This window comes from Pseudomonas sp. QE6 (assembly GCF_041379005.1).
Lineage (GTDB): Bacteria > Pseudomonadota > Gammaproteobacteria > Pseudomonadales > Pseudomonadaceae > Pseudomonas.
The window spans coordinates 4,818,014-4,873,815 of record NZ_CP166873.1 but is presented as its reverse complement, the minus strand read 5'-3'; the positions used below and the strand labels follow the sequence as shown (position 1 = coordinate 4,873,815).

Here is a 55,802-nt window from a genome sequence, read left to right as displayed (position 1 = left end):
CAGGCAATCGAGGCGTCGTTCTCGGAATCGCCAGGCTGGCCCAGAATGATGTACATGTCCCATTTGGCCGGGGAATTTTGTGTGCGTGCGATGAGGTCCTTTGCGAGGTGATCGGCAGGAGTGGCCTTCATTTCCTCGTCAGTCAGGGTTTTGACTCCTCCCTGCGGCTCGAAATGCCAGCGTACTAGTTGTTTCTGATCAGCCTTGTTGACGAACCAGAAGGCATTGAGGCTGTTGTAGTAAGTGGTGTCGTAGCCGACAGGAGGATTGCGGGATTCGATGGCGGCACCCAATCCGTGGAAATCGGGGTGGCTTTCGACGAAGGCCTTGAGAGCTTCCGGGTTGGGAGCGCCTGTTGCAGGGTCCGGCTTGAGCGCGACGGTCAAGGCATAGAAGGTCTCTGGCTTGGAGACGAAGATCGGTACGTTGATCATCGTCATGTGCTGCAGGGCGCCTCCTGGCAACTTGAACTCCAGCGCTAAACCTTGCACACCTTTTTGATTATCAGGCTGTTCGGGATTGCCTCCGTTGTGGGAGAAGCGAGCCACCACCGGTATTGGCTGGCCGCTGAAAAGCGCAGAGCGACTGTATTTGGCGGTATCGCTGTTGCCGACAAATTCTCCTTCGGCACATAGCCCCTTGGTGTGGTTGCGTCTTTGCCCGGCGTGGGTACCGTATGTGTCTTCGAAGGCGCTGATCATGTCGACGGGATTGTAGGGTTTGGCTTCGGCTTCGGCGGCATTAAGAGAGGTTGAATAGAGTTGGCACACGCCGGTAAGAACGGCACCGGCCAGTACAGCTTTGTAGGGAACCTGCATGACCATTTCCTCATCTGTAAACGATTGGACTACGCGGTAACTTCATCGCTTTTTGTTCTCACGTGCACTTCTAGAAGGCAGCCATTGGAGAAGAAAAGCAGGTTGTAGGAACGGCTCCCAACCTCCTAAACCAAGGCCAATACAGCCAAAAACGGGCAACTAAAGCCGTAAGCACGGCGCCCATTTCTAGTCTATTCGTCGGCAGGAAGACCCGTTTGGACTTCTTCTGGTAGCCCGGTCAACTGCGCCGCCGATCTAGTGAAACCACGTAGGCAAATAGGCGTGCTGAGAACATCTCGTCGACGGGGCGGCCGATCCCTGCGGCCAAGTTGCCGGGGTCGAAGATGCCCGCATCGCAGTTCTGCGCATCCTCCAGTGCGGTGATGTCCAGTGTGCCGAGTTGCACGGCTTCGCGCTGATCCTCGTCTGGCCAGCGTGCGGTCACGTCGAGTAGGGGATCGCCCGCCCGAGCCACTATGGCCAGGAGCTCGAATTGTGCAGTGCCCTGCGCGATGCGTTGGCGCAGTTCGTCCAAGAGAAAGTCGTTCGGTAGCGGGTCGGCCTGCTCCTGGGGCAGGGTGATTTCGCCGAAAGCCGGTTCCAGCTTGAACTTGATGAAGCGAGTCCGGCCGTCGCCATTGTCCGCAGGGAAGGCATGCACGGCCCAGTAAGGAGTGCCGACGAAACTGCCGGGAAGGCCGCGGCCGGCGACGAACTGGGCCTGGTGCAGGGTTTCCGGATTGGCGGCGTTGAAGGCCTCGAGCCGTTCCTTGTCCGGCGTGCCGTCCGGACCGGGCTTGCGGGCATCGAGGAAGCCGAGCATCTGTTCCACGGTGCGAGCGAAATGCACGGGCGCATTTTCGGTCAGCAAGTCGCTGGTATGCCCCGGCGGGCCCAGGCGGAAGCTGAAGCCGCGTAACACGGTTCGATTGGTGTCGCTGACTCCGGGGTTGCCACCGCCCACGGCGAAACGGCCGATGAACCGCGAGGGCTCGGTGAAACTGCGCGAGATCGTCACATGCCGTGCCTGGGCTGTTGGCGTGTAGGTGCCAGTGATGCAGTGCCCCTTGGCGAAACTGGCGCGGGCGCCGGGCGGATTGCCCGCATTGCGCTTGAGCGCCGTGACGATATCGATGGATGCGCCGGGACTGGCGGGATGCACGGGGGGAACGACGGCACCTTGGTCGTCGCTGGACACTGAGGGTTTGGACTGGCTCATGGTGACCTCCGGCAGGGATCGGGAGTGATGTCGATTGCGTCGCGCTATCGAACTCCCAGCAGTTTTCGCGGCGGACCAGCGGCTGTCTTGAATGAAAGGCGCGGGCCTTGAACGAAAAAGGCAGTCGCCTTGACGGTGCCAGGAGTGCCGACCAGACTCCTTCCGCGCCGCTTTCCGCAGCAACCTCGAGGTGCCCGGTCATGGCCTATGAGCTGAACGGCGAAAGCCTAGGGAGAGCCTTCCGCCAGGAACAACTGCCTACCCTGACGACCAACAGCAGCGAAGGCCTGCGCATGGCCGTCAGCGAATTGCGCCGCGATCAGCCAGGATTCGGTTTTTCCGCGCCTCTGCCTGCAGAGTCGGCCTACCTGGTAGGGCTCCAACTGCGCGCCATTGATCGCCACGAACTCTGGCTCGACGGTCGCTCGGTTCCGGTCAACCCGATTGCCGGAGGGGCGATGCACATCTTCGACCTGCAACGGAATCCGGTGTGCTACACGAACGAACCCTTCCACGACCTCTTCTTCTATATCCCTCGTGCTGCACTGGCCGAGCTGCGCGAAGATTTCGGCGGAAGGGAGGTGGTTGAACTCGGCTGCCGCGACGGCCAGTTCCTGTGCGACCCGGTGATTCACGGCCTGGGCCTGGCACTCCTGCACACCATGCGTACCGGCCCAGCGCACGAACAGGTCTTCGTTGATCATGTGATGCTGGCCCTGCGCAGTCACTTGCTCACCGCCTATCCCGGTACGAGCTTGAAACCGACTGCTGCGGTCCATGGGCTTGCCCGGTGGCAGGAGCAGGCGGTCAAGGAACTGATGAGCGCCTATCTGGGGGAAGGTATCTCGCTCAAGGCGCTCGCGGACGTCTGTGACATTTCCACCAGTACGCTGGTGCGGGGGTTCAAGCGCAGTACCGGCTATACGCCGCACCAGTGGCTGATCCGGCGGCGTCTCGACTTGGCGATGCAATTGATGCGACGTAGAGAGTTGTCGCTGGCGGATATTGCGACGCAGGTCGGCTTCGCCGATCAGAGCCACTTCACGAGAGCGTTCTCCCGCATCGTTGGGTGCTCGCCAGCGACCTGGCGGTTGTCCCAGGGTTGATTGATGGCTAGGCGTATGCGGAGAAGTTTCTGATCGGTGTTACCGAGCCCCCATGTGCCAATAAGTCCAACGCAGCAGCCTGGCTGTTCCATGACCTGAAGGGCCGCTTCCGGCCGACTTCTGCCAGTCGTGACCGGCAGAAGTCGGCCGGAAGCAGCCATTCACGTCATAGGGACGAGCACTATTTCAGATCACCACCAGCATTTCCCTAGAAGCGATAGTTCACGCTCGCTTCCAGAGTCCGTGGCGCACCGGGGGTGATGAGGTCCACCGAGCCGTGTGCGGAGACGTAGTAATCACGATCGAAAACGTTCTTCAGGCGCAGTGCCATGTCCCAGTGCGGCACGCTGTAGAAGAGGGCGGTATCGAAGGTGGTGTAGCTCGGCATCACCACGTTGTTGTCCAGCGCCGTGTAGCGATCGTCAACGTAGTTGGCGCCCGCGGCGGCACGCCATTGCGGGGTGAGGCTGCGCACCAGCCAGAGGTTGGCGCTGTTGCGCGGGGTGAGGGTGGGCACCTGGCCTTCGTTGGGCACGCCGTTGGTCTTGCTGTTGGACTTGGTGATCTCCGCGTCGAGGTACGCGTAGCCGGCGTAGATCTGCCACTTGTCCGTCAACTGCCCGCTGATCGTAGCCTCGAAGCCGTCGGTGCGTTGCTCGCCGGCCAGTACGGTCAGGTTCGGGTTGGTCGGGTCGGCGGTCTTCATGTTGGTGCGTTCGAGACGGAAGATCGCGGCGGTGATCGAGAGGCGGTTGTTCAGCAGGTCCCACTTGGTACCGATTTCGTAGTTGGTGGTTTCCTCGGGTTCGAGGTTCTGGTTGGACGGGCTCACCGCGAACACTTCGCCTGACGGCTGATAGCTGCGGCTGACGGACACGTAGTAGGACTGGATCTGGTCCGGTTGGTAGACCAGGCCGGCGCGCGGGCTCCAGGTCTTGTCGGTGCGGTCGAGGTCGACGTTCTGCACGCGCTCGTCGTCGTACTCCTGGCCGAAGATGTCGTAGCGCACGCCCAGCAGCGCTTTCCATTGCTCATTCAGTTCGATCAGGTCCTGCACGTAGAAGCCGGTGGTGTCCTGGGTGTTGGTGCCCTTGGACGACAGGTTGGCGGCGTGCTCCGGGACCGGAACCAGGCCATCGCTGAACACCGGGACCTGCGCCACGTTGTTCTGGCTGAACACGCGCTGGTGCTTGTCCTGGACGCCCACCTCGACGCCATACAGCAGGTTGTGCTGCATGCCGGCCAGTTGCGCGTGCTGCTTGAGTTCGGTCTGGTTGAACACGCCGTATTCGTCGCGCGCCACGTTGCCGCGGTTGAGCTTCACCAGGAGTTTGCCGTCGGGGGAGGTGACGAAGCGGGTCGGGCTGGTGTCGGCCAGGGTGTTGTTGCGGTCCAGGTCGTAGCGGTAGAAGCGGCTGGTGTTGGTCAGGCTGAGGTCGTCGTTGATCTGGTAGTTCAGGGCGCTGGTGAGGGAGAAGACCTCGCTGCGTGCATAGTCCTGGTCCGGGTCGCCGGAGCCGAAGCGCTTGTCCCGGTCGACATCCACCGGGCGGTCGCCCAGGGCGGGAATGCCGAAGTCGATCAGGCGCTTGTCGTACAGGTAGCTGGCGCCGAGGTTCAGTTCCAGGTCGTCGGAGAGCCGGAAGTAGGCGGAAGGGGCGATGGCCTTGTGGTCGATGTAGCCATCGTCGCGGTAGGTGTCGCTGTCCTCGAAGGCGCCGGTGACGCGATACGCCTGGTTGGTCTGCTGGTCGGCCCAGCCGGTGTCGAACTGCGTGCGGCGCTTGCCCTCGGAGTCGACGGTCATGCCCACTTCGTGCCTGGGGGCGAAGCCCGGGGTCTTGGAGATGCTGTTGATCAGGCCGCCGGACGAACCCCGGCCATAGAGCACGGCGGCGGGGCCCTTGATGACCTCGACGCGCTCGATGTTGGAAAGGTCGCGGAAGTACAGGGCATCGTCGCGGACGCCATCGATGTACATGTCGCCGATCGCGCTGAAGCCACGGATGGTGACCTGGTCGCGTTGCCCGTCGCCGTTGGAGAAGCCGATGCCGGGTACGTTCTTCAGCACGTCCTCCATGGACTGGGCGCCCTGGTCCTTGATCACGCTCTGCGGCACGACGTTGACCGTCTGGGGGATGTCTCGCAGGGGAGCGTCGATCTTCAGCGCGCTTTTGCTGTCGCCGGGGTTGTAGCTTTGCTGGTCGTAAGCGGCGGTGACGGAGGTTTCCGGCAGCGCCAGGGTGTCCTGGGACTCAGCGTGAACGGTGGGGATGACCAGCAGGCCCAGCATCGAGAGGGATGCCGGGGCGACAGACTTTTTTGCCATTGTTTACGACTCGTTGTTTTTGTGAAGAATAAATAGTAATTATTCGCAAATACGAATCGTGTGTAAATATCTCGATGCAAATCGAGGCTCGTCGTATGGATAGGGTGGGCTGACAGGTCTGGGGAGGGGGTAAGCGTTGAGGAGGCATTGGGGGCGAGCCCAGGCCGCGATCCTGGGCGTGACCGCTCTCGGTGATCTGAGTCGATCCGTCAGGCGGCCGTGCGCCCCTGGCGCTGCAGGACGATATGCGTGGCCTTCTCCGAGGCTACGAACTCAACGCACTCATAGCCCAGGGTCCGCAAGTCGACCCCTTCGAAAAGGGATTCTCCCCGGCCGAGCAGGACCGGCGAGATCGCAATGTGCAGTTCATCGATTAGGCCCTCGCGAAGGTATTGCCGGATCGTCTCCGGTCCACCGCCGATTCGCACGTCCTTTCCGGCCGCGGCCTCGCGTGCCCGGTCGAGCGCCTCGCGAATGCCGCCTGTGATGAAGTGGAATGTCGTGCCGCCTTCCATCTCGAGGGAGGGGCGGGCATGGTGGGTCAGGACGAAGACGGGAACGTGGTACGGCGGGTTATCTCCCCACCAGCCTTTCCAGTTCATGTCCGGCCAATCCCCGCGAATGGGCCCGAACATGTTCCTTCCGAGAATCCAGGCGCCGACATTCCGAAAGCCACGGGCGGCGAAATCATCGTCAACTCCGGTCGTACCGTCGTCCTGGCCGAACAAGGCCTGCTGGAAGGTGCGGGTCGGGACCAGCCACTGGTGCAGCTCAGTCCCGCCAATGCCGAGCGGATTGTCGATGTCCTGATCCGGGCCTGCCCCGTATCCGTCGAGGGAGAGGGTGAAGCCTTCAACGCGAACCCGTGTCATCGTCTGCCTCCGTTTCTCGCCTGGCGGGATGCCGGCGTTCGGACATGCGTGTTGCCCGCGGCGGACTGTGTCGTGCGTCCGCTCTTTCGGCGAGCCGCCCCGGGCAGTCTCGAGGGTACGGTCAATGTAGCGGACGCGGGAGAAGGCAGTTAGTCCGCGTCGATGTCCGGTTTGTGGGGCGGAGCCCGGTCAGCCCGTAGCCCGGCTGTTCACGTGCTTTTGTCCTGGTTCGGTCTCAGGCTGGCTGGCTTTGCTGGCAGACAGACGGGACACACCGAAAAGTACCAGGGCCAAGCCGGCCAGTTGGTACATCGATATCGCTTCGTTCAACAGTGCCCAAGAGGCGAACACCGTCAGTACCGGGCCGAGGTTGCCGAACGCCGCCGCATGGGTAGCGCCCATGCGCTGAATGGCGAGGGCCATCCAGTAGATCGGCAGTACGGTGGAAATCAGCGCCATCAGCACACCGTAGATCCAGACCGCGCTTGGCAGCGCCCTCAGTTGTTGCAGATCGCAGGTCAGGCCGTAGTGGATCAGCACCATCACCGACGAGGCTCCGCCCGCCAACCCCGCCAGGCGCATCGAGCCTACCCGCCGCACCACCGAGGCCGTACCCATGTAATACAACGCGTAGGTCACGGCACTGGCGAACACCCAGATGGCGCCCAGCACGATCTGCCCGTCGCTGCCTTCCACCCTGATGTCATGCACCAGGGCAATGCCCAGGCCGAGATAGCACAGACCCAGGGCGGCCAGGGTGCGAGAGCCTGGCGGCTCGCGGGTCAGCGCCATCTGGAGGAGCAGAACCAGGGTCGGGTAGGTGAAGAGGATCAGCCGTTCGAGGCCGGCGCTGATGTACTGCAAACCATAGAAATCGAAGAGGCTCGACAGGTAGTAGCCGACCAGGCCGAGCAGCAGGATGTTCACGCCATCGGCCAGCGACAGGCGGGGCTGCTCCGGTTTCCTGCTCAGCCGGATGAGCCAGAGAAACAGCGGCAGTGCCAGCCCCATGCGGATGGCCAGGACTGTCACGGCGTCCACGGGGGCGGCGGCATAGGCCAGCTTCACGAAGACCGCCTTGAGGCTGAAACCGGTAGCGGACAGCACGGCGAACAGTACGCCGTTGCACAGACTTCGCTGGTAGAGGGACGTCAGAATGCTCATGGCGACAGGGCGGCGAGGCAGAAGAAGGCTTTATTCTAGAAAGAACACCGCCTCACTAGAATGCCAGTTTTGCGAATATGGCCTTCGTATTTGGAGAATGCCTCATGCACTTCGATCTCGCCGATCTGCGCCTGATCACCGCCATCGCCAGCACCGGTAGTCTGAGCAAGGCGGCAGCCTCGGTTCCCGTGGCGGTGTCGGCGGCGAGCAATCGCCTTCGGCTGTTCGAAGAGCGCTGCGGGCTTTCGTTGTTTGCCCGCCATAGCGACGGCATGACTCCAACCCCGGCCGGACGACTGGTTCTGGAGGCCAGCCAACGCGTACTGAAGGAGGCGCAGCAACTGAAGGACGTGCTGCAGGAGTTGAACGGCGAGCGGCGGATCACCCTGCGCCTGGCCGCCTCCACCGTCGCCAACAGCACCTTCCTGCCCACCGCGCTGGGTCCCTTTCTCGCGGACTATCCGGAGGTGGACCTGCAACTGATCGAGCAGAACAGCAAGGATGTGCTGCGCGCGGTTCAGGTAGGGGAGATCGACATCGGTGTCTACGACGGCAACCTGCCCACCGCCGGCCTGCTGTCGCTTCCGTTCCGCAACGACAGGCTGGTATTGCTGGCGCCGCGGGATCATCCGCTGGCCAGCCAGTGCCTACCCAGTCTGCGCGACGCGCTCAGCTTTCCCTTCGTCTGCCTGCCCGCCGAGCGTGCGATGCAGCGCTTCGTCGAGGCCATGGCCTTGCGCAATTCCATGCCTCTGAGAGTGCGCGTGCGCGCGCCCAGCTTCGATGCCATCGCGCAACTGGTTGCCCAGCGGGCGGGCGTTGCGATGCTGCCGGAGGCCGCTGCAACCCGGCTGGCGCAGGAGCTGCCGGTATCGGTGGTGCCGCTCGGGGACGCCTGGGCTACCCGCGAACTGCGCATTTGCGTGCGCGACTGGGATGCCCTTTCTTCCCATGCCCGGCAATTGGTGAGCTACCTGATGAACGAGGGCGCCACATCCCGCTAAGCAAGGGCACCTGCCAGGGGAGGCCGGCCAATGGGCCTCCTGAGGGCGTCAGTGAATCGTGGGGAAGCGCTCTTTCACCAAGGCCTGCGCCTGATGGGCCAACTGGTCGAGCAGGCGATCGCGTTTTTTCTCGGCCTCGCTCATGGCCTTCCTGCCGTGTTGCTGCAGCAGGTAGGCGTGGATCTGCCGTACTTCCCTGGACTGGTAGATCGGGGCCAGGTCCTGCACCGCCACCAGGCCATCCGAACGGTGATCGCGGGTGTTCAGCAACACCTGCGGCCCCTGCGCTGTCAGGACCTGGAACCCCATCGACTCGAAGGTCGGCACCTTGCCCGCCGCGCAGGCCAGTTCGACATGGGGACGATGCTCGATCATCCGCTGCAACAGGGCCCGGCCAATTCCGCGCCGACGGTGGCTGGCCCTGACCGCGATATAGGCCAGCGTGCAGGCCTCGGCATCGTCCTGGCTCGGCAGGTACAGGGCAAAACCCAGTACCTGGGACGGATCTTCATCATCCAGGGCCAGGATCAACCGCGCGGTGCTTTCCACGGCGCTGTCCATGGCCTGCAGATACAGGTGCACCTCGTAGCCGATCACGTACTGGTACAACTGATAGAGCGGATTGCTGGGCGTCAGCGGCACCGGGCTGACGTCGCTGAAGTAGTCCACCACCATCTGCAGAACCTGACTCTTCAGGGATTCGGGCGGCGGTGTGTCGAGGTTTACGAGGGTGAACATCTGAAACTGGCTCCGGGCGTGCCCGATCGGAGGGAATCGGCGCGGGCGCCATTGTAGCGTCCGAGGGCATCGAGCGTTGCCGCTGTACTCGCGGGGGCCAACTGGCGGTATGAATGGCGCTCCGGAAGGGCCTGGCCTGAAAGGTGGATGTGGGGGGCAGGGTTTGTGGCTCGCCCGACGCCTCAGTCCCGCGTGGAAGCCTTCAGGCGTTCGTGCTTGAGCACGTTGCGCGTGGTGGTTTCGTAATGTTCGGTGAGCAGGGCGCAGGCCCGCTCGACATCGCGAGCCAGGGCCGCATCCAGCAGCGCGCGGTGTTCCCCGGGCACGTCGCGATCGCCGCTGCCGGCATACAGCAGCGACAGCTGGCGATAACGGGCGGTCTGGTCCCTGAGCATGCCGGCGAAGCGCATCAGCCAGTGCGAGTCGCAGGCCGAGAGCAGGACGGTATGGAAGGCCTCGTGGGCCTGCTCCCAGTCCGGCCGCAGCATTCTCTCGGGGCCATCCACCACCGGCAGACGGTCCAGGCGGTGATGGGCGGCAATCAGGCGACTCTCCCAGTCGAGGTCGCCCTGGGCGATGGATAACCGCAGCGCCTGGCACTCGATCAGCAGGCGGGTAGTGGTGATGTCGCGGATCTCGTCGGCGGAGATGTGGCCGACGCTGAAACCCTTCTGCTCGGTGGCGACCACGAAGCCGGTGGCTGCCAGACGCGACAGGGCTTCACGCAGCGGGATCACGCCGGCGTCATAGGCGTCGGCGAGCTCCTTGAGGCGCAGCTTGCTGCCGGGCGCCAGGCGGCCGCTGATGATGTCCTGGCGAACACGGGATTCGAGCTGCGACGCCATGGTGCGCTTGTCGCCTTCTACCGGTTCCATCCAGCGTTCGGGTTGGTTCATAGCAGATATCCAGTGTGCCTCAGCGTTAGGGAGATCATACACGCGGAGCCTTTTGTAGAAAATCTGAAGAAAATATATTTTCTGGTTGACGATATATTTTCACGGGTTTAGCTTTTGCCCCATGCCGTTCTGCTTGACGGTGGCCATACAACACAACAAGAGGTCCTGATCCATGCGTTATGTGTCTTTCAATCATCAAGGCCGCGCCGTGCTGGGCGTTCGTACTCCCGACGGCGTGAAGGTGCTGGGTGAGGAAACCCTGGAAGCGCTGCTGGCGCGCGGCGAGGACCTGGCTACCTACGGCGCCGCGGCGCAGGGCGCCGTCGTGGAGATTGGCGAGCAGGACTACCTGCCGCTGATGCGCAGTCCAGGGAAGATCATTTGTGTCGGCCTCAACTATGCCGACCACACCAAGGAGTCGCCCTATGCGCAGCCGGACTATCCCACCCTGTTCCCGCGCTTCAACAGCAGCCTGACCGCGCATAACAAGCCGCTGGTGCGACCGCGCGTTTCCGACACGCTGGACTACGAGGGCGAGATGGCGGTGGTGCTCAAGAGTGGCGGCCGGCATATCCCGAAAGACAAGGCGCTGGATTGCGTGGCCGGTTATGCGCTGTTCAATGAGGGCTCCGTGCGCGAATACCAGTTCAAGTCGCCGCAATGGACCGTGGGCAAGAACTTCGATGACACCGGCGCCTTCGGTCCCGACCTGGTCACCGCGGATGAGCTGCCGCCCGGCGGCAAGGGCCTGCTGTTGCAGACCAGGGTCAACGGCAAGGTGGTGCAGTCGGCCAATACCGAGGACATGCTGTTCGACGTGGCCACGATCATCTCCACCCTGAGCGAGGCGGTGACCCTGGAGGCCGGCGACGTGATCGTCAGTGGCACTCCCGCCGGCGTCGCTTTCGGCATGGACCCGAAGGTCTACCTCAAGGCCGGCGACGTCGTGGAGGTTTCCATCGAAGGCATCGGCAAGCTGGTCAATCCGGTGGTCGACGAAGCCTGAGCGGCAGCCGCTACCGACGAACAGAGAAGCCCCCTCCCTGGGGCTTCGATTACAACAAGATGAGGGAGACGATCATGGGCATCACGAGTCGTGGCGTGCATTCGATCGATCATTACGCGCTGTATGTACCTTCCCTGCAGCAGGCCCGGCACTTCTTCGAGCACTTCGGCCTGGAGGTGCGGGAGCAGGCGGAGCAGCTGGATATTTCGGCGGCCGATGGTCATCGCTGGGCGCGCATGCTGCCGGGGCCGAGCAAATCGCTGGCCTGGATCAGCTTCAACTGCTTCGAGGCCGACTTCGCCGCGCTGCGTGAGCAGGTGGAGCGCAGCGGGGCGTTATTCGAAGAAGGTGACGGCAGTGGTTTCTGGTTCCGTGACCCGGACGGTAACCTGATACAGGTCCGGGTGGGCGCCAAGACCATGCCGGATGCGCGCCCCGAGGCAGTCCAGGGCGTTCGCGAATTGCGTGGCGTGGGCAGCCGGGACAGGGTGTGCCAGGTCCGCCCAAAGCGCCTGTCCCACGTCCTGTTCTTTTCTCCCGATGTGCCGCGCGCCGTGGCTTTCTATGAGCAGGCGCTGGGCCTGAAGCTCTCCGACCGCTCCCAGGACATCATTGCCTTCACCCACGCGCGACACGGATGCGATCACCACCTGGTGGCCTTCGCCAAAAGCAGCGCCAAGGGGTTTCACCACGCGGCCTGGGACGTCCCGACCATCGATGACGTGGGCAATGGGGCAGAGCAGATGGCCGCCGCCGGGTATGTCGAAGGGTGGGGTACGGGCAGGCATTGCCTGGGTTCCAACTACTTCCACTACGTCCGCGATCCCTGGGGTTCGTTCAGCGAGTACTCCACGGAAATGGACTTCATCGAGGCGGGGAGTGAATGGCCTGCAGGCGATTTCCCCGCGGAAAGTTCGCTGTATCTGTGGGGGCCGCCCGTCCCCGACTACTTCATCCTGAACACCGAGGCAGGCGGCTGACCGGCACGCCAGCAGACCCCTGACGCCATTCTCATCACATTCGCTGATTGCCTTCCGGCAAGCGGCGCGGGTTCGGCTTGCCCGGTCCCGGAGAGAGGGCGCAGGCAAGAGCGCCCGCTTCGGTGGGCAACTTTCCGATTTCAAGAACAAGAGTGCGGAGTACAGCCATGAAACTGCAAAACACCTCCGAGGTGATCGAAGTCCCCGTCCTGATTGTCGGAGGTGGTCCATCCGGCCTCACGGCTTCCTTGTTGCTGTCGCGCTACGGCATCCGCAACCTGCTGATCAACAAGTATCGCTGGACCGCCAACAGCCCGCGGGCGCACATCACCAACCAGCGCACCATGGAAGTGTTCCGCGATGCCGGCGTCGAGCCGCAGGTGGTTGCTGCGGCCAGCCCCCATGAGTTGATGGCCAACAACGTCTGGGCCACCAGCTTCAGTGGCCAGGAGTTCGGCCGACTGCTCACCTGGGGCAATGCCATCGAGCGCAAGTCCGACTACGAGTTGGCCAGCCCGTCGGCCATGTGCAACATCCCCCAGCACCTGATGGAGCCGATTCTCGCCAACGAAGCCCTGCGTGCCGGCAGCGAGATGCGCTTCAACAATGAGCTCCTGGATTTCACCCAGGATGCCGAGGGCGTCACCGCGCGCGTCCTCGATCGCGGCACCGGACGCGAGTTCAGCGTACGCGCCCGCTACATGATCGGCGCCGACGGCGCACGCAGCCGGGTGATGGAGTTGCTCGGCATCCCGCTGGAAGGCGAGATGGGGCTGGGTTGTGCGGTGAACGTCTGGCTGCGCGCCGACCTGCGCCGCTACTGCGAAAGTCGTCCGGGCGTGCTCTATTGGATGGTGCAGCCGGGCAACGATTACTGGGTGGGCAGCGGTACCTTCATCTGCGTTCGCCCCTGGAACGAATGGGTGATGCTGTTCATGTACGACCCCGCCCAGGGCGAGCCGGACCTCAGCGAGGCGGCGGTGATCGAGCGCGCCCGCCGGGTTATCGGCGACGCCGATATCCCCGTGGAAGTGCTCGCCACCAGCAAGTGGCAGATCAACCATGTGGTCGCCAGCCACTATTCCGAAGGCCGGGTGTTCTGCTGTGGCGATGCGGTGCATCGTCATCCGCCGGCCAATGGCCTGGGCACCAACACCTCGGTGCAGGATGCCTATAACCTGGCGTGGAAGCTGGCCATGGTCCTCAAGGGGGAAGCCGGTACGGGATTGCTCGAGAGCTATAGCCAGGAGCGCCAGCCGGTGGGCCGCCAGGTGGTGGACCGCGCCATGGAGAGCGTGCGCAACATGTTGCCGATCTCCAACGCCCTTGGCTTCAAGCCCGGGCAAACCGAGGCCGAAGGCTGGGCGAGCCTGCGGGAGCTCAGCGCGGATTCAGCGGCCGGCCGTGAGCGTCGCGCGGCGCTGGAACAGGCCATCCAGCTGCAGAACTATCAGTTCAACTGCCATGGCGTGGAACTGGGCCAGCGCTACCTCAGCGGCGCGGTTGCGGGAGACGGCAGCGAGGCGCCCGCTTATGAGCGGGACCCTGAACTCTACTATCACCCCACCACCTGGCCGGGGGCTCACCTGCCGCATGCGTGGCTGCATGACGAGGCAGGCCACAAGCTCTCGACACTGGATATCTGCAGCCAGGGGCGCTTCACGCTGCTCATCGGGCACGGCGGCGAAGCCTGGCGTCATGCCGCCCGGCTGGCTGCCCAGGAGCTGGGCATCGAACTGGTCGTGCGCCGTATCGGCCTGGGCCTGGAATACACCGACAGCTACGGCGACTGGGCGCGGCTGCGTGAGATTCACGAGGACGGCTGCGTGCTGGTGCGTCCCGACAAGCATGTCGCCTGGCGTGCCCAGAGCGTCTCGCAATCCGCCGAGGCTCAGCTGCTGGATGCCTTGAAGGCGGTGCTCGCGCGCCACTGAGTTTTCCTTCCCGTTCATGAGTCCCTTCCCGCTGGGCCGGTCACGGCCCGGTACGGGAGTGTTTTGCCCCGCGAAGGCCCTCCCGGGAAGGGGCTCGCCCTAACCACAACAACAAGAACAAGAGGCAGGTATGTTGAACAAGGTGATGATGTCCATGAGCGCCGGTTTGCTCGCCGTAATGGCGCTGAGCGCTCAGGCCGAGGTAGAAGAAAAGGGCGAGGGCTCCCTGGCGCGCTGGCTGCTCGGCCCTGAGCTGGAGCGCGACCACGGCATACGGATTTCCGGTTTGCTGGATGTTGGTTATGCCCGCAACAACCGCTCCACCCATGACGAACGTGAGGACGGTCTGAGCAACCTGCCGCTGACCGGCTTCTCCGATGAAGGCCTGGAGTTGGCGTCGGTGCACCTGTTCGTCGACAAGCCGCTGGCGGCCAGCGTCGTGCCCAGGGTTACGCCGCTGCCAGGGCCCAAGCCCGAAGAGGTTTCCTTCGGCTTCAGCATGGAGACGCTATACGGCCGGAACGGCCAGTTCGCCCGCACCTTCGGCTGGGACATGCACTGGCCCGCCAACTCTCCGGGTGACGACGATCCCCAGCGAGCCAGGCGTGACAAGGAAAAATTCGTCGCCACGCCGAACCTGTTCGCTTCCGTGTACCTGCCCTATGGTCCGGGCTTCAGCCTGATCGCCGGGATCTTCGGCCCGGCCACCGGTTACGAGATCCCACCGAACATCCGTGAGGCGCGGAACCCGTTTGCCAGCAAGACCTACGCCTTCGTCTCCGAAGCCAGCACCGTGTCCGGGTTCCTTGCCAGTACCCGTTTGCTCAACGATGAGAGCGGCATCCTTGGCGTCGAGCTCGGGCTGGTGCAGGGACGCAACAACCTGCGTGACAACAACAGTGGCAAGTCGGTGCTGGGCGCGCTGCGCTGGCGTACGCCGGACATGCAGACCTGGGTCGATTACGAGTTCATGGTCGGCAACGAGGAGAACCATGACTTCGATGACGTCCAGGCCCCCACGGCGCGGCTGGTGTCTCGCGATGGCCAGTTGCGTCAGCAGCATTCGCTCAACGCCTGGCACGCCTTCGATTCCCGTTGGTCGATGGGCGGCGAGGTGGTCTACGGTCGCCAGTCTGGTGACGGGAGGGCCGGCACCGTCGATATCGTCACGGGACCGGGCTTCGACGGGGCATCCTGGTGGGGCGTCAACAGCGTGCTGACCTACCAGTACCGCAAGGACCTGGCCTTCTCCGTCCGCGGCGAGCACTTCCGTGATCGCGATGCCTTCGTGCTGTTCCCCACCAGCAACGCTCGCGGCGACTTCAACGCCCTGACGATGGGCTTCCGATGGGATGCCACGCGCAACATCAGCATCCGCCCCGAGCTGCGCTACGACTGGTTCGAGCCCATCGAGCACGACCGCGTCTACGGCAACGGCCGTGACCGCACCCAGTTGACCGGCCTGGTCGAAGCCCTCGTGTACTTCTGATCCAACCTGCATCCCCACCTTCGCAATCGACGCTCATTCCATCCATGCCCATGGCGGCAGAGGAGCACCCGTATGTTCGATAAAAAGTACGAATGGAAGGCCGTGGCACTGTTGGCCATCGGTTTCGGCCTGGTCGGCCTGGACCGTTTCATCATCCTGCCGCTGTACCCGGTGATGATGCGCGACCTCGGCCTCGACTATCAGGACCTCGGCAATATTTCCGCGATCCTCGCCCTGGCCTGGGGGATCTCCTCGATCTTCATGGGGCGCCTGTCGGACCGCATCGGTCGCCGCAAGGTGATCATACCGGCGGTGATCGTCTTCTCCGTGCTGGCCGGTTTCTCGGGGCTTGCCAGCGGTGTCGGCGGGCTGCTGCTCATTCGCGCCGTCATGGGCGTGGCGGAGGGCGCCTTCACGCCAACCTCCATCGCCGCCACCGCGGAAGCGTCGCATCCTTCGAGACTGGGAATGAACATCGGGATTCAGCAGGCATTCTTCCCGCTGCTGGGTCTGGGCCTGGCGCCCATCATCGCCACCCAGTTGCTGCTGGTGGTGCCATCCTGGCGCTGGGTATTCGTGCTGGTCTCGGTGCCCGGTTTCCTCCTGGCCTGGGCGCTGTACAAGGTCCTGCGCGAACCCGTGGCCCAGCGTCCGGCGAGCGAGCCTGCGCACAGCATCGGGGCTGATTGGCTGGCAGCGCTGCGCTATCGGAATGTGCTGCTCAACCTGGCGGGAATGTTCTGCATGCTCACCTGCCTGTTCGTCAGCTCGGTGATGTTGCCCAACTACCTCACCGACTACCTGCACCTGGGCATGCAGCAGATGGGCTTCGTCATGTCGGCCATCGGCTTCGGTGGCTTCTGCGGCATGGTGCTGATGCCGACCCTGTCGGATCGCCTGGGTCGCAAGCCGGTCGCGCTGATCTCGTGCGTCGCTACCGGGACGGCGCTGTGGCTGATGATCCATACCGGCGCCGAGCCGATGACGCTGTTCCTGTTGCTGTTCGCGACCACCTTCTTCAACTTCAGCATGATCTGCATGATCGTCGGGCCGCTCACCAGCGAGTCGGTGCCGCCCGCCCTGATTTCCACCGCCACCGGGCTGGTCGTCGGCATCGGCGAAGTATTCGGCGGCGGCGTCGCGCCGGCGCTGGCGGGCTACATCGCCCAGCATTACGGCATCGAGAAGACCCTCTACCTGGCGCTGTCCGGCGTCGTGCTGGGACTGCTGGTGGCTGCATGTCTGCGCGAGACCGCACCGCTACGTCGTTCGACGGCGCAAGGGCGGGCCGGCGACGCCGTCTGACCTGGCGCGCAGAGCGAGCCGACAGGACGTCGGCATGACGAAGCCGGGCTGACCGCCCGGTCTTCGTTCGTCATGCGCAGAGGCGCATGCCGTCGCCCGCATTACCCCTGCGCCGCGACGTATCCACCTGCTGCCGCACCAGGGCTGCGCCAGTCAAAAGCTGGCGTTGCCCTGGTCGACAATGGATCGCCAGTGGCCAGCGATCCTCGGCAGCCATTCAGGGAGCAATTTGCGGATACGAACGAGGTTCGCAGGGCGAATCGCTCCAGGTGGCCAGCTCCAGGCGCCAGTAACCCACGTCGTGCCAGCGGCCCAGCTTGAAGCCGACCTGCGGGAAGGTGCCGATGTGCCTGAAGCCCAGCCGCTCATGCAGGCCGACGCTGCCGGCGTTGGGCAGGGCGATGCCGGCATAGGCGGCGTTGAATCCTTGCCGGGCGAGGATGGGAAGCAGCTCGGCATAGAGGCTGCGGCCAACGCCCGTGCGGCGTTCGCTCTCCGCGACGTAGACGGTTACGTCCACCGCCCATCGATAGGCGGCCCGCGCCCGATGCTGGCTCGCGTAGGCGTAGCCGACCAGGCGGCCGTCCCGCACGGCAACGAGATACGGATAGGTCCGCAGGGTCGTGACTATCCTCTGCCGCATCTCTTCTACGGTCGGCGGCACCTCTTCGAAGGAGATCGCCGTGCCAGTCACGACCGGGGCGTAGATGGCCTGGATCGCCGGGGCGTCCTCGGGGCGTGCTTCCCTGATTTCGATGGGCATGGAGACCTCAGATCGAGCGTTGATTGACGCGGGCGGAGAGTTGTTCGGCGCTTTCCTTGCGCTCCGAATAACGATCCACCAGGAACTCCTGGCGATCACGCAGCAGCAGGGTGAACTTCACCAGCTCTTCCATGACGTCGACCACTCGATCGTAGTACGGCGACGGCTTCATGCGTCCCGCGTCGTCGAATTCCAGGTAGGCCTTGGGCACCGAGGACTGGTTGGGAATGGTGAACATGCGCATCCAGCGGCCGAGCACGCGCAACTGGTTGACCACGTTGAACGATTGCGAGCCGCCGCAGACCTGCATCACCGCCAGGGTCTTGCCCTGGGTGGGGCGGACGGCGCCGAGTGCCAGGGGAATCCAGTCGATCTGCGCCTTGAAGACAGCGGAAAGGGCGCCGTGGCGCTCCGGGGAGCACCAGACCTGGCCTTCCGACCACTGCACCAGGTCACGCAGCTCCTGCACCTTGGGATGCTCCACGGGCACGTCGTCCGGCAGCGGCAGGCCGGACGGATTGAAGAGGCGCGTCTCGGCGCCGAAGTGCTCGAGCAGGCGCGCGGCTTCTTCCACCAGCAGACGGCTGAAGGAGCGCTCGCGGGTCGATCCGTACAGCAACAGGATGCGCGGTTTGTGCTCGCTGGTACGGGTTGCCGCCGGCGGCAGGTCGAACAGCGAAAGGTCGAGATTGGGCAGTTGCTCTGACATGGGGTCCTCCTGCTCAGAGAGCGCCGATGCGATCCAGCTCGCGCTTGAGTTCGTCACGGCCCAGGGTGTCGAAGGGAAGTGCGAAGAAGGCTTTGCAGCGCAGTTCGATCCGGCTCAGCGTGGCGCGGAAGGCTGCGTCGATGGACGCCTCGTCGCCTACGACATCGGATGGGTCTTCCAGTCCCCAGTGGGACTTCAGCGCCGGGCCGAAGTACACAGGGCAGGCTTCTCCGGCGGCCTTGTCGCAGACGGTGATGACGATATCCGGCGGATTGCCTTCGAAGGCTTCATTGCCCTTGCTGCTCAGGCCCTCGGTGGAAATGCCGGCCTGCTGCAAGGTGGTGAGGCTGCGCGGCAGCACCTTGCCCTTGGGAAAGCTGCCGGAGCTGATCGCCTCGAAGCCTTTCGGAGCCAGATGGTTGAACAGCGCTTCGGAAAGGATGCTGCGGCAGCTGTTGGCCGTGCACATGAACAGGACTCGCATGGAGGTCTCCTCCGCTTGCTGGCGGACGTCAGAGGCTCAGGCGCAGTGCCAGGGCCGAGAGGGTGATCAGCAGAACCGGCAACGTCAGGAGGATGCCGACCTTGAAGTAGTAGCCCCAGCTAATGTGCATGCCCTTGCGATCCAGCACATGCAGCCAGAGCAGCGTGGCGAGGCTGCCGATGGGGGTGATCTTCGGTCCGAGGTCGCAGCCGATCACGTTGGCGTAGATCATGGCCTCGCGCACCAGTCCCTCTGCGCCGCTGGCCTGGATCGACAGGGCACCGACCAGCACGCTGGGCATGTTGTTCATCACCGAGGACAGCAGCGCCGACAGCAGGCCGGTGCCAATGGCGGCGCTCCACAGGCCATGCTCGGCGAGGCGATCGAGCAACTGGGTCAGGGAGTCCGTGAGGCCGGCGTTCTTCAGGCCATACACCACCAGGTACATGCCGAGGGAGAAGATCACCACCTGCCAGGGCGCATCGCGCAGCACGCGGCGGGTGGAGATGCGGTGGCCACGGGCGGCGACGGCAAAGAGAATCGCCGCGCAGACGGCGGCCACGGCACTGACCGGGATGCCCAGCGGTTCCAGCGCAAACAGGCCGACCAGCAACACCAGCAGTGTCCACCCGCCGACGATGAAGGTCGCGCGATCGTGAATGGCCGCTTTCGGCTCCTTCAGCGCATCGAGCGCGTACTGCCGTGGGATGTCGCGACGGAAGAACAGGAACAGCACCAGCAGCGTGGTGGCGACGCTGGCGAGGTTCACCGGCACCATCACCGAGGCGTATTCGGCAAAGCCCAGGCCGAAGTAGTCGGCCGAGACGATGTTCACGAGATTGGAGACCACCAGCGGCAGGCTCGCGGTATCGGCGATGAAGCCGGCGGCCATGACGAAGGCCAGGGTCGCGGCGGGTGAGAAACGCAGCGCGAGCAGCATCGACATGACGATGGGTGTGAGGATCAGCGCCGCACCATCATTGGCGAACAGCGCCGAGACGGCCGCGCCGAGCAGCACGCAGAAGGCGAAAAGGCGGTAGCCGCTGCCGTTGGCCCAGCGCGCCACGTGCAGCGCTGCCCATTCGAAGAAGCCGGCCTCGTCCAGCAGCAGGCTGATGATGATGACCGCGATGAAGGTGGCGGTGGCATTCCAGACGATGGCCCATACGGTCGGGATGTCGTGCAGGGAAACCGCGCCGGCGGCCAGGGCGATGATCGCGCCCAGGGCGGCGCTCCAGCCAACGCCAAGGCCCTTGGGTTGCCAGATGACCAGAATGAGGGTGAAAACGAAGACAGCAATGGCGACCAGCATGAAGAACTCGCTCGATGAAAATCAGCAGCAGGCGGCATCACGGACGGGGCGGCCGTCCATGTTCTGCAGGCGGAGGGTGTTGTCGGCCAACCATTGCGCGTTGGCCTGCAGGGTTACCTGCAGCATCTCGAGTACCCAGGCGGGCAGCTCCGGATTGAGGCGGTAATACACCCACTGGCCCTGGCGTCGATCCAGCAGCAGGCCATTGCTGCGCAGTTGCGCCAGGTGGCGGCTGATCTTCGGCTGGCTGTCGTCCAGGGCGCACATCAGCTCGCAGACGCAGAGTTCGCCCAGGCTGGCGATGAGCAGGGTGGCGCGGGCGCGGGTCTCGTCAGCCAGGCTCTTGAAGACTTCAGGCGGAGTGATCATAGCTTCACCTTCATATGTGGATAGTCGAATATACGGATTTCCATATGTTGAGGGCAAGCACATCAGCGTCGTCCATCTATGGCCCGGGAGATAGGCGCAGGTCGAGTCTCAGCGCTTCACGCAGACAAACAACGCATTCCCGGACGTACCGCCCCAGGGCGTGATCCGTTCGTAGTCATGCTCGAAGACCCGCACTTCGAAGTTCGGCTGCAGCAGCTCCTGCAGTTCGGTGAAGCTCAGGGCGACCATGGCGTGTTCGTCCTGCCAGGCCTGGCTCACGCCCGCGGTGGTCTTCTCGATGCTCAGGCGCAGCGCCTGCCGCTCGCCTTCGCCGCTGTAGTACCAGCCGGAACCGAAGGTGAACTGGCTGCCCTCGTGCTCCACGCTATGGCGCACGAACGAGCGGTTGTCGATCTGCCGCTTGTCCACGCTGTTGAAGCAGAACACACCGTTGTCCGCGAGCGCTTCGTGCACGCTGGCCAGGCACGCCCGCAACTGCGCAAGCCCTGCGTTGTAGTGGATCGAGTAGAGGAAGCAGGTGATCAGGTCCAGCGGCTCGTCCACCTGGAAGTCCGCCATGTCCTGCCGACTGAAACGTGCCTCGGGGCAGCGCTGCTGGGCGATGTCCAGCATGGGTTGATTGATGTCCAGGCCGGCACTGCGGTAGCCGAAGTCGAGGAAGTGGCGCACGTGTGGGCCGGTGCCGCAAGCGAGGTCCAGGTGCCTGCGCCCCTGGTTGCCGAACAGCTGGTGCAGCCGGCGCACGCAATGGCTCTGCGCCTGGTAGTCGATGTCGGCGCACATCAGGTCGTAGTAGGCGGAGAGGTCGGTGTACAGCGCGTTGGAGGACATGGGCGGCCAGAGGGGGCGACGGCGCCACATCTTACCTCAAGCCGAGCGCTCCTCGATGAAATCTGCGTTCCCCTGCTGGTGCTGTTCGACGCGAGGGTTCACGCCCACAAATTTCGTTGCTCAGCGGCAACAAAAATCCTCGTTTCGCGAGGCGCCGGCGTGAGATTTAATGCGCCCCGCAACCATCTTCTGGCCGCCTCCTTTTGTGAAGTTGACCTTGCCTGGCCTCATCGACAGACAAGGTGATTTTGCTCGCCCAAGGAGGCGGCTTTTTTTTGCCGGATGGGGTGGGCACTGCACGCGCAGTTCGTATGAGCGCCGGGGAATCGAGCGTGGTGGCAGGGCTCATGTCGACCATTTTTTTCATTGGGCTCGAACATATTTTTAATAATTTTCCTCAGCGGGAAGCTGACGCACCATGCGCGCCCCATTCGAATAACAACGTCCTTTGAGGCGTGCGAAGCAGGAGTGCCTTGAGTCAGCCATGAAAAAAACAACAGGCGTAATGGATACCTCTCACCCGACCCATCAGCCTCATCGCGAGTCGACGTCGTCCCGCACCTTCCGCAAATCCCTGGGCATCACCGCGCTCGTAGTCTTCGGCCTGGCCTACATGGTGCCGCTGGCGGTGTTCACCACCTACGGCCTGGTTACCCGGATGACCATGGGCCACCTGCCCACCGCCTATGTCATCACCCTGGCTGCGATGCTGCTGACGGCATACAGCTACGGGCGCATGGTCCAGGCCCACCCGTATTCCGGCTCGGTCTACACCTACACCCGCAAGACCTTCGGCGCCTACTTCGGCTTCATGGCGGGCTGGACGCTGCTGCTCGACTACATCTTCCTGCCGCTGCTGAGCTACCTGCTGATCGGCATCTACATGTCCGAGTATTTCCCGGCGGTTCCCGCGGCGGCGTGGATCCTGGGCTCCATCGCGCTGGTGACCTTCCTCAACCTCATCGGCATCGAGTCCATCACCCGGGTCAACTGGATTCTCATCGTGGCCCAGGCCGTATTCATCGTGGTGTTCATCGCGCTCTCGTGGAGCCACATGAACGCGCAGACGGAGCCGGTTTCGCTGCTCAAACCCATCTATGACGAGCAGTTCAGCTTCACGCTGGTGATGTCCGGTGCGGCCGTCCTGTGCCTGTCCTTCCTCGGCTTCGACGCCGTCTCGACCATGGCGGAAGAGACGCCCGATCCCAAGCGCCAGATTCCCGCGGCCATCATGCTGGTGACCTTGATCGGCGGTCTGCTGTTCATCGTCTCCGCCTATTTCGGCCAGCTGGTATTCCCGGAGTGGGAGGCTTTGACGGACGCCGACTCCGCCTCGCTGGACGTGATGCGTCGTGTCGGCGGCGAGGGGTTGGTGACCTTCTTCACCGCCACCTATGTGGCGGGCTGCTTCGCCTCCGCGATGGTGTCCCAGGCCAGCGTGTCGCGCGTGCTGTTCGCCATGGGTCGGGACGGCGCGCTGCCCCGGGTATTCGGCAAACTGGTGTCGAAGAAGCGCGTTCCCGCCACCGCGATCATGCTGATCAGCCTGCTCTCGCTGATAGCGCTGTTCGTTACCCTGGATACCGTCGCCAGCATGATCAGCTTCGGTGCGCTCTTCGCCTTCTCGGCGGTGAACCTGGCCGTGATCAAGCATTACCTGATCGACCAGAAGCTGCGCGGTACGCGCCATTACCTGAGCTACGGCGCGCTGCCGGCGCTGGGGTTCCTCAGCACCATCTGGCTGTGGTCGAGCCTGTCCGGCATGACCTTCCTGATCGGCTTCGGCTGGATGTGCCTGGGCTTCATCTGCCTGCTCAGCGCCACTCGCCTGTTCCGCGATCGACTGCCGGAACTGCACATGGCGGAGTGACCGCTTGCCGGAGTAGAGCCGAGGTCCCTGGCGCTGCTCCGGCCTTGCCGGGCTTGGATAGTTCTTTCCATTCTGACCATCGCGCCAGCGGTGGAAATCGGTCTAAAAAGTCCCGGCCCGCTCGCCGGGACTTTTGCTACCCTCAATCCAGTAGGTGAGAACGCAGACTGATGCGCAAGTGGATAGCAAGGAGACGTGGGGCACGTTCCCGGGGTACACGGCTGGCAACAACAAGATCTGTCCCATACGCCGCGTGAAGTGGAGAGGTTGAATCTCTTCCGCCAGATTCCTCAGAAACCTTGTAAGCCGGAGACCAGCGCCGGCCACCTACTAAAACCCAACCCCCTGAAGCCCGACCCGCGCGTCGGGCTTTTTTCGTTTCATCCGGGGCCCTGAGCGCAGGGATACCGGGGGCGGAGCGGGTCGAGCGTCCACTCGGATGTCCGCCTGCGAGCCCGGCCGACGCCGCACAGGTCGAAATCGCATGGCTCGATGGGACGATCCTAGCGGCCGAAACGCCGGAGGAAATCTTCCACCGCTTCCAGCACCAGGGCCTGCTGCTGGCGGTGCGGGACGTGGCCGCAGTCAGGCAGCAGCTTGAGTACCGTGGGCACGCCGGGTACCGAGGTTAGGCGCTCGGGGTGCGCCGCCGAGCCGTACTCGTCCTGCTCGCCGTGCAGGCTGAGGACCGGGCATTTCACCAGGGCCAGTTCGGCATCCAGGTTCCAGTCGCTGAAGTCGTTCGACAGCCAGGTATCGACCCAGGCGCGCAGCACCCAGAAGGCCTTTTCGCCGTGGTACTTCTGCAGGCGTTCCAACTGGCCTTCCTGGGCGAATTCCTGTTCGGCCGCGCGGATGCCGTCGCGGGTCCGGTGCTCGACGAAGGCCTGCGCCGATTCGGTGATCAGTGCCGCGCAGGCCTGCGGGTGCTGCGCGGCGCAGGCCACCGCCATGGCGCCGCCGACGCTGTGGCCGAACACCACGCAACGCTCGAAGCCGAAGTGCTGCTGCAACGCCGGGAAGTTCACCCGCGCCTCGTCGTCGATGAAGCCCAGGGGCAGGGCACCGGGGTAGCGTTCGGAGCGGCCGAAGCCGAGGCGGTCGTAGGCGATCACCGGGCGGCCGGTGGTGCGCGCCAGCTGTTCCGGGAAGTCCCGCCACAGCGCCACGCAGCCCAGGGAGTCATGCAGCAGCAGGATCGGCTCGCCGCGCGCTTCGGCGGGCGTCCAGTCCTGGGCGAAGAGCTGGCCCTTTTCGGTGCTGATCCAGTGTTCGCGGGTGCTGACGTGCAACGGCATGACGCTCTCCTGTCGTTCGGGGCTGCTGGGCTTTTCGTTCGCCATGGTATTCCGGCCAGGCGCCCGCAGCGATGTTCAGACGCGCGTGCGGGTGCTGCACTGGATCGAAAGCCAGCGCCGGTTCCTAAGAAAACCTTAAGGCGGCACGGGGATGATGAGGGCTTGCGACCGGAGCTGTACCGGATAGTGCTCACACCGGGTCCGGTCGTTTTTTTCAACTTGCATGGGAGTCCTGCCTTGGACACTTGCCCTGGTCGATTGCGACAGGTCTGAACAGCGAGCCGTCCGGCAGAACCCTGCCGCTGTCTCGCTGCGTAGCGGACAGTGGCGAAACGCATCCCCTGGCGGATGACGTTTCACCATTCCCCTCCGGGGCCTATCCAGGCCTTTCGATCTTTCGCGATCCATCCCCGATAGCGCGCCGGCCTCGCCCGGCGCATGGACCGGCCGTGCGCCGGATACGAGGTGGAACATGGATTGGAAAATCTTCCTGCTGCGGGTCGCCGCGGCACTCGCCCTGGGCGCCCTGATCGGCGCCGAACGCCAGCTGCGCCAGCGCCTCACCGGCCTGCGTACCAACGCCCTGGTCAGCACCGGTGCCTGCCTGTTCGTGCTGATGACCCAGGCCATGCCGGGCCTGTCGGCGGACGCCCCTCGCATCGCCGCCTACGTGGTGTCCGGGATCGGTTTCCTGGGCGGCGGGGTGATCATGCGCGATGGCCTGAACGTGCGTGGCCTGAACACCGCCGCCACGCTCTGGTGCACTGCCGCCATCGGCGTGCTGTGCAGCATGGGACTGCTGCTGGAGGCCGCGCTGGGCAGCGTGGCGGTGCTGTGCGCCAACATCCTGCTACGTGACATCGCCCAGCGCCTGAACCATCAGGAAGTGCTGCCGGCCAGCGAGGCGGAACAGCGCTACGGTGTCGCCATCGTCTGCCGCGCCGAGGACGAAATCCAGGTACGCAGCCTGATGCTGCACAGCCTGGACGGCGGCGAACTGCGCCTGCAGTCGCTGCACAGCGAGGACCAGCCCAACCCGGCCAGGCTGGAAGTGCGCGCCGAACTGCTCGGCGGCCACGGCGCCAGCGGCCAGCTGGAGCGCATGGTCAGCCGCATCAGCCTGGAGAAGGGGGTCAGCTCGGTGCGCTGGCAGCTGTTCGAGCTGGCCAGCGACTGAGGCCGATCGGCTTTTCGTAGGAGCGAGCTTGCTCGCGAACGGCCCAGGCGCCGAGGCCAGGAGAGGAGGTTCGCGAGCAAGCTCGCGCCTACAGGGGACTTCGAGGATGGTGTGATCAGCAGCCGAGCTCAGCTCTCACGCCACGCCATCAGCGCTTGCGTTCGTCCATCATCAGTGACACTGACGCAGTCCATCAGGTCCCGGTCTTGACCTTGCTCCACACCCGTGTGCGGACTCGCTCCGTCTTCAGCGGCAGGGGTTCGAGCGGGAACAGGGTGGCCATCACTTCCTTCGACGGATAGGCGCCGGGGTCGTCGCGCAGCTTCGCGTTCACCAGCGTCGTGGCGTCGCGGTTGGCGTTGGGGTAGCCGACGTAGTCGGAGCTCTTGGCCACCACCTGCGGGCGCAGCATGTAGTCGATGAAGCTCAGGCCCTGCTCGGGATGCGGCGCATCCTTGAGCAGCACGAAGCTTTCCACCCACACCGGCGCACCTTCGCGGGGGATGCTGTAGGCGATCTTGCGGCCATTGCCGGCGCGCTCGGCGGTGAGCCGCGCATCGAACACGCCGCCTTCCCAGCCGACCACCGCGCAGGTGTTGCCGTTGGCCAGGTCGGTGATGAACTTCGAGGAGTCGAAATAACGCACGTAGGGCCGGATCTTCAGCAGCAGTGCCTCGGCCTTGCGGTAGTCGTCGGGGTTCTGGCTGTTGGCCGGCAGTCCCAGGTAGTGCAGGGCGATGGAGACGATCTCGGTCGGCGAGTCGAGCATGGCCACGCCGCACTGGCTGAGCTTGGCGATGTTCTCTTCCTTGAAGATCAGGTCCCAGGTGTTCACCGGCGCCTGGTCGCCGAACAGCTCGTGAATCTTGTCGACGTCGTAGCCGATGCCAGTGGTGCCCCAGAGGTAGGGCGCGCCATAGCGGTTACCGGGATCGTTCTTCTGCAGGGTGGCGAGCACTTCCGGGTCCAGGTGCGGCCAGTTCGGCAGCCTGGAGCGGTCCAGCTCCTGCAGGACACCGGCCTTGATCAGGTTGGGCAGCACGTCGCCGCTGACCACCACCACGTCGTAGCCGGTGCGTCCGGCCATCAGCTTGCTCTGCATCACCTCGGCGTTGTCGAACACGTCCAGCACCGGGGTGATGCCGCTTTCCTGCTGGAACTCCCCGGGCGTTTCGGGGGCGATGAAGTCGTACCAGTTGTACAGGTGCACGGTGGGGCCGTCGGCGGCCTGGACGCCGCCGAGGGGCGCGCCGATCAGGGTGGCCAACGCCAGGGCCGATGCCAGTAGACGAGGGGCTTTCATGGGATGCTCCTGGCCGGCTTCCGTGAGGAGCGCCGGCGGTTTTCATTGGAATTGTTATGGGCAGGTTGCAACCGGTAAAGAGCGGGTCGCTTCAGGGAATCAGCAGTTCACGGCGACCGTCGGCGTGCTCGATGCGTTCGCCCGGCAGGCGGAAGCGTTTCTCCCGGTGATAGTCGTACAATGCGCGGGCGCCGGCGAGCCGGGTGAAGTCCAGCTCGACGCTGTGCCGACATTCCTCGCGCCCGGCCTCGAACAGCAGGTGGCCGAAGGGATCGAACGCGGCGCTGCCGCCGGCGAAGACCAGGTCGTCGTAGCCACTGCCCACGCGGTTCACCACCACGGCGAACACCTGGTTCTCCTGGGCGCGGGCGGCGATGGAGGTGCGGTGCACGTGGCCGTAGGGCTCCATGTTGCCGTCGGTGACCAGGATCAGCTCGGCGCCCAGTTCGGCCACGGCGCGGGCGGTCTCGGGGAACTCGGTGTCGTAGCAGATCAGCAGGCCGATGCGTATGCCGCGCCACGGGAAGGTCACGTAGCGGTCGCCGGGCTCCACCAGGCCGGGTTCGGAGATCCACAGGTGGGTCTTGCGGTAGTGCGCCAGGATGCCTTCGGGGGCGATGAACAGGGTGGTGTTGTAGAAGCGTCCGCCGTCGTTCTCGATCAGCCCGACCACCACGGCAACTTCATGGTCGCGGGCGGCCTGGGCGATGGCGCGCACGCTCGGGCCGTCGAGGGACTCGGCGTTGGCGGCGATGTTGCCGGCGTCGAGGAAGCCGGTGATCTGCGATTCGTGGAAGACCACCAGGTCGGTGTCCGGCGCGCAGGTGGCGATGGCCTTGAGGATGCGCTGCAGGTTGTGGGCGGTGTCGCCGTCACGGGCTGCCAGCTGTACCAGTTCGAGTTTCATGGTCGGGCCTTGTTGTTGTTCGAGTGGGTCCCGCCGGGGCGGGTGACAAGGCCCCGGAGGCAATGCAAGTATGCGTTTCGCTTCAGGATTTCCTATCACGTCGAGTAGTTAACCCCGGGGGGGGGTATGCGGATGAACCTCAGCCTTGCGGATGTGGCCTGGAACCGGTCGGTAGGGCAGTTGATCGAATCGCTCGACCGGCCCGGCTTCTGGCCTGCGCTGGCGCGGGTGCTGGATGAGTTCGTGCCGCTGGATAACTGGGTGGCGCTGCTGTTCAGCGATGGCAGGCCCTACCTGTTCGCCGAGAGTCCCTACGAGGGGGAATCGCCCGATCCGCTGTTCCACGACTACATCAAGGGCCTGTACCTGCTCGACCCGTTCTACGTCGCGAACCGCGAAAGGCCCGGCAGCGGCTTGTTCCGCCTGTCCGAGGTGGCGCCCGAGCGCTTTCGCCAGACCGAGTACTACCGCCTGTACTTCGACCGCAACGTCAAGGAAGACGAGGTGCAGTACAACGTACAGCTCGACGAGGCGCGCACCCTGTGCCTGTCACTGGGCAGCAGGCGGCGCTTCACGGCGGAGCAGATCGCGCTGCTGGAACTGATCCGCCCCTGGGTTGCCGGGCTGATGCGCCAGCGCCTGTTCTTCGAAGGCGTCATGGCCGAGCAGCCGGTGCGCCAGGCGCCGCGCTGGCAGGGCGACCTGGAGGCTGCGATGGAGCGCCTCGGCACCCCGCTGACGGCGCGCGAGCTGGACGTGATCCGCCTGATGCTCGGTGGCTGCTCGAACAAGGAAGTGGCGAACAAGCTGGATATCTCGGCCGAGACGGTGAAGGTCCACCGCCGGCACATCTACGCCAAGCTGAACATCAAGTCGCAGCCGGAGCTGTTCGCGCTGTTCCTCAAGGCCCAGGCCGACGCCTGAACTCACTGCAGCCGCGAGAGGATGTCCCAGGCCAGCTTCACGCGCACCTCGTTGGGGTAGTTGCGGTTGGCGAGCAGCACGATGCCGCGCTGCTTGGCCGGCACGAAGGCCACGTAGGCGCCGAAGCCGGAGGTGGCGCCGGTCTTGTTCACCCAGACCTTCTGCTGCGGCGGCAGCGGCGGGGTGATGGTGGTGACCGGCTGGCTGCCCTGGATCATCTGGCTGCCGTTGTACCGCTGCAGCTCCGCCAGTTTCGGCGGGTAGGCGTACTGCTCCCAGATCAGGTCCTGGGTCATCGGGCCGACCTTGTAGTAGCCGGTGCGGGTGGCATCGAGCGCGGCCTGCAGCTTCTCCCCCAGCTTGACCCGGCCCAGCTGGATCTCGACGAAATGCAGCAGGTCGCGGCTGCTGGAACGCACGCCGTAGGCCACGTCGGCCAGCACGTCGGGGTTGATCCGCACCGGCGCGTCGTCCTTGTCGTAGCCCTGGGCGTAGTAACCCTGGCGGGTCACCGGCACTTCGATATGGGTGTTGGAGAGGCCCAGCGGGGCGAACACATTACGCTGCATCGCCGTCTTGTACGGCACGTCCAGTGCCCGTTCGGTGGCGAAGCCGACCAGGGCGATGCTGGGGTTGGCGTAGGTGCGCTGGCTGCCGGCGAGGTACTGCGGCTGCCAGTCGTTGTAGTACTGGGTGAGCTGCTCCGGCGTCTGCACCGCGTCGGGAATCTGCATCGGGAAGCCGCCGGCGGTGTGGGTGGCGAGGTTGATCAGGCTGACCTTGTCCAGGGCGCTGCCGCGCAGCTCCGGCATGTAGCGGGTGGGGCTGTCCTTGAGCGACAGCTTGCCGGCGGCCTGGGCGAAGGCGGCGAGGGTCACGGTAAAGGTCTTGCTGATCGAACCGATCTCGAACAGCGTGTCGCTGGTGACCGGCTGGTGGTTCTCCCGGGAGGCCAGGCCGAAGTTGTAGAAGCGCTGCTCGCCGTTATCCGTAACGCCGATCGCCAGCCCCGCGATGCCGTTCTCGCGCATTACCGCCTCGGCGGCCTTCTGCACCCTGGCGTCGAAGTCGGGCGCGTAGGCGTTGGCCGGGGAAATGCTGGTGAGGGTGAGTGAGCAGCTGAGTGCGAGCAGGCCGGTCAGGCGCATGGCGAACATCCTGTTGCGATGGGCAAGGGCTGACCCTAGCACCGCCGCGCCCATCGCTCCAGTGCGAGCGCGGCGACAGCCTGCGCTACGCCGCAATCCCCGCCGGTGGTAGCATGCGCGCCCCATGCACTTCACCGACCTCGATCAACGCCTCGCCGACCTTGGCGCGCTACCCCGGCATCGCGCCCGGATGCTGCGTGCCTGGTTGCAGGGCAGGGCGCTGGACGCCGGCACCAAGCGGCAGGCGACGGAGAATTTCCTGCCCCTGGCGGTACGCAACGGCGTGGCGGAAATCGTCGCCGAGCTGGAGCAGCTGGCGCGGCTGCATTCCCGCCATCCCGGCGCGGACGGCTCCGAGCGCCTGCTGGTGCAACTGCGCGACGGGCAGATGGTGGAGAGCGTGCTGCTGCCGCGCGGCGGCGTGTGCGTGTCCACCCAGGTCGGTTGCGCGGTGGGCTGCCTGTTCTGCATGACCGGCAAGAGCGGTCTGCTGCGCCAGCTCAGCGCCATGGAAATCCTCGCCCAGGTGGTGCTGGCCCGCCGGTTGCGACCGGTGAAGCGCGTGGTGTTCATGGGCATGGGCGAACCGGCGCACAATCTCGACAACGTGCTCGAAGCCATCGACCGCCTCGGTACCGACGGCGGTATCGGCCACAAGAACCTGGTGTTCTCCACCGTGGGCGATCCGCGCGTGTTCGAGCGCCTGCCCCGGCAGCGGATCAAACCGGCACTGGCGCTCTCGCTGCACACCAGCAATGCCGAATTGCGCGAGCAGTTGCTGCCGCGCGCGCCGAAGCTCAGTCCCGACGAACTGGTGGAGCTGGGCGAGACCTACGCCCGGCAGGTCGGCTACCCGATCCAGTACCAGTGGACGCTGCTCAAGGGCATCAACGACGGCCAGGACGAACTCGACGGCATCCTGCGCCTGCTCAAGGGCAAGTTCGGCGTCCTCAACCTGATCCCCTTCAACAGCCTCGAAGGCGACCAGTACCAGCGTCCGGACGGCGAGCGCATCACCGAGATCGTCCGCTACCTGCACAGCCGCGGCGTGCTGACCAAGGTGCGCAACAGCGCCGGGCAGGACGTCGACGGCGGCTGCGGGCAATTGCGCGCGCGCGCCGGTGGGTTGATCGCCAGCAGCCGCCGCTCGCGCGACTGAGTTCGCGCGCGTTGCGCCTCAGTCCGGCGTCGATCCGCGCAAACGCCTGGCCATCGCGCCCGGCGTCATGCCCAGGCGCCGCTGGAACAATTCGATGAACGCCGAGGTCGAGTCGTAGCCCAGTTCGCCGGCGACGCGGGTGACGGAGTCGCCCTGCTCCAGGCGCGGCAGCGCGGCAAGCAGGCGCGCCTGTTCGCGCCATTCGCGGAACGACAGGCCGGTTTCCTCACGGAACAGCCGGGCGAGGGTGCGCCGCGACGCGCCCACGTGGCTGGCCCAGTCATCGATGCCGAGCCGCTGGCCGGGCTGGCGTTGCAGCTCGTCGGTGATGCGCCGCAGCCGTGGGTCGCGCGGCAGCGGCAGGGATAGCCCGGATTCCGGCGCGTGCAGCAGCTCGTCCAGCAGTACGTGCAGCAGGCGGTCTTCAGGGCCGTGGTCGGGATAGTCGCGGGGGAACTCGGCGGCGCGCTGGATCAGCCCATCGAGCAGCGGCGAGATGGCCAGTACGCGGCACCCGCCGAGCCGTGCGGCAATGCCGGGCTCCAGGTAGAGGCTGCGGAACGTCACGCGGGTCCTGGCGTGCGCACTGTGCGCCACGCCGGCGGGCAGCCACACCGCGTGGCGCTGCGGTATCACGCAGGCGCGTTGTTCGGTGCAGGTTTCCAGTACGCCGGCGGCGGCGTACATCAGTTGGCCCCAGGGGTGGGCATGGGCCTGGACGCGATGTCCGGCCGGCATCTCGAAGGCGCGCAGCCAGAAGGGGCGGGGCAGGACGGCAAAGCCGGGCAGCGTGAGTTCATTCTGTCCTGTTGGCGGCATATCTCGTCCCTATCCCTGAAGTCGGCCACGAAGGGCGATGGTAGCGTCTTCCTCGTTCGACATCAGCCATGCACGGGAGAACCCATGAGCAGCCATCGCCAAGACCGCCGCCTTTCCATCCACGACATCCGCCAGCGCCGCGAGACCGGCAGCCTGGTGGTGCTGACCGCCTATTCGACGCCGATGGCGCGGCTGCTCGACGAGCATGTCGATGTGCTGCTGGTGGGCGATTCGCTGGGCATGGTGCTGTACGGCATGCCGCATACCCTGGCGGTGAGCCTGGACATGATGATCGCCCACGGCGCCGCCGTGGTCCGTGGATCGCGCCATGCCTGCGTGGTCGTCGATCTGCCGTTCGCCAGCTACCAGGCTTCGCCGCAGCAGGCCTTTCTCAGTGCTGCGCGCATTCTGGCGGAAAGCGGTGCGCAGGCGGTCAAGGTGGAGGGTGGCGCGGAGATGGCCGAGACCATCGCCTTCCTCGTGCAGCGCGGCATCCCGGTGATGGGCCATGTGGGGCTGATGCCGCAGAAGGTCAACTCGATGGGCGGATTCCGGGTCCAGGGCAAGGAGTCTGCGGGGCAGGCCGCGGTGCTGCGCGATGCCCGCGCGGTGGCCGAGGCGGGCGCCTTCTCCCTGGTGCTGGAGGGCACGCTGGAGGCGGTGTCGCGCCAGGTGTGCGAGGCGCTGGAGATTCCGGTGATCGGCATTGGCGCCTCGCCTGTCTGTGCCGGCCAGGTACTGGTGACCGAGGACATGCTGGGCCTGGGCGGCGAGCACATGCCGCGCTTCGCCGAGGGCTACGTGCGGGTGGACGAGCTGATTGCCGAGGCCGCGGCGCGCTTCGCCAGCGACGTGCGTGAGCGACGCTTCCCGCAGCCCCGGCACTGCTTCGGGATGCCCGTGGCCTGAGCGCCAGCTGGCATCCGGAGGTCGGCCACAGGCAAATTCCCCGGCGCGCGCGGGCCTATGGTGACGGTCCTTCCGTTGCATCGACCTGGAGCCGAGATGTCCGATTTCATTACCGTTCTGCGCGAAACCTGTCCGACCCCGGTGCTGGACGCCACCAAGTGGAAGCGCATCGGCGGCGACCCGCACACCGTCAACCTGAATGCCTATGTCTCGAAGGACGGCAGCAAGATCATGGGCACCTGGATCTGCACCCCCGGCAAGTTCGAGGTGAACTACGAGAAGTGGGAGTACTGCCACTTCCAGGACGGCTACTGCATCATCACCCCCGAGGGCGAGCAGCCGATCCACCTGCGTGCCGGCGACGTGTTCGTCATCGAGCCGGGCATGAAGGGCACCTGGGAAGTGGTGGAAACGGTGCGCAAGTACTTCGTCTTCGCCTGATACAGGCCCATGAAAAAGGGAGCCAAGCGGCTCCCTTTTTCATGGGCGGGTTTTCTTGGTCCTCCCCGCTGATCGAGCCTCTCGCCGCCGGTCTTGCGCTGAAGCCAAAGGCCGGAGGATTGGCGGGAAGTTACCGATTTTGCCGGTATTGCTGCTGTCGCCGCGCAAGGGTCGTTCGGTAGAGTGATGCCCTCACTCATCTGCCTGAAGCGAGCCAACGAGATGGTTACCTGCCACCTGCGTTACGTACTGGACTCTTACAAGCTCAAGGAATTCGAACACTATGGCCGGCTCTGGATCGGCCTGGTGGAGAAGTTCGGTGGCAAGCACCACGGCTATTTCCTGCCGTCGGAGGGCGCCAGCAATATCGCGCTGGCGATGTTCAGCTTCCCGAGCCTGGCCGACTACGAACGCTACCGGCAGCAGTCGATGATCGATCCCGACTGCCAGGCCGCGTTCCGTTACGCGGAAGAAACCCGCTGCATCATCAGCTACGAGCGGAGTTTCTTCCGGCCGGTGTTCGAGGCCTGAGCGTCGCCATCACGGCGGATAACCCGTTCCGGGTTATCCGTCCTACGTGGGCTGACCTGTAGGTGCAACTGTCTTCTTTTGGGGAGCCCGTGCCTATTCATCCCCCTCACCCTAGCCCTCTCCCCCTGGGAGAGGGTCAGGAGGAGGGCCGACCCGTGCGCAGATAGATATCGTAGGAGCCAAGGCGCCTGGTCAGCGCTGCGCCACCGGCTTGCCATCCCAGCCACCGCCGAGGGCGCGGAACAGGTCGACCAGGGCGATCTGCCGCTGGGTGCTGGTCTCGATGTAGGCCGCTTCGTTGATGAAGTTGCTGCGCTGCGCGTCGAGGTAGCGCAGGTGGCTGTCCACGCCGCCTTCGTAGCGCGCCTTGGCCAGCTTCAGCGTCTCCCCGGTAGTGTTGGCCAGCGCCCGGCGGGCGATTTCCTCGCGGCGCAGGGTGTCAGTGGCGGACAGCGCATCGGCGACTTCACGGAAGGCGGTCTGGACGGTGCCTTCGTAGGCGGCCACGGCGGAGTCCTTGCGTACCTTGGCCAGGTCCAGGCTGGCGCTGTTGCGGCCGGCGTCGAAGATCGGCAGCGACAGCGTCGGCACGAAGCTCCAGGAACGCGAACCACCGTCGAACAGTCCGGACATCTCCGCGCTGGAGGTGCCGAAGCTGCCGGTCAGGCTGATACGCGGGAAGAACGCCGCCCGCGCCGCGCCGATGTCGGCGTTGCGCGCCTTGAGCTGGTGCTCGGCGGCGCGGATGTCCGGGCGCCGTTCGATCAGCTCGGACGGCGTGCCGGGCGCGATGTCCTGGACCAGCATCGGCTTGTCCAATGGCACCAGCGGGATGCGGCTGGCGGCGTCCGGCGTGCCGAGCAGCAGCACCAGGGCGTTGAGCGACTGCTGCTTCTGCCGCGCGTTGCTTTCCAGTTCGGCGCGGGATTGCTCCACCAGCCCCAGCGCTTCCTGGTAGTCCAGGGCAGTGGCGGCGCCCGCCGAGCGACGCTGGGCGATCAGCGCGAGAGAGTCTTCGCGGCTGGCCAGGGTCTGCTCGGTCAGCAGCAGACGGCGCTGGGCGCCGTCGTAGCTCAGGTAGGCCTGGCTGACTTCGGCGACCAGGGCGATCTGCGCACTGCGCGCGGCTTCCTCGGTGGCGAGGTATTGCTCCAGGGCGGCGTCGGTCAGGCTCTTCACCCGGCCGAACAGGTCCAGCTCATACTCGGGCAGCGACAGGCCGACCTGGTAGCTGCTGCTCACGCCGGAGCTTCCGTTGCTGGACAGATCACCCGGCAGCCGCTGGCGGTTGCCATTGGCCGACGCGTTCAACCCCGGTACTCGCTCGGAACGCTGGATGCGGTACTGCGCGCGGGCCTGCTCGATGTCCAGCAGGGTCTGGCGCAGCGAGCGGTTGTTGTTCAGGGCGATGCTCACCAGGTCGCGCAGCTCGCCATCGACGATGAAGGTCTGCCAGTCCAGGTTGCTGGCGGCGCGACCGGGCTGCGCAGCAGGGCCGCTCCAGTTCGCCGCCACTGGCGCTTCGGGGCGCTCATAGGTGGGCGCCATCGAGCAGCCGGCTAGCAGGAGGAGCGGGGCCAGCGCCAGCAGCAGGGCGCTGGGGGTAAAGGCTGGTTTGCGCATGGCGGTCACTCCGTGGCCTCGGGGGATGGATGGGCGGGTTTGGGCTGGCGGCGCAGCAGCGACAGCAGCCAGACGAAGCAGATGGGCACGAAGATCACCCCCAGCAGTGTGGCGCTGAGCATCCCGCCGATCACCCCGGTGCCGATGGCGCGCTGGCTGGCGGCGCCGGCGCCGCTGGCTATGGTCAGCGGCACCACGCCGAGGATGAACGCCATGGAGGTCATGACGATCGGGCGGAAGCGCAGGCGGGCGGCCTCGATGGCGGCCTCTCGCAGGCTATGGCCCTTCTCCCAGAGTTCCTTGGCGAACTCGACGATGAGGATCGCGTTCTTCGCCGCCAGGCCGATGATGGTGATCAGGCCGACCTTGAAGTACACGTCGTTGGGCAGGCCCACGACCATTACCGCGAGTACCGCGCCAAGGGCGCCGATGGGCACGATCAGCATCACCGACAGTGGGATCGCCCAGCTCTCGTAGAGCGCCACCAGCAGCAGGAACACCACCAGGATGGCGAGGGCGAACAGCTGGCTCGCCTGGCCGCTGGCGACCTTCTCCTGGTAGGACAGGCCGGTCCACTCGTAGCTGATGCCGGCCGGCAGCTCGGCGACCAGGCGCTGCATCTCGGCCATGGCTTCACCGGTACTGACGCCGGGCGCGGCGTCGCCGGCGATGCGGATGGTCGGGTAGCCGTTGTAGCGCACCAGTTGCACCGGGCCTTCTTCCCAATGGGTGCTGACGAAGGCGGACAGCGGCACCAGCTCGCCGTTGGCGTTGGGTACGTAGAGCTTGAGCACGGCTTCCGGGGTCATCCGTTCGCCCTGTTCGGCCTGTACCACCACGCGCTGCTGGCGGCCGGCGTTGGCGAAGTCGTTGATCACCGACGAGCCGAAGGCGGTGGACAGCGCGCTGCTGATGGACTCGAAGCTCACCCCGAGGGTGCGCGCCTTGTCGCGGTCGATTTCCAGGCGCAGCTGCGGCGCCTCGGCGAGACCTTCCATCATCGCGTAGAGGATCTTCGGGTTGCCGTTGGCCTGCCCGAGCAACTGGTCGCGGGCCGCCAGCAGCGCCTCGCGGCCGAGGCCGGCGCGGTCCTGCAGGCGCAGCGAGAAACCGCCGGAGTTTCCCAGGCCGTCGATCGGCGGCGGGGTGACCGCCATGATCGCGCCGTCGCTGAGGCCGGCGAAGCGCTTGTTGGTCAGCGCGGCTTCGGCGTCGGCGGACTGCTCGGCGCTGCGCACGGACCAATCCTTCAGGGTCGGGAAGGACAGCGCGGCGTTCTCGCCCATGCCGGAGAAGCTGAAGCCCATCACCAGGAATACCGAGTCGACCGCCTCGCGGGACATCAGGTAGCGCTCCAGCTCCTGGCCGGTGAGGTCGGTGCGCGCACGGGTGGCGCCCGGCGGCAACTGGATGTCGACGATCATGTAGCCCTGGTCTTCCACCGGCACGAAGGACTCCGGCAGGCGCACATAGGTGTAGCCGAGCACGGCGATGATGCCGGCGTAGACCAGCATGTAGCGCCCGGCACGCTTGACCAGCGCGCTGTTGAGCAGGGTGTAGCGCGCGGTCAGGCGCGCGAAGCCACGGTTGAAGGCGCCGAAGAAGCCGCGTTTCTCGTGGTGGCCTTCAGGGACCGGCTTGAGCAGGGTGGCGCACAGCGCCGGGGTGAAGGTCAGGGCGAGGAAGCCGGAGAACAGGATCGACACCGCCAGCGACAGCGAGAACTGCTGGTAGATCACGCCCACCGAGCCGGCCATGAACGCCAGCGGCAGGAACACCGCCGCCAGCACCAGGGTGATGCCGACGATGGCGCCGGACACCTGGCCCATCGCCTTGACCGTGGCGGCGGCGGGGGAGAGGCCTTCCTCGGCCATGATCCGCTCGACGTTCTCCACCACCACGATGGCGTCGTCGACGAGAATGCCGATGGCCAGGACCATGCCGAACATGGTCATCATGTTCACCGAGAAGCCCAGCAGGTACATCATCGTCAGCGTGCCCAGCAGGCACACCGGCACCACGATGGCCGGGATCAGGGTGTAGCGCACGTTCTGCAGGAACAGGAACATCACCAGGAACACCAGCACCATGGCTTCGATCAGGGTGTGGATCACCTTCTCGATGGCCACGTCGACGAAGCGCGAGGTGTCATAGGGCACCGAATACTCGACGTCGTCGGGGAAATTCACCGACAGCTCGGCCAGGCGCTCCTTCACCAGGGCGGCGGTCTGCAGCGCGTTGGCGCCGGGGGAGAGCTGGATGGCGCCGGCCACCGCCGGCTTTCCGTTCAGGCGTGAGGCAAAGTTGTAGCTTTCGCTGCCCACTTCCAGACGGGCGACGTCCGCCAGCTTCACGGTGGAGCCGTCGGGATTGGCGCGCAGCACGATGCGGCCGAATTCCGCCGGATCGTCCAGGGTGCCTTTCACCGCCAGGCTCGCGGTCACTTCCTGGGCCGCGCTGCCCGGCGAGCTGCCGAAGGCGCCGGCCGGCACCTGCACGTTCTGCCCGCGGATGGCGTTGCCCACGTCATCGATGGAGAGGCCGTAGCCGACCAGCTTCTGCGGGTCGACCCAGACGCGCATGGCCGCTTCGGAAGAGAAGAACTGCAGCTTGCCGACGCCGGAGACGCGGCGCAGCTCGTTGTTGATGTTGCGCGCGGCGTAGTCGCCCAGGGCGGTGGTATCGCTGCGCTGGGCGCCTTCCTTGTAGTTGAGCGCATAGATCAGCAGGAAGCCGGCGCTGGTCTGTTCCACCTCCAGGCCCTGGGTGAGCACCGGCTGCGGCATGCGCGCCTCGGCCTTCTTCAGGCGGTTCTGCACGTCCACCTGGGCCAGTTCCGGATTGGTGCCGGGCTGGAAGGTGACCACCACCTCGGCGGTGCCGTTGGAGTTGCTGGTGGATTCGAAGTAGAGCAGGCCCTTGGCCCCGTTGAGCTCCTCCTCGATCACGCTGGTGACCGAGTCCACCAGCACCTGCGCGGAGGCGCCGGGGTAGGTGGCGGTGACGGTGATCTGCGGCGGCGCCACGTTGGGGTACTGCGCCACCGGCAGCAGCGGAATGACCAGCAGGCCGGCCAGGGAAATGAACAGCGCCACCACCCACGCGAAGTTGGGGCGCAAGATGAAGAACTTGGACATGGGATATTCCTCGCGGCGAGCCCGGCCTTACTGGCGTGCCGCCTGTTGCTCCTGGGGCTGGCGCGGTTCGACCTTGCTGCCCGGCTGCAGGCCGGTGAGGCCGCCGACGATCACCTGGTCGCCGCTGGCCAGGCCCTGGCTGATCTGCCAGCGCGCGCCCTGCATGGCGCCGGTCTGCACCTGGCGGGTCTCGACGCGGCTGCCGGCGCCGATCACCAGAACGTGGGCGCTGCCGTCGGTGGCGCGCTGCACGGCGCGCTGCGGCACCAGGATGGCCTTGGCGTCGCTGCCCTGGGGCGCGGTGACCCGCACATACATGCCCGGCAGCAGCACGCCGTCGGGGTTGGCGAAGCTGCCGCGCAGCGATACCTGGCCGGTGCCACGGTCCACCGAAACATCGGTGAACAGCAGTTCGCCCTGGCGCTCGTAGTCCGTGCCGTCGACGCGGATGCTCAGTGTCTGGCTCTGGCCGGCGGACAGGTTGCCGCCCTTGAGCGCCTCGCGCAGGCGCAGCGCATCGGCCACCGGCTGGGTGAAGTCGGCGTAGATCGGGTCGAGCTGCTGGATGCGCGCCATCAGCGTGGCCTCGCCCTGGCCGACCAGCGCGCCCTCGGTGACCAGCGCGCGACCGATGCGGCCGGAGATCGGCGCCGTGACCGAGGCGTAGCCCAGGTTCAGCCGCGCGGTTTCCAGGTCCGCCTGGGCCGAACGCACCGCCGCCTGGGCGCTGCGCATGTCGGCGGTGGCGCTGTCGAAGTCCTGCTGGCTGACCGCTTCGATCTTCACCAGCGGCTGGTAGCGCTTGACCCGCGCCTGCGCCTCGTAGAGCGAGGCTTGCGCACGCGCCAGCTCGCCCTCGGCGCGGGACACGGCGGCCTTCAGCGGCGCCGGGTCGATCTGGAACAGCAGGTCGCCGGCCTTCACGTCGGCGCCTTCGGCGAAGCGCTTCTGCAGCACGATGCCGGCCACCCGCGCGCGGACTTCGGCCACCCGCACGGGCTCGATGCGCCCCGGCAGCTCCGAGGTCAGCACCAGCGGTTCGGTGACCACGGTGACCACATCCACCGGACGGGCGACCTCGGCGGCCGCCTCCGGCTCGCCCGAAGGCCCGCAACCGGCCAGCGCCATCGCCGCTAGCAAAACACTGATCGTCCCTATTGCACGCACGCTGCCCATGATTCACCCGGGTCTGTCTAACTGGAAAGGTGCGTATGATCCTTTCAAATTTAAAATGAGTCAATATTGTCTCATTTGCTTCCAGGTTGTATAAAATGTGTCATCTCCTTTCAAAAGGAGCGTCTTCTTCTGCACAATGAGACTCCCCAACATCGAAACAACCCGACATCCGGTTCCGAGGCTACGAATGACACTCACTGCCCACGATGAACGTCTTCTCAACGCGCTGGCCGTGGCCATCGTCGATCGCCCACGGGCGACGCTGAAGGAGCTGGCGGAATCGGCGGGGGTGAGCAAGGCCACGTTGCACCGCTTCTGCGGCACCCGCGACAACCTGGTGCAGATGCTGGAAACCTACGGCCATTCGGTGATCCGGAAGATCCTCGAGGCTGCCGAGCTGCAGCAGGACCCGTCGCTGGACGCGCTGCGCCGGCTGATCGCCGAGCACCTCAAGCACCGCGACATGCTGGCCTTCCTGATATTCCAGTTCCGCACCGAAAGCCTCGACGTGGAGACCGCCACCGAGCGCTGGAGCTACTACATCGACGCCGTGGACGCCTTCTTCCTGCGCGGCCAGCAGAACGGCGTGTTCCGCATCGACATCACCGCCGCGGTGTTCACCGAACTCTTCCTCTCGATGCTCTACGGCATGGTCGACGCCGAACGTTATGGCCGGGCGGCCAGTTCCAGCTCGGCCAGTGTGCTGGAGCGGCTGTTCCTGCAGGGGGCGCTGGTGCAGACGCAGGCGGGGTAGGGCCGGACCGCCAGGTGATGCCGGACCTGGTTCCGCCGACCGGTCCGTCGCCCATGCACCCAGGGTCTACGCTGAACCAATCAGGACAAAGGGCCAGGAGGGTGATGCGGCGGTAAGGCTGCAGAGTCAATGCGAGGCCTTGGAAATGGAAACTGGTGTCCCCGCTCCATTGTTTTCCCGACGCGCCAGCGGCGGGAAGTCGACGTGAAAACGCGATCCCCCCGTGGATCAACCCCGACGCTCCTCGTCACCGCCATTGGTTCCTTCGCCGCAGAAGCGGTAATCACTTCGTTGCGCCGTTGTTCGCACATGCGAATCCTGGGCAGCAGCACGGTTCCGCAGGAGTGGACGGCCACCTCGGCCTTGCTCGATAGCGTGTGCCATGTGCCCACCGCGCGGGACCCGCAGGCCTATGTCGAACGCATTCTCTCGCTCTGCGAATCCGAAGGGATAACCCATGTGCTGCCGCTGACGGACATCGAGGTGGATGCCTTCGTCCTGCACCATGAGGCGTTCTCCCGCCTTGGCGTCACACTGTGCATGTCGCCGGTGGAAAGCCTGCGCCTGGCTCGCGACAAGTGGCGCGTCTTCGAGGCGTTCTGCAGTGATCCGCTCATTCATACCATCCCCACCTGGCGGCTGGAGGAACTTCCCTCGACAGGGTTGACCCTCCCGTTGATCGCCAAACCGCGCGGTGGCCGAAGCAGCGAAGGGCTGGAACGGATATACGATGTGCATGACCTTGTGTACTTCCGCAGGAAGCTGGACGAGCGTGGCTATATCGTGCAGCCGCTGCTCGACGGCGAGGTGTGCGTGGTGGACGTCGTGCGCCAGCGCGCCACCGGACGCGTGGCGGCCATGGCCAGGCAGGAACTGATGCGGACTTCCAACGGCGCCGGCATGACCGTCAGGATGTTGAACGATCCGGCGCTGACCGGTGCGGCCCTCGAAGTCGCTCGCGCCCTCGATCTGAATGGTTGCATCAACGTCGAGTTCCTGATGCACGCCGGCATTCCGTTGCTGATGGACATCAACCCCCGGTTTTCGGCGGGCGTGGCCTTCAGCCAGCTCTCGGGATACGACATGGTGATCAATCATTGGCGGTGCTTCTCGGGGGAGGCGCTCGACGAGCCCGTCATGCCCGAGCCGCGCATCTATGTGCGACGTATCGTCGAAGTCGGGCCCTGGGTTCCGCAGAACTGATCGGCAAGCGCGCTCGCTGAATCGCTGCCGGGGATGCCTGCGACCGCCGGGCCTGGCGAGTGGCCGGGCGGGGGGCATTTGCGTACCATTGCCGGCCTTTTCCGCCGTCCCATCCCGAGTCGAACCATGAAACCCGCCCGCCTGCGTGCCGATGTCCTGGCCGGACTGACCACGTCCTTCGCCCTGGTGCCCGAGTGCATCGCCTTTGCCCTGGTCGCCCACCTCAACCCGCTGATGGGGCTGTATGGCGCCTTCATCCTCTGCACCCTGACCGCGCTGTTCGGCGGCCGCCCCGGCATGGTCTCCGGCGCGGCCGGGTCGATGGCGGTGGTGATAGTCGCCTTGGTGGTGCAGCACGGCGTGCAGTACCTGCTGGCCACGGTGCTGCTGGGCGGCCTGGTCATGGTCGCCTTCGGCGCGTTGCGCCTGGGCAAGCTGGTGCGGATGGTGCCGCATCCGGTGATGCTCGGCTTCGTCAACGGCCTGGCCATCGTCATCGCGCTGGCGCAAATGGAGCATTTCAAGGACGGTGAGCACTGGCTCAGCGGTACCCCGCTATACCTGATGCTGGGGCTGGTAGCGCTGACCATGGCGGTGGTCTACCTGCTGCCGAAGCTGACCCGCGCGGTGCCGCCGGCGCTGGTGGCGATCCTCGGCGTCGGGCTGCTGGTCTACCTGCTGGGCCTGCCGACCCGCACCCTGGGCGACATGGCGCACATCGCCGGCGGCCTGCCGCCGTTCGCCCTGCCGGATATCCCGTGGAACCTGGAAACCCTGCGGATCGTCGCACCCTACGCCTTCCTCATGGCCATGGTCGGCATCCTGGAGACCCTGCTGACCCTCAACCTCACCGACGAGATCACCGAAAGCCGGGGCTTTCCGGATCGCGAATGCGTGGCGCTGGGCGGTGCCAACATCGTCTCCGGGCTGTTCGGCGGCATGGGCGGCTGCGCCATGATCGGCCAGACCGTGATCAACCTCAGCTCCGGCGGCCGGGGCCAGCTGTCGGGCGTGGTGGCCGGGGTGATGGTCCTGCTCTTCGTGCTGTTCCTCTCGCCGCTGATCGAGCGCATCCCGCTGGCGGCGCTGGTGGGCGTGATGTTCGTGGTGTCGCAGCAGACCTTCGCCTGGGCTTCGCTGCGGGTGCTGAACAAGGTGCCGACCAGCGATGTGCTGGTGATCATCGCGGTGACCGCGATCACCGTGGCCACTGACCTGGCGATCGCGGTGTTCTGCGGCATCGTCATCGCCGCCCTGGACTTCGCCTGGAAGCATGCCCGCGAGCTGTACGCCGACGTGCATGACGAAGCCGACGGCAGCCGCCTCTACCGCTTGCACGGCACGCTGTTCTTCGCCTCCACCACGCCGTTCCTCAACCAGTTCGATCCGGCGGGCGATCCGCAGCAGGTCACCCTGGACTGCGCGCACCTGAGCTTCGTCGACTACTCGGCCATCGCCGCGCTGAAGACCCTGCGCGAGCGCTATGCCAAGGCCGGCAAGCAGCTGCGCGTGGTGCACCTGTCGGAGCGTTGCCGGCAACTGCTCAAGCGCGCGGGCATGCAGCACGCCTGATCGGAAACCTGCAGGCCGAGGGGAGCGCAGGTCCGTGAATCAGCCTCCGCAGTGGGGTTGTTTCGTGACCAGGCCCGCTCCCCAGGGACGCTGGCCTGGCTCGCCACCGAGCTCCTGCCAGACGCGCTCCAGCGCATCGGCGTCCCTCAACAACTGGCGCATGGCGCAGCGGATGCGTCGGCTCTCATGGTCGGAGTCGGCCTTGGCCAGCAGCTCCTGAAGCAGCTCGGCGGCCACTTCATTGTTGTAGGCCGTCGTACGGATGGCGCGCAGATGGCGTCGTTCGGGCAGATTCATGTTGTGCGCTCCTTTTGGCCGGGCCTGATTGGCCCGGCCTCATTCCTCAGAATTTCACCTTGATACCGAGGATGCCTTCGTAGCTGCGGCCCTCGCCATCGAACGCTTTCTGGACACCCAGCGAGCCGGTCACGCTGGTCCGGTCGTTGAGTTGGTAGTCGACGCCCAGGTTCAGTTCGCCCCAGGTGCCGCTCATGTCGGTGTCGAACGGGATGGCGCCATCGGCAGAGGAGAACTCGGTCTTGGTCTTGCCCTTGAACTCGTGCCACACGCTCGGCCGGACCCAGGCGTTGGTGCGGTGGATCCGGCCCTTGTCGTCCTCGCGGAACCAGTCCTTGTCGATGCGTACGCCCAGGCGGCCGGTCAACGAGGCCACGTCGTCGAAGCGCACGTCGGCGGCGCCGTCGTGGCCACCATCGAGCTTGATCCTGCTGACGATCAGTTGCGCCTGGGGTTCGATGTGCAGGGTCTTGTCGTGGTCGAGTTTGAGCGGGTAGCCGGCCTCCAGCGAGGCGGTGACGCCATGGCCGCGGGTTTTCAGCGAGCTGCTTTCGTTGGCGCGGGCGTCGATGTCGAAGCGGTTGAATTGCAGGACGCCATCGAGGTACCAGCCTTCGGGCCCGAAGTGTGTCCAGTAGCCGCCGATGCCATAGGCGCTCAGGCTGGTGTCGCCGGCATCCCGGCCGTCGGTGTGGTCGACGTTGCCCTCGATGCGCCCGACTTGCAGTGAGAGCCCCGCCTGGTCGGTGCTGCCGTCGATGTCTTCGTTGCGGTACAGGTCGGTGCCGACCTGGAAGGCGTAGAGGCGGTAGTCATAGTCCGCGCCGCTGGACAGGCTGTCCTCGCCCTTGCGATGGATCAGCCGGCCCCAGCCCAGGGAGGGGCCGAAGCTGTCCGTCGACTCGCTGGGCAGAGGGTCGCTGATGTTGCGGCGTTCTTCACCCACGCGTTCGTGCAGGGTGTCGACCATGGCGCGGCTGTACTGCAGGGCCATGGCGGGGAGAGCGCTGTACAGCGAGGTGGCCGGGCGGTAGTTCGGCACCTGGCGTGGGGGCGTAGGAGGCGGGATTTCCGGCTGCGCCGGGGCGGGGTCGGGCGGCGTCACCGGGCCGGCAGGTTCAATCGGGTCGACCGGATTAACAGGGGCTGCCGGGTCAACGGGGTCGGTCGGATCAACAGAATCAACAGGATCAACAGGATCAACAGGATCAACGGGATCAACAGGATCAACAGGATCAACAGGATCAACAGGATCAACGGGATCGATGGGTTGCGCATCCTTGGTTGAGCGCAGGTACCAGGCTTCGCCGTTGCTGTCGTCGAGGCTGGCCCGGTGCAGGGTGTACTCGTAGGGGCCGGCCTCGACCCGGCTGAGCAGGTGGAACGCGCGGGCGCCGGTGGTGCCGCCGTTGATCGCATCCACCACCTGGATGCCGTTGCCCTCGGTCAGCGCGCCGGGGCCGCCGGCGTTGCGGATCTGCAGGTTGGTCTCGCCGGTCGCCTGGCCGCCATCGATGACCAGCTGGTCGGATGGTGAGCCGTCCTTGTAGAGGTAGGTGTTGAGGGCGATGGTGCCGTTGGCGCCGTGATAGTCGTTGGTGGTGAGCTTCTTGTAGCCGCCGTCGGGGCTGAAGTCGATCAGGCTGGCGTCGTTGGTCAGTCGGCTCAGGTTGGAGTCGCCGGTGAGCTGCCAGAGACTGGTGGCGCGTAACGTCACATCGGACTGGCTGCCGTCGGCGGTTCGCGCCGAGCCGGTGACCATCGAGGTGGACAGGTCGATGCGCGCATTGCCGGCCGCGTCGACGGACTGGCCAATGCCCTGCCACTGGCCGCTGCCCATGTCGGGGATAGCGCTGCCGTCGCTGGCGATGGAGTTGTCGACGTTCAGCCATTGGCCACTGCCGCCGGCGAGGGTATGGCTGAGGGCGATGTCCGCTGAGCCGGCGGTGGCGATGGTGGCTCCGTCGCGGTTGCTCAGCGAGCCGTGATCGATGCGCAGCGTGCCGGGTTGCGCGTCGCTGCCCTGGGCATAGAGCGCCGCCGACTGGTCGCCCTGGACCCTGACCACTAGGCCGCTGGCGTCGACGCTAGCGCCGCTCTTCGCCACTACGCCATGCCCCAGCGCGCCGGTGGCGCTGACGCTCACGGTGTCGAGGTTCACCGTGGCGGTGTTGTTGGCGAGCACACCCAGTGCCTGGTTTCCGCCCGTCGCGACCGTGCTGTTGCCGGCGCTCAGGGCGCCGCCGGACTCGGCTCGCAGGCCGTGGGATTGCTCACCGTGGGTGGTGACGCTGGCGTTGTTCAGGTCGAGGATCGCGGATTCGTTCTTGTAGAGCCGGCTGACCATGGCGCCGGAGGCATGATCGCCCTGTGTGTCGACCGTCACGTGGTTGGCCGTCAGGCTCACGGAACCCGGCTTGGCCGCGCCGATGCCGGCATAGAGGCCGATGGAGTATTTGCCCTCGGTCCTCACGCTGAGGTTGTCCAGCCGCATGCTGCCGCCATCGTCCGCGGCGGCGCCGTAGGCCTGCGAGCCACGGGTGATGACGCTGGTGCCGTCGGCCACCAGCAGGGCGTTGGGATTGCGTGCCACCAGGGCGTGGGGGAAAGTGAGGTTGCCGGCGGTGGGCGAGCCGTCGCCGGTGGTGGTGACCGAGCCGCCGTGCACGACTACGCTGGCCCCGAGGTCGGCGACGATGCCCATGGCGTTGTCGTTGCCGCTGGTCTCGACGGTCAGGTTATTGGCGGTGAGGGTCGATCCGGGGGCTGAGGTCGAGGAGCTGACGGCGGCGAGCGCTGTGGAGTAGTTGCCGGAGGTACTGATGCTGCCGTTGTTGAGGACGGCATCAGCGCCCTCGCGCACCTGCACGCCAACGCTGGTCCTGGGCGTGGTGCGTACGTCGCTGTCACTCATCTGCAGCGTCGATCCGGCACCGTCTACCAGCACGCCCGGTGACCAGGGGCCGACGGCGCCCGGCTGGGCGTCGACGGAGATGGAGCTGCGGCTGACCGTGGCACCGGCCCCGCCGGAAATGTTCATACCCATGGAGCGATTGCCGTCCACCAGGAGGCTGGAACCGATGACCGTGCCGCTGGAGCCGGCGCCTTCGATGGAAACGCCATGGCCGTAGGTCAGGCCGTGCACGCTCAGCGAGGCGTTCTCCAGCGTCACGCTGGCGCCGCCCATGGCCCGAGCCCCGGCGGCGGGATTGGCGACGCTGCCGGCACCCAGGACCGTGGCGCTGCTGCCCTTCAGGATGACGCTGCTGCCGGCGCCCTCGGCCCGCACGCCGCCGACGTTGGTGCCGGAACTGTTCAGGTCCAGGCCTGATGCCGTGATTTGGCCACCGCCCAGGGCATGCAGGGCTGCGGTCGTGGTGGTGCTGGTGGCGCTGGCGCTGAGGTCGACGCTGCTGTCGTTCAGCACGATGCTGGCGCCGTCTTCGGCGCGGGCCGCGCTGGCGCTGCCGCCAGCGATGAGCAGGCTGGCGTCGGATGCCTCTATGCGGCTGCCCGTGCCGCTGGCGAGCAGGCCGTGGCTCAGGCTGAGCGCTTTCTCCTCGTCCACTGGCGCCGCACTGGACAGCGCGGCGCCCTGGGTGGCGACCCGGGTTCCGTCGGCCAGTGTCACGCTGGCGCCCTCGCGAGCCCATACGGCGACGGAGCCCTTGCCACTGGTCTGGATCGACCCGCCATGGATATCGACCTGGGTCGATGTGTCCTTGGCCAGCACGCCGTGTCCGTTTCCACCGCTGGTGAGCACGCTACTGTCGCTAAGGTCGACCCGCGAGCCAGCATCGACGCGCACGCCATAGGCGGAGCCGGCACTGGTGGCTACATCGATGCCGTCGCCGGTCAGCGTGCTGGCGCCCGTCACGCGAACGCCATGACTGCCTCCGGTGGTGGCGCTGCGGGCGCCGGACGTGGTGATGCGGGTGCCGTTCTCCAGGCTGGCCGTGCCACCGTTTTCCACCGAGACGCCTACCGCGCCCCAGGACAGGGTGCTGACCGAACCGCCGGACATTTCCAGGGTGCCGCCGTCGACCACGATGCCACGATTGTTGTTGCCCTTCGCGCCACCGCCGACCTGTACGTCGGTGCCGCTCAGGCGGGCCAGCCCGTTGGCGCCGACCAGGACCCCGCTGAGGTCGTTGGTGGTGATGGCGACTCCCGTCGTGGCGGTTGGAGTGAGCGTCACGCTGCTGTTGCTCATCACCAGCACGCCATCGACCTGCACGCCGGTCTGGCCCTTGGCCGTCGCGGCGGTGGTGGCGCTGCTTTCAATGCGGCCATTGGCGAAGTCGAGCGCGGTACTGCCGATGGCTTTCACCCCCGTGGTGAGGGCGCCACCGAGCTTCACCGTGGCGTTGTCGTGGTTGCCGGCGGTGATGCCGGCCGCTCCGCTGACCGTCACGTTGATCGGTGCCGGCGCGCCCAGCAGGGTACGGCCGGCGTAGACCGCCGGGGCCTCCTGCACGGCCTGCAGGGCGATGTCGAGGTAGGAGGGGCGGTCGGGGTCGAACACCACCCCGGCCTCGGAGGGCTGGTTGAGGTCGTCGGTGTCGGCCTCGATGACGCTGTCCTCGGCCTCCGCCTCGACCACCCGCAGGCTGAACAGGCTGGCCAGCACCAGGCTGATGGCCTGGGCCAGGCGCGAGCGGCGCAGGTGGGAGAGGGCGGTTTCGCGCGGACGTCCGAGGGTCGGAAGGGAGGGTTTGCGGGAGCTTTTCATGATGCTTTTCCATAGCGAGGCTATGGCGCAAGCATCGAATTCGGGGCGGGCAAATCCTATCGGGGGAGCCCGAAACTCTTGTAGTGGGTGCACTAGAAGCGCGGGCCGCCCTCGAGAAGCTTGAGCTGGATCAAGGTTGCAAGCATGAAGGATTGTGGGGCGGCTATGACGATGCGGTTCACCCGGAGGCTCCCTGCACTCGGGTCAATTAGCCGCTGGCGTCAGCTCGCGCAGGTGGATGGCAGCCATTGGAGCACCACGGCGCCCAGGTAGAGCCCGGCGCCGAACACCAGGTGGGTCATCAGGCTTTTCGCTCGCGCCTTGGCGGGCGCGGGCGTCTTCGCGGCGGCGACGCCCAGGCCGAGCGCCGGCTGCATCACCAGGAGGGGCAGGGCAACCGTGACCAGCCCGAACAGCAGGGCGGGCAGAGGAATGGGGTGGCAGAGCCAGCCGGTACCGACCAGCAGCGAGAAGGTGGCGGCGAAGAGGAACCCGGTGAGGTAGTGGATGAACCAGCCCAGCGCACGTTCGCCGGAAACCGGCGCCGCCTTGCCGATGGCGGCGTGGCGGAAGCGGCCGTGGGGCATGTGGCCGACCCAGCGGCCGACCATGGCGTAGTCCAGCGAGGGGACGCCGAAGACGCGTTTGAGCAGCAGCGTCCAGCCATCCATCACGAGGGTCGCGACGATGCCGATGAGCAGGCTGTGAAGCACGAAGGTGATGATCGGGTTCATGCAGGTCTCCTGAAAGGGTATGGTGAAGCTCCGATCAACACAGCATTCCAGCTCAAGTCGACTTGAGGTCAAGCATGAAAGAGATGGACATCGGCCAGGTGGCGCGCTGGTCCGGCCTGCCGGTTTCGACCCTGCGTTACTACGAGGAGAAGGGGCTGATCCGCTCCATCGGCCGCAACGGCATGCGCCGGGTGTTCAGCGATGAGGTGCTGTCGCGCCTGTCGTTGATCGCGCTGGGGCGGGAGGCGGGATTTTCCCTGGAGGAGATCGGCGCGATCTTCGTCGGCGGCGCGCGGCCGGTGATCGACCGCGAACGGTTGCGGGAGAAGGCGGAGGAACTGGACCGCAGCATCCGCCGGCTCAGCGCGATCCGCGACAGCCTGCGCCACGCCGCCGAGTGCCCGGCGCCGGATCACCTGGCCTGTCCGAAATTCCAGCGGCTGATGAACGTCGCCATCCGCACCACATCGCGCGGGCGGGCGGAGAAACCGCGCAAGGCGCCCCGTCAGTCCCGTGGCCGGGGCGGCGACAGCGAGGCGCCGGCGACGTAGAAGAAGGCGCCGCTGACGATGCAACCGGCGAGCATCACGAACACCCAGTGCGGCGCCCACAGGCTGAGGGCGAAGCCGACCAGCACCGGGCCGGCGGCGCCGCCGAGGTTCGACAGGTTCTGCGTGCCGTAGTACACGCCGCGCAGGTGCGGCGGGGCGATGCGGTCGATGAACATGTACTCGGCGGGGATCACGATGATCTCGCCGAGGGTGAACACCAGCATTGCCAGCCCCCAGTGCACCACGTTCTGCGACAGGCCGAAGCCGATGATGCCCAGCACGAACAAGCCCAGACCGACCAACAGCCAGCGCTGCAGATGGTCGTTGTCGATGCGCTTGCCCAGCAGGTACTGGAGGGCGATCACCGAGACGGCGTTGACCCCCAGCAGCGTCTGGATCACCTGGTAGGCGTATTCCGCGCTGCCGGTGGTCACCAGGTACTGCGACAGGTAGGCGGAGAACTGGCCGAACACCACGGCGGTGAACACCCCGCCGAGGGTGAAGTACATCAGCCGGTGGTCCTTCGACAGCACGCTCATTACCGCGAGGAAGGACGGCGGCGCGGTGCCCCCGGCCGGGCGCATGTCGCGGTCGCCATGGCGCAGGAAGGCCAGCAGGAATACAGCGCCCAACGCGGCCGAGACGATGAACGGCAGCTTCTGGCTGACATGGGCCAGCGCCGCGCCGATGAAGGGGCCGGTGGCGTAGGCGAGGTTGATCAGGGTGTAGCGGATGGAGAAGGCGCGGCCCTGTTCGCCCGCCGCGAGCAGGCGGCCGAACACGGTCTTGACCACCACGTCGGTGACCGAATAGGCGAAGTTGAAGCCGAGCAGGAACAGGAAGAACAGCCACAACTGCCGGGTCAGCAGCATGCCGAGGAAGGCGGCGACGAAGCACAGGCCGAAGCCGAGGATCAGCCGAAAGCCCGGCAGGCGGTCGATCAGGTAGCCGCCGTAGAGACTCAGCAGCGCACCGCCGAACAGCGAGCCGCCCATGACCAGGCCGATGCGGTCGACCGGCAGGTCGAAGTTCGTCGACAGGTAGATGACCAGGTAGGGCAGGGTGATGCCGCGCGCCAGGGTCAGCAGGAAGGTGGCGCAGAGCAGCAGGTTGACCTGGAGCGGATAACGCTTGAGCGCGGCGAGCATTCCTTGCCTCTGCGATGGCGAAACGGTATGCCGCGATCCTAGCAGCACCCTTATGGTGCAAGGCAATCGCCGGAGGACCTGGCGGCCCCCCGGCGTGCCCGCAGCTTCAACCGGGTTTCCTTTCCCGCGCCCGCAGCGCCTTGACCGTCTCCCCGCCCACGCCCCAGCTGTCGGTGGGAATTTCCTGGATCACCACGAAGGTGCTCGCCGGTGGTTTTCTCAGCACACGCTCCAGCAGTTCGGTCACGCCTTCGATCAGCTGGCGGCGTTCGTCGGCGGTCACCCCTTCATCGGTGACCTGGATGTTCACGTAGGGCATTTCGGGTTCTCCTCGGGTTTACCAGGTGCCGGTGGTGGAACCACCGTCGACATTCAGGATGGCACCGGTGACGAAGGTCGAGTCGGTCAGGTAGAGCACGGCGTCGACGATGTCCTGCGGGGTGCCGATCCGGCCGGTGGGCGCCAGGCCGCCGAGGAAGGCGCGGGTCTGCTCGTCGGTGGCATGCATCGGGGTCTGGATGATCCCCGGCGCCACGGCGTTGACCTGCACCTGGGACCCCGCCAGCTCCAGGGCCAGGCCGCGCACTGCGCTGTTCAGACCGCCCTTGATCAGCACCGGCAGCAGCGCCGGCACTTTGGCGTTGGGCTGCATGGCGATGGCGGCGGTGATGGTGACGATGTGCCCCGAGCCGTTGGCGGCCATGTGCCGGGCGGCGGCCTGGGACGGATAGAAGAAGCCCTTGAGGTTGGTGTCGACGATGCTCTCGACCTCCGCCTCGCTGTACTCGGTCACCGGCTTGGCGATGAAGATGCCGGCGTTGTTGACCAGGATGTCCACCTTGCCGAAGGCCTCGATGGCCTGGGCGAACAGGCGCCTGGCGGTCTCCGGTTTGGCGATGTCGCCTTCCACCGGCAGGAAGTTGGTCGGGTTGCCCAGTTTGCTTGCGGCCTCCTGCAGGCGGGCCTGGCTGCGGGCGTTGCCCACCACGTTGTAGCCGCGTGCCAGATAAGCCTCGGCGATGGCGAAACCCAGGCCGCTGGATGCGCCGGTGACGATGACGGTCTTGCTCATGATTGAGTCTCCTCAAGTGAGGCGGGGCGGGATGCCCGCGTCTTGGAGGCCAATCTAGGCTGCAAGCGCTGCTTGAAAAATGAGGTTCATGGCATTTGAATTGATACCTCATGTAATGAATCGGGCTGCGCCATGACTCGCCATTTCGACGACCTGCAACTGGGCAGCATCGAGCTGTTCTGCCTCGCCGCGGAAACCGGCAGTTTCACCGCCGCGGCCAACGAGGCCGGCATCACCCCGGCGGCGGTGAGTCGTTCGGTGGCGCGCCTGGAAGAGCGCCTCGGCGTGCGCCTGTTCGTCCGCACCACGCGACAGATGCGCCTGACCGAAGGCGGGCGCAACTACTTCGAGCAGTGCCGCCAGGCCCTGGGCCAGCTGGTGGATGCCGAGCGCGAGGTCACCGGCGGCCAGAGCGTGCCGTCCGGTCGGCTACGCATCAGCGTGCCGACGCCCTACGCGCATTACCGCCTGTTGCCGCTGCTGCCGGAGTTCCGCCGGCGCTACCCGCAGGTGACCGTGGACATTCACGTCAGCAACCGCAACATCGACTTCGCCGACGAAGGCTATGACCTGGCGGTGCGCGGCCGCGAGCCGGCGGATTCCAGCCTGGTGGCGCGGCGTCTGGAAGATGCCGAGCTGGTGGTGGTGGGCACTCCGGAGCACCTGCAGCGCGCCGGCGTGCCGCAGACGCCGGAGGATCTCGCCGGCCATGACTGCATCCAGTACGACCTGCCCAGCACCGGGCGGCGGGTGCCCTGGTCGTTCCGGGTCAATGGCCGGGCCGTGGAAGTGGAAACCTCGGGCAACTGCACGGTGCTGGAAGATCACCTGGCCACCGCGACCCTGGTGAAGCATGGCGGCGGGCTGATGCAGGCCTATCGCTTCACCGTGCAGGCGGAGCTGGCGGCCGGCGAACTGGTGGAGGTGCTGCGCGACTACGGCGGCACCACGCGCCCGTTCCTGCTGATCTACCCCCACGCGCGGCATGTGCCGTCGCGGGTGAGGGCGTTCATCGAGTTCATGCTGGAGCAGCGGCAGGAGCGCTAGCGGGCGCCGGCTGCCGCCGTGGTGATCAGTGTGCCGGCGCCTTCTGGGCGGAGAGGTAGGCGCCCAGGCGGCGACCCATTTCCTCGCCGAGGGCCTGCAGGCCGCTCATGGGGCGGATCATCACCTCGAATTCGACGATCTTGCCGGCCTCGTCGAAGCGGATCATGTCGATGCCCTTGAGGTCGCGGCCGTTGACCGTGGCGCTGAACTCCAGGACCACGCTCAGGCCATCGGCGGTGGCCAGCTGGCGGTGATAGACGAAGTCGCCGAACACCTGCAGCACGGTGCCGAGGATGGTCGCGGCCACCGGCGCGCCGGGGTAGGGCGTGTGGGCCATGGGCGAGCGGAACACGATGTTCGGCGCCAGCAGCTCCGGCAGGTTGGAGAAGTCCTTGCGGGCAACCATCTGGTGCCAACGTTCCAGGGATGCGGCGGCCTGGGTATTCAGGTTGAGGGCGGACATGGGATACCTCCTGATCGCTCTTGTCGTTTGAACAGGACGATACGACCGCGCACGGAACCGGCTCAATGATCGGAAATGACAGAAGATTGATCCTGCTGCACAACCGCTCGATGGTTTTTAGTGTGTCCAGGGATTGATGAAAAAACTCGCCAGCTGCGGATCGTCGCCCGGATCGATGTGTTTTACCGGGCGCGGCAGGGCGCCCAGCACCGCTTTCCAGAATGCCGCCGCCAGCTCGTCGCCGGTGTAGTAGCGCACCAGCCAGGGGCCGGGGTTGTCCAGTAGTACCCGGGTGGCGACCGTCCGGCCGACGCCCTTGCGGCGGTATTTCTTCAGCACGAAGACGTCCGCCAGTTCCAGCGCGTCGATACCCGGCAGTTCGCTGCCCTCGATCAGCACGAAGCCGGCGATGAAGCCGTCGACGAGGATCAGGTTGGCGCTCCATTCCGGCTCGCTCCAGTAACGCGCCAGGTGTTCCTCGTGGATGTAGAAACGGCCGTCCACTTCCACGTCCTCCTGTTCCCAGTCCGAGGACTCGTAGGCGTAGAACTGGTAGAGGTTGCGGATCAGTTCGATGTGTTCCGGGCCGGTCTGTACCAGCTCGATGGGAAGGTCGGTCATGGCGGTGCTCGCGGGCGGCGCGCAGGGCGCAGCGCAGAGAAGGGGTATCAGGTAATTTTCGCGCAATGCGCCGGTATTGCCAGCGGCCGTGCGGGGTGTCCGTCAGATCATCGGGTCCCAGCGCTGCGACCAGTCCGGGTCCTGTGCCACCACCTCGCGCAGCAGGCTGAACGCCTGCTGCAGCGCCTGGGAATCGCGGTCGCGGGAATACACCAGGTAGGTCGGGTAGCTGAACTCCGGCGCCTTGGGCACGCGGCGCAAGACCTTGCGGTCCAGGTAGCTCTGCACCACCCGCGTGCGGAAGTAGCCCGAGCCGCCGTTCTCCAGGATGTACTGCAGGGCCAGCGGGCCGAGGTTGAACGACACCGGCGCCTTGGACAGCTCCGGCAGGGCGCTGTCATGCAGCTGGCGGAAGCCTTCGCCCCAGTCGATGTAGACGTAAGGCTCCGGGTTCTGCGCGCGCACCAGGATCAGCTTTTCCTCCAGCAACTGCTCCACCTGCATGCCCGGCCAGTAGGTCGGGTGGTAGACCAGCGCCGCGTCCAGCACGCCCAGTTCCAGCTGGCGCAGCAGGCTCTGGCCGTCGCCGATCTCGGCGCGCACCGCGTGGTCGCCGATTACCTGGCGGATGCGGCTGACCCAGCGCAGCATCAGCGGGTTGCACAGGCTCACCTCGCCGCCGATGTGCAGCACGTTGTGGTAGCCCTCGGGCAACGGCAGGTCGCGCTGGGCGGCTTCCCAGGTCTGCAGGATCTGGTTGGCGTAGGTGACGAAGGCCTCGCCGTCCGGAGTCAGGCGCGCGCCGGCGCGGTTGCGCACGAACAGCGTGCAGTTGAGGTGCGCTTCCAGTTTCTGCACCCGCGCGGTGACGGCGGTCTGGGTGATGTGCATGCGTTCGGCGGCGGCGACGAAGCTGCCGTGGCGGACGATTTCCAGGAAGGTGCGGGTCAGGTCGATGTCCATGGGCGGGGTCTGCGCGAATCAGGCGGCCAGTGTAGCGGAAAGCGCGGCTAGCCCAGGTGGCTGAGCAGGTCGCGGTGCAGGGCGGCGATCAGGTCGGTCTGGGTGATCACGCCCACCAGTTCGCCGTGTTCGAGTACCGGCAGGCAGTGCAGGCCGCGGTCGGAGAGCAGCGGGATCAGCTCCACCGCATGGGCGTCGGCGTCGACGTGCAGCACCGGGCTGCTCATCAGCTCGCCGAGCACGCGGTCGCGACGCAGGCCGAGTCTGCCGAGCAGACGCTTGAAGCTGCCACCCGTGCGCTTGGGGGCGAGCAGGTCGATCAGGCTGACGATGCCCACCAGCCGGCGCTCCTCGTCGAGGATCGGCAACGCCTTCAGGTGATGCTTCACCAGCAGGCGCAGGGCGTGGCGGACCGGGGTTTCCGGCGCGGCGCAGACCAGGTCGCGGGACATCATCTGCCGCGCGCGGGTGTCGCCCATGCTGCGGCGCAGGGCGTGACGCTCGGTGCTGCGGACGATGCGTTCGAGGTCGTCGCGGGTGATGTCGACGAAGGCACCGACCTCGTCCAGCGCCTGGTCGAGGTCGGCGGACTGGATGCCGACCCGCTCGCCGGGTGCCGGGTCCCGGGTGTGGTGATCGTCCTTGATGAGCGTGCGCCGGCGCGGATAGGGCATGCGCGTGAGGTTGTTGAACAGCACCGCCAGCAGCACCAGGCCGAGACCGCCGCTGATGGCCGGCAGCGGCGCCATCCAGGCCGGCTCGCCGGGCAGCGGCGCGGCGAAGACCATGCAGAAGGCCAGTGCGCCGCCTGGCGGGTGCAGGCAGCGCAGCGGGTACATCAGCAGCAGGCTCAGGCCCAGCGCCAGGGCGGCGC

Annotated in this window: 50 protein-coding genes (2 of these 50 running past the window's edge); 19 read left to right on the top strand and 31 right to left on the bottom strand. The window is 65.8% G+C overall.

All coding sequences use genetic code 11. The features are described 5' to 3' along the window. Both ACAW63_RS22250 and ACAW63_RS22245 read right to left on the bottom strand, forming a co-directional pair. Positions 1 to 818 carry the 5' portion of a catalase family peroxidase gene (locus ACAW63_RS22250; protein WP_371228877.1) on the bottom strand. It extends 199 nt beyond the left edge of the window, so only the first 818 of its 1,017 coding nucleotides appear in the window; it begins with the start codon at positions 816 to 818; its stop codon lies off the left edge, out of view. A gap of 238 nt (positions 819 to 1,056) precedes the next feature. Then, positions 1,057 to 2,037, bottom strand: coding sequence for a catalase (locus ACAW63_RS22245; RefSeq protein ID WP_371228874.1), 981 nt, complete (start codon positions 2,035 to 2,037; stop codon positions 1,057 to 1,059). A gap of 200 nt (positions 2,038 to 2,237) precedes the next feature. On the opposite strand from ACAW63_RS22245, the gene ACAW63_RS22240 reads away from it, so the two are divergent. Continuing rightward, positions 2,238 to 3,143, top strand: a complete 906-nt coding sequence (locus ACAW63_RS22240; RefSeq protein WP_371228872.1) for a helix-turn-helix transcriptional regulator — start codon at positions 2,238 to 2,240, stop codon at positions 3,141 to 3,143. Positions 3,144 to 3,351: 208 nt separating this feature from the next. Here ACAW63_RS22240 and ACAW63_RS22235 read toward each other — a convergent pair whose 3' ends face one another. The 3 genes from ACAW63_RS22235 to ACAW63_RS22225 all read right to left on the bottom strand — a co-directional run bounded on the left by ACAW63_RS22235 (position 3,352) and on the right by ACAW63_RS22225 (position 7,508). Beyond that, the gene (locus tag ACAW63_RS22235) at positions 3,352 to 5,472 is read right to left on the bottom strand and encodes a TonB-dependent receptor (RefSeq protein ID WP_371228869.1); all 2,121 of its coding nucleotides are present in this window, start codon (positions 5,470 to 5,472) and stop codon (positions 3,352 to 3,354) included. Between the two features lie 209 nt (positions 5,473 to 5,681). Next, a complete protein-coding gene (locus ACAW63_RS22230; RefSeq protein ID WP_371228866.1) occupies positions 5,682 to 6,344 on the bottom strand; it encodes a dihydrofolate reductase family protein in 663 nt (220 codons plus the stop codon). A 189-nt stretch (positions 6,345 to 6,533) separates the two neighbouring features. Continuing rightward, a complete protein-coding gene (locus tag ACAW63_RS22225) occupies positions 6,534 to 7,508 on the bottom strand; it encodes a DMT family transporter (RefSeq protein WP_371228863.1) in 975 nt (324 codons plus the stop codon). A 104-nt stretch (positions 7,509 to 7,612) separates the two neighbouring features. Here ACAW63_RS22225 and ACAW63_RS22220 point away from each other — a divergent pair, with 104 nt between their 5' ends. Continuing rightward, positions 7,613 to 8,512 carry a LysR family transcriptional regulator gene (locus ACAW63_RS22220; protein WP_371228860.1) on the top strand — a complete coding sequence of 300 codons (900 nt, stop codon included), beginning with the start codon at positions 7,613 to 7,615 and terminating at the stop codon, positions 8,510 to 8,512. A gap of 48 nt (positions 8,513 to 8,560) precedes the next feature. On the opposite strand, the gene ACAW63_RS22215 is transcribed toward ACAW63_RS22220, so the two are convergent. Beyond that, positions 8,561 to 9,250 (bottom strand): GNAT family N-acetyltransferase, encoded by a 690-nt coding sequence (locus ACAW63_RS22215; RefSeq protein WP_371228858.1) that lies wholly within the window; start codon positions 9,248 to 9,250, stop codon positions 8,561 to 8,563. A 182-nt stretch (positions 9,251 to 9,432) separates the two neighbouring features. Beyond that, complete coding sequence (locus ACAW63_RS22210) at positions 9,433 to 10,146, bottom strand: GntR family transcriptional regulator (RefSeq protein WP_371228856.1); 714 nt, start codon at positions 10,144 to 10,146, stop codon at positions 9,433 to 9,435. A gap of 172 nt (positions 10,147 to 10,318) precedes the next feature. Here ACAW63_RS22210 and ACAW63_RS22205 point away from each other — a divergent pair, with 172 nt between their 5' ends. The 5 genes from ACAW63_RS22205 (at position 10,319) to ACAW63_RS22185 (ending at position 16,860) form a co-directional block, all read left to right on the top strand. Further along, positions 10,319 to 11,152, top strand: coding sequence for a fumarylacetoacetate hydrolase family protein (locus ACAW63_RS22205; protein ID WP_371228853.1), 834 nt, complete (start codon positions 10,319 to 10,321; stop codon positions 11,150 to 11,152). Between the two features lie 74 nt (positions 11,153 to 11,226). Then, positions 11,227 to 12,132: a VOC family protein gene (locus tag ACAW63_RS22200; RefSeq protein WP_371228850.1), complete on the top strand. Its 906-nt coding sequence runs from the start codon at positions 11,227 to 11,229 to the stop codon at positions 12,130 to 12,132. Positions 12,133 to 12,299: 167 nt separating this feature from the next. Further along, positions 12,300 to 14,066 (top strand): FAD-dependent monooxygenase, encoded by a 1,767-nt coding sequence (locus ACAW63_RS22195; protein WP_371228848.1) that lies wholly within the window; start codon positions 12,300 to 12,302, stop codon positions 14,064 to 14,066. A 130-nt stretch (positions 14,067 to 14,196) separates the two neighbouring features. Next, a complete protein-coding gene (locus ACAW63_RS22190; RefSeq protein ID WP_371228845.1) occupies positions 14,197 to 15,555 on the top strand; it encodes an outer membrane beta-barrel protein in 1,359 nt (452 codons plus the stop codon). A gap of 72 nt (positions 15,556 to 15,627) precedes the next feature. Next, complete coding sequence (locus ACAW63_RS22185; RefSeq protein WP_371228843.1) at positions 15,628 to 16,860, top strand: MFS transporter; 1,233 nt, start codon at positions 15,628 to 15,630, stop codon at positions 16,858 to 16,860. A gap of 217 nt (positions 16,861 to 17,077) precedes the next feature. Here ACAW63_RS22185 and ACAW63_RS22180 read toward each other — a convergent pair whose 3' ends face one another. From ACAW63_RS22180 to ACAW63_RS22155, 6 genes are all read right to left on the bottom strand, one after another. Beyond that, positions 17,078 to 17,623 (bottom strand): arsinothricin resistance N-acetyltransferase ArsN1 family B, encoded by a 546-nt coding sequence (locus ACAW63_RS22180; RefSeq protein WP_371228840.1) that lies wholly within the window; start codon positions 17,621 to 17,623, stop codon positions 17,078 to 17,080. 7 nt (positions 17,624 to 17,630) lie between these two features. Continuing rightward, positions 17,631 to 18,332: an arsenical resistance protein ArsH gene (gene arsH / locus ACAW63_RS22175; protein WP_275611288.1), complete on the bottom strand. Its 702-nt coding sequence runs from the start codon at positions 18,330 to 18,332 to the stop codon at positions 17,631 to 17,633. Between the two features lie 13 nt (positions 18,333 to 18,345). Continuing rightward, on the bottom strand, positions 18,346 to 18,816 hold the full coding sequence (locus ACAW63_RS22170) for an arsenate reductase ArsC (RefSeq protein WP_371228836.1): 471 nt from the start codon (positions 18,814 to 18,816) through the stop codon (positions 18,346 to 18,348). A gap of 28 nt (positions 18,817 to 18,844) precedes the next feature. Then, positions 18,845 to 20,128 (bottom strand): arsenic transporter, encoded by a 1,284-nt coding sequence (locus ACAW63_RS22165; protein ID WP_371228834.1) that lies wholly within the window; start codon positions 20,126 to 20,128, stop codon positions 18,845 to 18,847. 21 nt (positions 20,129 to 20,149) lie between these two features. Then, complete coding sequence (locus tag ACAW63_RS22160; protein WP_275611291.1) at positions 20,150 to 20,497, bottom strand: metalloregulator ArsR/SmtB family transcription factor; 348 nt, start codon at positions 20,495 to 20,497, stop codon at positions 20,150 to 20,152. A 108-nt stretch (positions 20,498 to 20,605) separates the two neighbouring features. Beyond that, the gene (locus ACAW63_RS22155; protein ID WP_371234755.1) at positions 20,606 to 21,349 is read right to left on the bottom strand and encodes a class I SAM-dependent methyltransferase; all 744 of its coding nucleotides are present in this window, start codon (positions 21,347 to 21,349) and stop codon (positions 20,606 to 20,608) included. A 484-nt stretch (positions 21,350 to 21,833) separates the two neighbouring features. On the opposite strand from ACAW63_RS22155, the gene ACAW63_RS22150 reads away from it, so the two are divergent. Then, positions 21,834 to 23,219: an APC family permease gene (locus ACAW63_RS22150; protein WP_371228831.1), complete on the top strand. Its 1,386-nt coding sequence runs from the start codon at positions 21,834 to 21,836 to the stop codon at positions 23,217 to 23,219. A 503-nt stretch (positions 23,220 to 23,722) separates the two neighbouring features. On the opposite strand, the gene ACAW63_RS22145 is transcribed toward ACAW63_RS22150, so the two are convergent. Then, positions 23,723 to 24,517 carry an alpha/beta fold hydrolase gene (locus ACAW63_RS22145; RefSeq protein WP_371228828.1) on the bottom strand — a complete coding sequence of 265 codons (795 nt, stop codon included), beginning with the start codon at positions 24,515 to 24,517 and terminating at the stop codon, positions 23,723 to 23,725. Positions 24,518 to 24,989: 472 nt separating this feature from the next. On the opposite strand from ACAW63_RS22145, the gene ACAW63_RS22140 reads away from it, so the two are divergent. Next, positions 24,990 to 25,694 (top strand): MgtC/SapB family protein, encoded by a 705-nt coding sequence (locus ACAW63_RS22140; protein ID WP_371228825.1) that lies wholly within the window; start codon positions 24,990 to 24,992, stop codon positions 25,692 to 25,694. Between the two features lie 193 nt (positions 25,695 to 25,887). On the opposite strand, the gene ACAW63_RS22135 is transcribed toward ACAW63_RS22140, so the two are convergent. Both ACAW63_RS22135 and ACAW63_RS22130 read right to left on the bottom strand, forming a co-directional pair. Continuing rightward, positions 25,888 to 26,997: a polyamine ABC transporter substrate-binding protein gene (locus tag ACAW63_RS22135; protein WP_371228822.1), complete on the bottom strand. Its 1,110-nt coding sequence runs from the start codon at positions 26,995 to 26,997 to the stop codon at positions 25,888 to 25,890. Between the two features lie 91 nt (positions 26,998 to 27,088). After that, positions 27,089 to 27,904 (bottom strand): carbon-nitrogen hydrolase family protein, encoded by an 816-nt coding sequence (locus ACAW63_RS22130; RefSeq protein WP_371228819.1) that lies wholly within the window; start codon positions 27,902 to 27,904, stop codon positions 27,089 to 27,091. A gap of 132 nt (positions 27,905 to 28,036) precedes the next feature. On the opposite strand from ACAW63_RS22130, the gene ACAW63_RS22125 reads away from it, so the two are divergent. After that, on the top strand, positions 28,037 to 28,828 hold the full coding sequence (locus ACAW63_RS22125) for a LuxR C-terminal-related transcriptional regulator (protein ID WP_371228816.1): 792 nt from the start codon (positions 28,037 to 28,039) through the stop codon (positions 28,826 to 28,828). 2 nt (positions 28,829 to 28,830) lie between these two features. On the opposite strand, the gene ampC is transcribed toward ACAW63_RS22125, so the two are convergent. Beyond that, positions 28,831 to 29,976: a class C beta-lactamase gene (gene ampC / locus ACAW63_RS22120; protein WP_371228814.1), complete on the bottom strand. Its 1,146-nt coding sequence runs from the start codon at positions 29,974 to 29,976 to the stop codon at positions 28,831 to 28,833. A 124-nt stretch (positions 29,977 to 30,100) separates the two neighbouring features. Here ampC and ACAW63_RS22115 point away from each other — a divergent pair, with 124 nt between their 5' ends. Beyond that, complete coding sequence (locus ACAW63_RS22115; RefSeq protein ID WP_371228811.1) at positions 30,101 to 31,135, top strand: RNA methyltransferase; 1,035 nt, start codon at positions 30,101 to 30,103, stop codon at positions 31,133 to 31,135. Between the two features lie 18 nt (positions 31,136 to 31,153). Here the strand turns inward: ACAW63_RS22115 and ACAW63_RS22110 are convergent, their stop codons facing one another. Further along, positions 31,154 to 31,954 carry a helix-turn-helix domain-containing protein gene (locus tag ACAW63_RS22110; protein WP_371228808.1) on the bottom strand — a complete coding sequence of 267 codons (801 nt, stop codon included), beginning with the start codon at positions 31,952 to 31,954 and terminating at the stop codon, positions 31,154 to 31,156. A gap of 84 nt (positions 31,955 to 32,038) precedes the next feature. Between ACAW63_RS22110 and panB the strand changes: the two genes are divergently transcribed. The 3 genes from panB (at position 32,039) to ACAW63_RS22095 (ending at position 33,835) form a co-directional block, all read left to right on the top strand. After that, positions 32,039 to 32,863, top strand: coding sequence for a 3-methyl-2-oxobutanoate hydroxymethyltransferase (panB, locus tag ACAW63_RS22105; protein WP_371228805.1), 825 nt, complete (start codon positions 32,039 to 32,041; stop codon positions 32,861 to 32,863). Between the two features lie 96 nt (positions 32,864 to 32,959). Beyond that, positions 32,960 to 33,304, top strand: coding sequence for a cupin domain-containing protein (locus ACAW63_RS22100; protein WP_371228803.1), 345 nt, complete (start codon positions 32,960 to 32,962; stop codon positions 33,302 to 33,304). Positions 33,305 to 33,526: 222 nt separating this feature from the next. Continuing rightward, positions 33,527 to 33,835, top strand: coding sequence for an NIPSNAP family protein (locus tag ACAW63_RS22095; RefSeq protein WP_371234753.1), 309 nt, complete (start codon positions 33,527 to 33,529; stop codon positions 33,833 to 33,835). A gap of 192 nt (positions 33,836 to 34,027) precedes the next feature. Here the strand turns inward: ACAW63_RS22095 and ACAW63_RS22090 are convergent, their stop codons facing one another. The 3 genes from ACAW63_RS22090 to ACAW63_RS22080 are packed head-to-tail and all read right to left on the bottom strand — an operon-like array spanning position 34,028 to position 39,771. Further along, on the bottom strand, positions 34,028 to 35,458 hold the full coding sequence (locus tag ACAW63_RS22090; protein ID WP_371228800.1) for an efflux transporter outer membrane subunit: 1,431 nt from the start codon (positions 35,456 to 35,458) through the stop codon (positions 34,028 to 34,030). A gap of 5 nt (positions 35,459 to 35,463) precedes the next feature. Next, positions 35,464 to 38,595 (bottom strand): multidrug efflux RND transporter permease subunit, encoded by a 3,132-nt coding sequence (locus ACAW63_RS22085; RefSeq protein WP_371228799.1) that lies wholly within the window; start codon positions 38,593 to 38,595, stop codon positions 35,464 to 35,466. A gap of 27 nt (positions 38,596 to 38,622) precedes the next feature. Continuing rightward, entirely contained in the window at positions 38,623 to 39,771 is a 1,149-nt protein-coding gene (locus ACAW63_RS22080) for a MexC family multidrug efflux RND transporter periplasmic adaptor subunit (protein WP_371228797.1), read from the bottom strand. 187 nt (positions 39,772 to 39,958) lie between these two features. Between ACAW63_RS22080 and ACAW63_RS22075 the strand changes: the two genes are divergently transcribed. From ACAW63_RS22075 to ACAW63_RS22065, 3 genes are all read left to right on the top strand, one after another. Beyond that, positions 39,959 to 40,525: a TetR/AcrR family transcriptional regulator gene (locus ACAW63_RS22075; protein WP_371228794.1), complete on the top strand. Its 567-nt coding sequence runs from the start codon at positions 39,959 to 39,961 to the stop codon at positions 40,523 to 40,525. 204 nt (positions 40,526 to 40,729) lie between these two features. Beyond that, entirely contained in the window at positions 40,730 to 41,728 is a 999-nt protein-coding gene (locus tag ACAW63_RS22070) for an ATP-grasp domain-containing protein (protein ID WP_371228791.1), read from the top strand. A gap of 126 nt (positions 41,729 to 41,854) precedes the next feature. After that, positions 41,855 to 43,300, top strand: coding sequence for a SulP family inorganic anion transporter (locus ACAW63_RS22065; protein ID WP_371228788.1), 1,446 nt, complete (start codon positions 41,855 to 41,857; stop codon positions 43,298 to 43,300). Between the two features lie 39 nt (positions 43,301 to 43,339). Here the strand turns inward: ACAW63_RS22065 and ACAW63_RS22060 are convergent, their stop codons facing one another. From ACAW63_RS22060 to ACAW63_RS22050, 3 genes are all read right to left on the bottom strand, one after another. Continuing rightward, positions 43,340 to 43,597, bottom strand: coding sequence for a hypothetical protein (locus ACAW63_RS22060; protein ID WP_371228785.1), 258 nt, complete (start codon positions 43,595 to 43,597; stop codon positions 43,340 to 43,342). A gap of 46 nt (positions 43,598 to 43,643) precedes the next feature. Then, a complete protein-coding gene (locus ACAW63_RS22055) occupies positions 43,644 to 48,329 on the bottom strand; it encodes an autotransporter outer membrane beta-barrel domain-containing protein (RefSeq protein WP_371228782.1) in 4,686 nt (1,561 codons plus the stop codon). Between the two features lie 221 nt (positions 48,330 to 48,550). Further along, entirely contained in the window at positions 48,551 to 49,063 is a 513-nt protein-coding gene (locus ACAW63_RS22050; RefSeq protein ID WP_371228779.1) for a DUF2938 domain-containing protein, read from the bottom strand. Between the two features lie 74 nt (positions 49,064 to 49,137). Between ACAW63_RS22050 and ACAW63_RS22045 the strand changes: the two genes are divergently transcribed. Next, complete coding sequence (locus tag ACAW63_RS22045; RefSeq protein WP_371228776.1) at positions 49,138 to 49,614, top strand: helix-turn-helix domain-containing protein; 477 nt, start codon at positions 49,138 to 49,140, stop codon at positions 49,612 to 49,614. Here the strand turns inward: ACAW63_RS22045 and ACAW63_RS22040 are convergent. From ACAW63_RS22040 to ACAW63_RS22030, 3 genes are all read right to left on the bottom strand, one after another. After that, entirely contained in the window at positions 49,569 to 50,762 is a 1,194-nt protein-coding gene (locus tag ACAW63_RS22040) for an MFS transporter (RefSeq protein ID WP_371228773.1), read from the bottom strand. The genes ACAW63_RS22045 and ACAW63_RS22040 overlap by 46 nt on opposite strands. Before the next feature lie 106 nt (positions 50,763 to 50,868). Further along, positions 50,869 to 51,081, bottom strand: coding sequence for a 4-oxalocrotonate tautomerase family protein (locus ACAW63_RS22035; protein ID WP_371228770.1), 213 nt, complete (start codon positions 51,079 to 51,081; stop codon positions 50,869 to 50,871). 18 nt (positions 51,082 to 51,099) lie between these two features. Beyond that, a complete protein-coding gene (locus ACAW63_RS22030; RefSeq protein ID WP_371228768.1) occupies positions 51,100 to 51,834 on the bottom strand; it encodes an SDR family NAD(P)-dependent oxidoreductase in 735 nt (244 codons plus the stop codon). Between the two features lie 132 nt (positions 51,835 to 51,966). On the opposite strand from ACAW63_RS22030, the gene ACAW63_RS22025 reads away from it, so the two are divergent. Continuing rightward, a complete protein-coding gene (locus ACAW63_RS22025; protein WP_371228766.1) occupies positions 51,967 to 52,881 on the top strand; it encodes a LysR family transcriptional regulator in 915 nt (304 codons plus the stop codon). 25 nt (positions 52,882 to 52,906) lie between these two features. On the opposite strand, the gene ACAW63_RS22020 is transcribed toward ACAW63_RS22025, so the two are convergent. The 4 genes from ACAW63_RS22020 to ACAW63_RS22005 form a co-directional block, all read right to left on the bottom strand. After that, positions 52,907 to 53,344, bottom strand: coding sequence for a nuclear transport factor 2 family protein (locus tag ACAW63_RS22020; protein ID WP_275611316.1), 438 nt, complete (start codon positions 53,342 to 53,344; stop codon positions 52,907 to 52,909). 117 nt (positions 53,345 to 53,461) lie between these two features. Continuing rightward, positions 53,462 to 53,965, bottom strand: a complete 504-nt coding sequence (locus tag ACAW63_RS22015) for a GNAT family N-acetyltransferase (protein WP_275611317.1) — start codon at positions 53,963 to 53,965, stop codon at positions 53,462 to 53,464. A 102-nt stretch (positions 53,966 to 54,067) separates the two neighbouring features. Then, on the bottom strand, positions 54,068 to 54,928 hold the full coding sequence (locus tag ACAW63_RS22010) for a LysR family transcriptional regulator (protein ID WP_275611318.1): 861 nt from the start codon (positions 54,926 to 54,928) through the stop codon (positions 54,068 to 54,070). A 47-nt stretch (positions 54,929 to 54,975) separates the two neighbouring features. Next, on the bottom strand, positions 54,976 to 55,802 hold the 3' portion of the coding sequence (locus ACAW63_RS22005) for a CBS domain-containing protein (RefSeq protein ID WP_371228762.1). The gene runs 313 nt beyond the window's last position; 827 of the gene's 1,140 nt are visible here — the last part of the coding sequence; its start codon lies off the right edge, out of view; the stop codon is at positions 54,976 to 54,978.

Bases quoted from the DNA above. Each gene is read 5' to 3' on its own strand.
- ACAW63_RS22225 (WP_371228863.1), bottom strand. From the start codon at position 7,508: ATGAGCATTCTGACGTCCCTCTACCAGCGAAGTCTGTGCAACGGCGTA.
- ACAW63_RS22190 (WP_371228845.1), top strand. From the start codon at position 14,197: ATGTTGAACAAGGTGATGATGTCCATGAGCGCCGGTTTGCTCGCCGTA.
- panB (WP_371228805.1), top strand. From the start codon at position 32,039: ATGAGCAGCCATCGCCAAGACCGCCGCCTTTCCATCCACGACATCCGC.
- ACAW63_RS22150 (WP_371228831.1), top strand. From the start codon at position 21,834: ATGAAAAAAACAACAGGCGTAATGGATACCTCTCACCCGACCCATCAG.
- ACAW63_RS22050 (WP_371228779.1), bottom strand. From the start codon at position 49,063: ATGAACCCGATCATCACCTTCGTGCTTCACAGCCTGCTCATCGGCATC.
- ACAW63_RS22100 (WP_371228803.1), top strand. From the start codon at position 32,960: ATGTCCGATTTCATTACCGTTCTGCGCGAAACCTGTCCGACCCCGGTG.
- ACAW63_RS22065 (WP_371228788.1), top strand. From the start codon at position 41,855: ATGAAACCCGCCCGCCTGCGTGCCGATGTCCTGGCCGGACTGACCACG.
- ACAW63_RS22140 (WP_371228825.1), top strand. From the start codon at position 24,990: ATGGATTGGAAAATCTTCCTGCTGCGGGTCGCCGCGGCACTCGCCCTG.
- ACAW63_RS22115 (WP_371228811.1), top strand. From the start codon at position 30,101: ATGCACTTCACCGACCTCGATCAACGCCTCGCCGACCTTGGCGCGCTA.
- ACAW63_RS22075 (WP_371228794.1), top strand. From the start codon at position 39,959: ATGACACTCACTGCCCACGATGAACGTCTTCTCAACGCGCTGGCCGTG.
- ACAW63_RS22180 (WP_371228840.1), bottom strand. From the start codon at position 17,623: ATGCCCATCGAAATCAGGGAAGCACGCCCCGAGGACGCCCCGGCGATC.
- ACAW63_RS22210 (WP_371228856.1), bottom strand. From the start codon at position 10,146: ATGAACCAACCCGAACGCTGGATGGAACCGGTAGAAGGCGACAAGCGC.
- ACAW63_RS22155 (WP_371234755.1), bottom strand. From the start codon at position 21,349: ATGTCCTCCAACGCGCTGTACACCGACCTCTCCGCCTACTACGACCTG.
- ACAW63_RS22045 (WP_371228776.1), top strand. From the start codon at position 49,138: ATGAAAGAGATGGACATCGGCCAGGTGGCGCGCTGGTCCGGCCTGCCG.
- ACAW63_RS22130 (WP_371228819.1), bottom strand. From the start codon at position 27,904: ATGAAACTCGAACTGGTACAGCTGGCAGCCCGTGACGGCGACACCGCC.
- ACAW63_RS22235 (WP_371228869.1), bottom strand. From the start codon at position 5,472: ATGGCAAAAAAGTCTGTCGCCCCGGCATCCCTCTCGATGCTGGGCCTG.
- ACAW63_RS22125 (WP_371228816.1), top strand. From the start codon at position 28,037: ATGAACCTCAGCCTTGCGGATGTGGCCTGGAACCGGTCGGTAGGGCAG.
- ACAW63_RS22095 (WP_371234753.1), top strand. From the start codon at position 33,527: ATGGTTACCTGCCACCTGCGTTACGTACTGGACTCTTACAAGCTCAAG.
- ACAW63_RS22025 (WP_371228766.1), top strand. From the start codon at position 51,967: ATGACTCGCCATTTCGACGACCTGCAACTGGGCAGCATCGAGCTGTTC.
- ACAW63_RS22135 (WP_371228822.1), bottom strand. From the start codon at position 26,997: ATGAAAGCCCCTCGTCTACTGGCATCGGCCCTGGCGTTGGCCACCCTG.
- ACAW63_RS22200 (WP_371228850.1), top strand. From the start codon at position 11,227: ATGGGCATCACGAGTCGTGGCGTGCATTCGATCGATCATTACGCGCTG.
- ACAW63_RS22215 (WP_371228858.1), bottom strand. From the start codon at position 9,250: ATGTTCACCCTCGTAAACCTCGACACACCGCCGCCCGAATCCCTGAAG.
- ACAW63_RS22245 (WP_371228874.1), bottom strand. From the start codon at position 2,037: ATGAGCCAGTCCAAACCCTCAGTGTCCAGCGACGACCAAGGTGCCGTC.
- ACAW63_RS22010 (WP_275611318.1), bottom strand. From the start codon at position 54,928: ATGGACATCGACCTGACCCGCACCTTCCTGGAAATCGTCCGCCACGGC.
- ACAW63_RS22145 (WP_371228828.1), bottom strand. From the start codon at position 24,517: ATGCCGTTGCACGTCAGCACCCGCGAACACTGGATCAGCACCGAAAAG.
- ACAW63_RS22205 (WP_371228853.1), top strand. From the start codon at position 10,319: ATGCGTTATGTGTCTTTCAATCATCAAGGCCGCGCCGTGCTGGGCGTT.
- ACAW63_RS22060 (WP_371228785.1), bottom strand. From the start codon at position 43,597: ATGAATCTGCCCGAACGACGCCATCTGCGCGCCATCCGTACGACGGCC.
- ACAW63_RS22230 (WP_371228866.1), bottom strand. From the start codon at position 6,344: ATGACACGGGTTCGCGTTGAAGGCTTCACCCTCTCCCTCGACGGATAC.
- ACAW63_RS22040 (WP_371228773.1), bottom strand. From the start codon at position 50,762: ATGCTCGCCGCGCTCAAGCGTTATCCGCTCCAGGTCAACCTGCTGCTC.
- ACAW63_RS22220 (WP_371228860.1), top strand. From the start codon at position 7,613: ATGCACTTCGATCTCGCCGATCTGCGCCTGATCACCGCCATCGCCAGC.
- ACAW63_RS22110 (WP_371228808.1), bottom strand. From the start codon at position 31,954: ATGCCGCCAACAGGACAGAATGAACTCACGCTGCCCGGCTTTGCCGTC.
- ACAW63_RS22030 (WP_371228768.1), bottom strand. From the start codon at position 51,834: ATGAGCAAGACCGTCATCGTCACCGGCGCATCCAGCGGCCTGGGTTTC.
- arsH (WP_275611288.1), bottom strand. From the start codon at position 18,332: ATGTCAGAGCAACTGCCCAATCTCGACCTTTCGCTGTTCGACCTGCCG.
- ACAW63_RS22240 (WP_371228872.1), top strand. From the start codon at position 2,238: ATGGCCTATGAGCTGAACGGCGAAAGCCTAGGGAGAGCCTTCCGCCAG.
- ACAW63_RS22090 (WP_371228800.1), bottom strand. From the start codon at position 35,458: ATGCGCAAACCAGCCTTTACCCCCAGCGCCCTGCTGCTGGCGCTGGCC.
- ACAW63_RS22020 (WP_275611316.1), bottom strand. From the start codon at position 53,344: ATGTCCGCCCTCAACCTGAATACCCAGGCCGCCGCATCCCTGGAACGT.
- ACAW63_RS22035 (WP_371228770.1), bottom strand. From the start codon at position 51,081: ATGCCCTACGTGAACATCCAGGTCACCGATGAAGGGGTGACCGCCGAC.
- ACAW63_RS22170 (WP_371228836.1), bottom strand. From the start codon at position 18,816: ATGCGAGTCCTGTTCATGTGCACGGCCAACAGCTGCCGCAGCATCCTT.
- ACAW63_RS22080 (WP_371228797.1), bottom strand. From the start codon at position 39,771: ATGGGCAGCGTGCGTGCAATAGGGACGATCAGTGTTTTGCTAGCGGCG.
- ACAW63_RS22165 (WP_371228834.1), bottom strand. From the start codon at position 20,128: ATGCTGGTCGCCATTGCTGTCTTCGTTTTCACCCTCATTCTGGTCATC.
- ACAW63_RS22085 (WP_371228799.1), bottom strand. From the start codon at position 38,595: ATGTCCAAGTTCTTCATCTTGCGCCCCAACTTCGCGTGGGTGGTGGCG.
- ACAW63_RS22195 (WP_371228848.1), top strand. From the start codon at position 12,300: ATGAAACTGCAAAACACCTCCGAGGTGATCGAAGTCCCCGTCCTGATT.
- ACAW63_RS22055 (WP_371228782.1), bottom strand. From the start codon at position 48,329: ATGAAAAGCTCCCGCAAACCCTCCCTTCCGACCCTCGGACGTCCGCGC.
- ACAW63_RS22185 (WP_371228843.1), top strand. From the start codon at position 15,628: ATGTTCGATAAAAAGTACGAATGGAAGGCCGTGGCACTGTTGGCCATC.
- ACAW63_RS22160 (WP_275611291.1), bottom strand. From the start codon at position 20,497: ATGATCACTCCGCCTGAAGTCTTCAAGAGCCTGGCTGACGAGACCCGC.
- ampC (WP_371228814.1), bottom strand. From the start codon at position 29,976: ATGCGCCTGACCGGCCTGCTCGCACTCAGCTGCTCACTCACCCTCACC.
- ACAW63_RS22015 (WP_275611317.1), bottom strand. From the start codon at position 53,965: ATGACCGACCTTCCCATCGAGCTGGTACAGACCGGCCCGGAACACATC.